This window comes from Acinetobacter sp. 1294243 (assembly GCF_000588015.1).
In the GTDB taxonomy this organism is placed as follows: Bacteria; Pseudomonadota; Gammaproteobacteria; order Pseudomonadales; family Moraxellaceae; genus Acinetobacter; species Acinetobacter pittii.
In genome coordinates, this window is sequence record NZ_JFXG01000024.1 from 1 (window position 1) to 43,373 (window position 43,373).

Below are 43,373 nucleotides of genomic sequence, written 5' to 3' on the forward strand. Positions count from 1 at the left end.
CTTAAATTTCGCTCAAATAAACTTCGAGTAATTTAAACCAATCAATCAATGAAAATTATTTCGATTAATCAACCAGTAAAAATCCACACAAGTTGTTCTTCAATTCTCTTAATGATCTTCTTCCTGGTTCGTCACCAGCAAGCTAGGTCGGCTATATTACTCTTAATCTCTTAAAAGTCAACAGGTAATTTCGATATTTTTAAAACTTATCTCTCAAACCAACTTACCATCAAATTCATCACTTAAAGCAACCAATCTAATCTCAAGTAACTGTTTTTCAACAAGTTTCTATCTGCATCACCGCCGATGGATGTGCATTATAGACCATCTCATCCCCTTTGCAAGCGAAAATTAAAAATTAATGACTTGAGCGTTTACTTTTAAACCACCACACGAATTAAGCTATTGTTTTATATTGATAATTATTTTAATTTTTTATTTTTGACTTAAATAAGCCAGTATCATGCTCGATAATTCGCGTTTAAGTTGTTGTTCTGAGATAAGAAAATTGTTTTGGCTTACATATCGCATCATCGTAAAAAGCGTACTATTAATAATTACAAAGGATTTATGCTTTACCTGTTCGAAGTCCCACTGATGAGGATTTCTACTGAATGTATATAACCCTACTTCAAAAAAATGCTTTTCTAAAATCTGAGCAGCTTGCGAATGACTATAGTCATGCCAGTGTTTCAGCACTTCTATAAAAAATCCATGATCGGCTTTTAATGCATTAAATCCCAACTCTATTGCTAAGGGAATGAGCAGCTCTAAAGGAATATTTCCTTGTCGCACAACTAATTCTTTAAGTTGTAGCCCCAGCAATTCGCTTTTACGGCGCAATAGTTCTTCTATGATTTGATCTATATTCTCAAAGTATTGGTAAATCGACCCAACACTTACTCCAGATTTCTCTGCAATTTTAGGCGTCGTCGTATGTAGTAATCCATACTGGGCGATACACTGCTGTGTCGCCTCTAAAATATGGTCAACAATAATTTTTGAACGCTGTTGCTGTGGGGCTTTTCTCATCGTTTTTATTCGTTAAATGCGAATTGAATGCGAATAATTATTCATATTAGCCTATTTATTATTCAGTTCAATAAGTAAGTAACGATATGCAAATGATTAGCCCGACTCGACTTGCTTCTTTTAATGACATGCAAGACAGCAATTTTTTTACTCAGTTTTTAAATATCTGTTGTGAAAAACCTGTACAACCAAACTATACGGAATATATGTCTTTACAACATGCTCTTTATGAAGGGGATATTGAAATGGATCAGGTGATTGATTGGGTTATGCAAAATCCCAAAGATCACCGCATGATTTTTGAGAAGATATTATTTCAAGGCCGCGATAATCTATCTGAGCCTATACCTACCGAGTTAGAAAATTTCTTTAATTACATTGAACAAAAGCCTGGATGGTTAGATGAGCGTCAAATTGATGAGGCTGTTAAATTTACTCATCGTTTAGGAATAAATAATGGTTTTATTCTTAGAGATCTATCCTTAATGGCGGGATATTTATATCCGGGGTTTAATCAGCCGCTAATTTTAACGGGTGCATTAAAGAAACAGGCGGGTACTCGTTTAGCTGAAACCACAAAATGGTGGGTCGATATTACTGAACCTCAAGGACTTGTCCGTTTAAGCGCAGGTTTTACTTCAACGATTTATGTTCGCTTTATTCATGCACTCGTTCGCCGACAATTAAAAAAGTCTGATCGTTGGAATAGTGAGGTTTGGGGAATTCCACTTAATCAATTTGATTTAGCAATGACTAATTTGGCTTTTAGCAGTGTAGTTTTACTCGGTATTAGAGCTTTGGGTGTATGGCCGACCAAACAAGAAGCCAAGAGTTTTCTACATTTTTGGCGTTATGTTGGCTGGTTGATGGGTATTGATGAAAAATGGCTTATTCAATCTGAATCTGAGGGTTGGAGGTTACTTTACTGGATGCAGTTTGCTCACCCTCGCTCCGATCACAGCAGTGTTGAGTTAGGATCAAGCTTATCCAAAGAGCCTTTTGAGAGAAAATATCTACATTTACGTTCTTTGCAGCAGAAGCTTGCTTATCGACAACATTTAGAACTTACCCAATTTTTTATTGGCAAGAAGAGAATGAAACTACTCGGATTGCCTCAGCAGTCTGCCTCATGGTTTGCTTATTATCTAATTGTGCGTAATTCACTACTTTATAATGGTGCAAAGCTTTCACCAAAAGTTGAAAAGTTTTTATCTAAATCAGGCCGTAATATACAAAAACTTGGCTTAACGCTTTATCAGAATCAAGGTAAGGCAAAAACCTTAGCGAGTATGCATCAATAACTTTTAAAACTTAAAAACAAAAATGGAAGCCCGTTAATTAGACTTCCATTTTCAAATATTAAGGAACTTATTGAGCTGATGAACTGTGCATTTCAGCGTGATTCATTTGCTCGTGTGACTCCGTCATCTGCTTCTTTTTTTGACTTGGCATGTAGTCAGGTTCATTGTTGATCGCCAAGTAAAAAACAATCATAAACAATAAACTCAGAATAGAAGCCACAATAAGTAACTTCCATCCCCACCAAGACTGTTCAGGTGATAATTTATCAGTCATTTCATTTCTCTCTTTAAATTAATATTTTCAGTTCATTTAATTCGCTAAGCTTTTTAAAATTTCATGCTCATACGGACCCAGTAGTTTCTTCCGATATTGTTAAACTGCTCTTCACTCGCAAATCCAAAACCTGCACTACCCGCTTTATTTAAGTGTTCGGTATAGGTCTTATCTAATACGTTATCAATGCCAACAGAGACATCGATATCTTTACGAAGGTTGTAACTTCCGTTTAGAGAAAGAGTCGAGAAACCTTTACTTGGTTTTAAGTCATATCCTACGATATTACCTTGATGTAGACTCACGCGGTTTTGCTCAGCAACCGCTCGCCATAATAATCCTAAATTATATTTATCAGCCACATAGCGAATATTTAGGCGACCTTCTAAAGGTGAAATTTGAGGTAGTGGTTTGTCATCTGTGGTGTTCTTACCCCATGCATACATCGCACTCAAATCTGCCTGAATATGATCGGTAAATTGATATCCAATACCCGCTTCCGCACCTGCAATGGTTGCATCGACATTCTTGGCACCCGCAGTAATATCATGACTCATATCATGCCCACCCATTCCAGTACTTGGGTGATGGTGATAACTCATTAAAATGTAGTCATCCACCAAACCTGCATAAGCAGAAGCCCATGTGTTTAAAGCACCATGCTGTTGCTGAAAACCTAGATCTAACTGTAATGTTTTTTCAGGATTCACACCGTTAAAAGTATTAGTTGAGCCAGCGTTACCATGTTTAGGCGAGAAAAGTTCCCAATAATCAGGCATACGCTCTACATAACCTAAACCAATATAGCTTTTTAGGTCATGCTCTGGATGCTTATTTTCCCAACGGACAAATGCACTCGGTAAAGTCTTTTCAAGTTTAGTATTAAAGCCTTTTGCTTCAGAATCAGCACGCTCATCTTCAACTGTAACTCGATCTAAACGTGCACCTGCAACCATTTTGTTGAAATCGTTCCATTGATAGCCGAGTTCGCCAAAAGCACCATATGATTGAAAACGCATATCTTGGCGATATGGAATATTCATAGAAGGCATTGTTGGCGATGACATGCTACCGCCATGTTTATTAAATTGAGAGTCAACGCCTGTGATCAAACTCCATTTGTTCCATTCAGAAGTCATTGCCAAACGTGAGTTTAATGTACGGCGTGTCACTTGCATTGCCATTGGATTCGGCATCAGCATGGTCATACCACCATGATTCATTTCAACTAATGGCGGTGTGCGCAAACTAAAGTTATCCATAATATGGTCGTTATAGCTGTAGTTCACCTGCCCTTCAATTTTCTTGATCACATCAGTGATATTTTTCTTTTCAAAACGAAGCCCTAAACTTTCACGCGCAAACTGAGAACCATCCATTGAACGTCCAGCATAAAGCGATTCACCATCAGATTTCCCACCCGTGATTTCGACCCACGTGTTTTCATCTGGAGTAAAGCCAAGCGCTACATCAGCATTCCACTTTTTCCATGCTGACGGCACGGTATTTCCATCACCATCTTGATAACTATTCGACTCTGAACGGTTGGCATTTAAACGGATATATTTTTTCTCATCGCCAATTGCCGCTTCAACATTATGATCAATACGTCCAAATGAACCTAGCAAGACACTCGCTTGACCCCGATAAGGTTTTTCTGTGGTGAGCTGTTCAGGCTGACGCTCAAAAAGGACTGTTGCAGCAGAACCTGTATTGGCATATTGAACTGTTTGCGGGCCTTTAATCACAGAAATACGATCATAACTTTCTGGTGAAATGTAGGAAGTCGGTGCATCCATACGGTTTGGGCATGCACCTAAATTTTCAGTTCCATCAGTTAGAATTTTGATGCGTGAACCAAACATGCCTCGGAAGGTCATATCACCATTGGTTCCACCGCTTTGTATTGAGTTAAAACCCATAATACTTTGTAGGTAGTCTGCACCATCTGTAGCAGGCACTGGCTGAATGGGCTGTTTCGGGTCTGCATGTACAATCAAGCCATTTGCATCGTTGCCTTGTTGTGCTGTAACAACAATAGGTGCTAATGAGTGAAGCGCTTTAGTATCGGCATCATTTTTTTCTGAATTAGCAAAAACTAGCCCCGAATGAGAGACAGCAAACATCGCAACCCATAAAGGTTGTAGTAAAAATTTAGAATGTGGCATTTTTATACGCTCTAAAACATAAATAAAGTGATATCGAAGTCAGTTAAGACCCCAACAAAAAATTGCTTTTATTTATGCAAATAGAGGTGGTGCACGCCCTTGCGGGAGTAAAAAAAGTCGCTGTAGTGCAAAGTAGACATGTCTAAATGCTTGTTGATAAGCGACTAAGCGGACTTGTATGCGGACTAAAACTTCTTTTACGCCAAATTCAGGTGGCAAAACCAGATTGGCATAGACGGTACAATATTGACACTGGTGATTTGCATCATGATGATCATGTTGCTCAGAGGCTTGAGCCTGTTCAACAGGATGTTCATGATGTGAATGCATGGCATGTGACATGGTTTCCATTTGTGCTTTAGGTTTAAGCAAAGCGAGGGTAATAGTTTCACAGACCGGAGCAATTTGATACTGCTTCGGTAATAGCGGCTGTAGAAATACCGCAACCTGTAAAAATACTGCTGCACATGCAAGCAGTAAGCCACTACGAAAAACCAAAAATCACATCCACACTACATTAATGTTTCAAGAATAGAAATTTTTAACGTTTTACTGCAACTTTTTCACGCTCACGTTGACGAACAACTTTTTCGACTTTTTCTCGAGCACGCTGACGTTTAAGTGGCGACAAATAATCCACAAATAATTTGCCATTTAAGTGATCCATTTCATGTTGGATACAAACAGCGAGAAGTCCATCAGCTTCTAACTCAAATGCTTGACCTTCAAGGTTAATTGCCTCAATTTTCACACGTGACGGGCGCTCAACTTTGTCGTATATTTGTGGCACCGATAGGCAGCCTTCTTCGTACTGCTGCTTATCTTCTGTCAGTGGAGTTATTTTGGGGTTAATGAAAACCATAGGGTCATCTTTAGATTCAGACAAATCTATGACGATAAGCTGAATATGACGATCGACCTGAGAAGCTGCTAAACCAATACCCGGTGCCGCATACATGGTTTCAAGCATATCTGCTGCAAGTTGACGAATTTCATCAGTAACTTCTTCAACAGGCTTAGCAATGGTACGAAGACGGGGATCAGGAAAACTTAAAATAGGTAATAAGGCCATACTGACGTCCTCACTTATGCCATTGATTGAAAAACCAAATGAAGGAAATACTTCATCGAAAAATTGTGTGTTAGCCGCCTATTATAACGCATCTGCACGCATAATTTTTAGGAATTATCATAATGAAAAAGGTTTTTGACGGCATGGTTCAATTTCATGCTTTGGGGATAAAAAAGCATTTACTTGCTTTGGCACTTTTTACAGGGGTTGCATTCAGTACGGTAGCAGAGACTTATGCTGCTAGTCCGAACCATAATCCACCCTCTCTTAAAAGTAATGCACCACATGTCTACGTTGTAAAACGAGGAGATACGCTATGGGATATTTCCGGTCATTTTCTGAGTAAACCTTGGCGCTGGCCTGAAATTTGGGCAAACAATCAGCATGTCAAAAATCCACACTGGATTTATCCTGGTGATCGATTACTGCTGTGTAGTTTAGATGGCCGCCCATTGATCGGTAAAGATGAGGGAGATGGCTGTGTCGGCATTATTCGCCGTTACACAGGCCAAATGACAAATTTACAACCTCAAGTTCGTGTGGAGTCACTTAACAATAACGTACCTGTTATTCCCCTTGAACATATCAAACAATGGTTAGAACACAGCACTATTCTACCTATCGATGCAATTCAACACACTCCTTATGTAGTCGGTACTGCCGATCAACGTGTACTTGCAGCAAAAGGTCAAACTATTTATGCGCGCGGACAAGGTTTAATTGATGGTCAACGTTACGCAGTTTATCGTGAAGGTGAACCTTATTATTTCACCGATAATAAAGGCAAAAAGCACAGTCTAGGTATTGAGCTACAACAAGTTGCCTCAGGGATTGCGATCTCTTCTGAAAAAGACATTACCACGCTTGAGTTAACTGATAGCTACAATTCTGAAGTACGTCGTGGTGATCGGGTAATGCCAGAAGAAGAAGCAACATTGCCTACTTTGTTTTATCCGGTAGATGCCACTCAGGTGACGGACGGCGGCAAAATTATTCGTGTAATGGGCTCAATTGGTACTGCTGCCAAAAATAGTGTGGTCACTTTAGATCGCGGTACGGCACAAGGTATTCAAGTAGGACAAGTTTTTGATATTACGCAACAAGGTGAAACCATTCGAGATCCTAAAACCAAAGAACCAATACAGTTACCAGGACAACAAATTGGTAGTCTGATGGTCTTTAGAACTTTTGATCAGTTGAGTTATGCCTACGTATTAGAAAGCGATTTACCAGTTAAAGTTGGTTCAAGCATCCAGCCACCCCGCTTTAATGATTAATGCTGGATGTACCTTTTACAATGCTTACTCAACTTTCTTCACACCATTACCACACGCTTAAAGTGTGGTATTTGGTGCAACACTCTTTAGTCAGCTTTAAAAAAATTGTCGATTATTTTGGTAGCTGTGAAAAGGCGGTCCAACCTGCTGGATTATCTCAATGGCGCAATCTCGGGTTACATGCTAATCATTTAAAACGCGTAGATGAATTTCAAACTGCTCAGGGTCAAGCTCAGTTTGAAAAACTAACTGAGCAGATCCAGCAATATACCGACTTTATTTTAACGGCAGATGACTCAGGTTATCCCGCTCAGTTATTACCTTATACAGATCATCCACCTATCATTTTTGGAAAAGGCCAAGCTCAAGCTTTGTTGCAACCACAAATTGCGATTGTAGGTAGCCGAAAACCAAGCCCACATGGTCGTCAGGTTGCTTATGATTTTGCCTATTACTTAAGTGAAAAAGGTTTTTATGTGAGTAGTGGCTTGGCATATGGGATTGATGAAGCTGCTCACCAAGGAGCATCAGCACATCAACGTACAATTGCAGTAACAGGAACTGGTTTAGACAGTACCTACCCTGCTCAAAATAAAAAACTTGCAGAACATATTTTGGCTCAAAACGGCGCGATTATTACTGAATTTTTGCCTGGAACACCCCCATTACAACAGCATTTCCCACGTAGAAACCGAATTGTCAGCGGTTTGAGTTTAGGCGTGTTAGTGGTAGAAGCTACCTTAAAAAGTGGTTCTCTCATCACTGCGAACAAAGCTGCCGAACAAGGTAAGACTGTATTTGCCATTCCTGGTCATATTTACAGTGAGTTTCATCAAGGTTGCCATCAACTTATTCGTGAGGGAGCAATTTTAGTCGATCATCCTGAACAAATTATTGAAGACCTTGCTTTACCCACTCAATGGCAAAGTCAGCAACAAAACTCCACCGAGGAGGCTGTAGTTTCTAGTACTCCAGAAATTCCTGAGCATTTAATTAACCTTTATCAATCTTTAGACTGGGTCGGACAAAATATTGATCAGCTTGTTTTACATCACTCTCAGCCTGTTGCAGAACTCACCTCTTCACTGATGGAACTAGAACTACTTGGTTTATGTATGCAACAATCAGGATTGTATTTACGTTGTCGTTCTTAGTATTGGAGCGCACAATAGCAATTCTGTCTGATTGAAAGGAAGAGTATTACCATGATTACCACCTCAGTTACCGAAGCAGCCCAATGTTTACAACAAGGTCAAGTTTTGGCATATCCAACTGAGGCAGTTTGGGGGCTAGGTTGCGACCCTTTTAATGAGCAAGCTTTTCAAAAGATTCTTGAACTAAAGCAAAGGCCTATTGAAAAGGGTGTAATTTTATTAGCAGGTCATATTAACCAAGTTGAGCACCTACTAACTTCTCTACCTCAAACAACTCAACAAGAAATTATTGATTGTTGGACTAATCATCAACCTTCAGAAAGAGCAACAACTTGGCTATTACCTGCTGGTGAACATATTCCTTCATGGATTAAAGGTGAGCATCCACTTGTCGCTGTTCGAGTCACTACACATCCTTTATGTGTGGCATTATGCAATGCTTTTCATGGCTTTATTGTCTCGACTAGTGCGAACCCAAGTGGACAAGAACCTGCACACTCACTACAGGATGCCTGCCAATACTTTGGTTCACAATTAAACTATCTGAATGGTGACTTAGGCCAGAGCCAACAACCAAGCCGAATCATTAACGCTCTTACCAGAGAGATTATTCGCGCCTAATTTCAAACAAAAAAAAGCTCAGTTATATAGGGATAACTGAGCATAAAAAAGGATGGGTATATACCACATCCAGAGGGTTTGGATATCTGTGGAACAAAAGGTAATTTACAAAGAAAAGAGCGCCTTTCGTAGTGGCCGCTATTATGTGGTAAGAGATTCAATGAGAGAAATATATTATTTCTCTAAAAAAAGCATGAAAAGTGTAGGGAATTTGCGGTTTTTTGCCTATAAATTAAAATTATATTAATATTTTTACTCGGCTTTTTTAATATTTATATTACAACCTATTTCTATAAACTATTTATAAATCATATAGAAAAACTTTAACTAAGAAAAAATTGGCATATTTTTATGAGTTTTTTTCAAAATATGCCATAGTTTTTTTAGCAACTTTAGTTTTGTTCTTGCATTAATTCGCTCTTTTTAGGACTCACCTTCTTCTGAGCCATAATGATACCAATTAAAATAACAATCCCACCTAACGTATGATAAATGGTCCACTGCTCAGACAACCAGACGCTTGCAATAACTGCTGTAAAGACAGGCACCAAGTTCATAAAAATACTTGTTCTATTAGGACCGAGTTGTTGAACAGCTAACATCCAAACTAAAGGCGCAATAAGTGAAGCAAATACACCTGCATAAATAGCACTTGGTGCATTTTCTACATTTAAAGCATCGAGTCCAAACCAGAGAATTAAAGGAATATGAAATATGACAGAAAATCCAATCTGAACATATAAGCTTGTCATAATTGGTAGTGGCAACTGCCATTTTTTAAGGAATACTCCATAAAATGCATAGAAGAATACGGCAATAATCATCAAAGCATCACCAAGGTGTCCGCCACCACTTAAAAGCTTATTAATATTTCCTTGGGACATGACATATAGCAAACCTGCAAAAGATAGAATACTGCCAAAAACTGCAAAGCGATTAGGCACATCTTTTAAAATGGCAAGCGAAACAAAGATCGTAAAGATGGGAATAAATGCATTCACAATTCCCATATTGGTTGCACTGGTATAATGGGCAGCCGTATAAGCTAAGCCTTGATAAAGCACCATCCCAAATGCACTTAACACAGCAAGCTTAGGTAAATAGGGTATGACTAGTCGTCTTTGTCTCCACACAGACATAAACATAAATGGAGTCAAAATAATAAAAGCGGTTAACCACCGATAAAAACTAATACTTACCGGAGAGATATAATCCGAGACATAGCGGGTGACTACAATATTTAAAGACCAAATCAATACTGCCAAAATGGGAAAAATAAACGCCCATTTGTGATATTTCATGACCTGACTCATAGCAATACACCATCTACAAAAGATGGTTTTATTTTGAAGAATGTCTTAATAAATTGAAATATCGTATTTCCGACATTGATATCGAACTTAGGACATTATCCTTTTTAGAATAATGTCCAAGCTTTCACGGCATGACCTACCACTTTATGTAATTGCTCGCTACTCGCACCGTCTCTTGCTTGAATGGTAAGGCCTTGAATGACAGTAGTATAAAAATCAGTCATTTCCTGTAAAGGTGCATGAGAAGATAAATCCCCTTGCTCTACCCCTTGCTGAAGACGTTTTAATAATTTTTCTTTTGTCTTTATGCGCTTATCTAATAGATTTTGCTGTACATCTTGAGTTGCATCAGAGCAGTTCATCGCAGCAACGACCACCATACAACCTGCTGGCTTATTCGGCTGAACCAATCTTTTAACAATGTCATAAAGATATAACTCAACAGCAATTTTTGCAGTTTTTGCTTCTACAAATATAGTGTCAATCGGACATCCTTCATGAGCTAAATAATAATCAACACTTCTGTAAAACAGCCCTTCTTTGTCGCCAAAGGCACTGTATAGGCTTGGTGCTGTAATTTCCAAAGCATGCGTTAAATCGCTAATAGACGTTGCTTCATAGCCATGCTCCCAAAAGAGCAACATTGCTTTTTGCAAAACCTCTTGTTCATCAAAGCATTTAGGACGTCCGCGCTTTTTTTTCAGCGTATCTTCTGTAACAGCTAAATTCGTTTCATGCCTATTTGTCATAAAGATCACATCTATTTTTATAACAATCGTTATTAAATTAATTGACGTTCGATTTTTTATCAACTATTTTATTTTCATAATGATCGTTAGTTAATTAATAAATTGCCTTTCTTTACTCCAAATTTAGCCAAGTAAGGATTTCCTATGGACCAATCGTCTATCTCTAAAGCGCGACCCACGACCTCTACTCAAGGAAGCTGGTTTGCCATTTTGGCCGTTTCTATCGCAGCATTTGCATTAGTAACAAGTGAATTTTTACCTGTTGGTGTTCTAAATAGTGTCGCAACTGATTTAAATATTTCTGTAGGTACAGCAGGCCTGATTATTACAGTACCCGGCATTATGGCAGCAATTGCAGCCCCTCTATTGCCTGTATCAGTAAAACAACTTGATCGGCGTTATGTGCTTATCTTGCTGACAGCTATTATGGTTATTGCCAATACCATTACCGCATTTGCTGAAAACTTTCATATTTTATTGTTAAGCCGCTTAATTTTAGGTATTTCAATTGGTGGTTTCTGGGCGACCGCCATTGCTCTAAGTGGAAAATTAGCTCCTTCGCATCTTCCTATTGCTAAAGCAACTGCGGTCGTGATGGCAGGTGTGACTTTTGCTACAGTTCTAGGTGTACCGATTGGAACTTGGTTAAGCGAGTTTTATGGCTGGGGGGGGGTTTTTGGAATTACAGCAGGAATTGGCTTAATTGTTTTAATCTTACAATTAATCTTTTTACCTAAACTTATTCCAGACTCGGCAATTCACCTGAAAGACTTACCAGCACTATTACGTACTCCCAAAGCACGTAGTGGCATGTTGATTGTTTTATTGATCGGACTTGCTCATTTCTGTGCCTATAGCTATTTAGCCCCTTTCTTTAAAAATGTTGCCGGTTTTAATGGAACAACCATTAGTTCATTATTATTGCTCTATGGAATTGCTGGTATTTTCGGAAATGCTTTTGCCGGATATAGTGGGAATCTAAATGTCCGTTATACATTAGCTTTTGTGGGTACATGCTTTGCAATCGTATTCTTTGGATTTCCTCTTTTTGCCGTTCATGAGTTTGGTGCTATTGTCTTAACCGCGTTATGGGGATTTGCATTTGGTGCCTTCCCTACCTCAGCGAATATTTGGATGTTTGTACATGCGCCAAATGCAGTTGAAAAAGGTATGCCGCTTTTTGTAGGTATGTTTCAGGTGATGATTGCGACAGGTTCATTATTAGGGGGATATGTGGTTGATCATTTCAATGAAAATACTTTAATTTATGGTGTATTAAGCTTTGTTGCCCTAGCATTACTGAGTACATTTACCTTAGCGAAAGGTCTTAATAACCCTAAAGCTACTTGTGAAAATTAAAATATGAGTCAGAGCATATAGATGAACAATGAGGATCAGCAATTTTCATTATTAAACAGTATAGAAGTTCATGAATTTCTATACCAAAAAGAAGATATTGTTCGTCCTCATGCATCTCTTTGGGGAGATTTTAATTTCAGTTTAAATGGCATATTAGAAATGGAGATTGAAGAACAGCTATATCTTTCTCCACCTAGCTATGGTCTTTGGATTCCACCTCAAACTGTTCATCAGTCAACCCATATCGACCATGAAATTCATTATATCTGTATTCGACTGCACCCTCGCCTATGCTCTATTTTAGGAAATAGCTGTCGATGCTTTAGTATTCAGCCTTTTTTTCGCACTTTAGTTTTACAAATTCTAGAGCAGCAAAAACAAACCGAACAACCTGAATATTTAGAACATCTTTTACAAGTTTTATTCGATCAACTCAAACAAGCTCCTGCATATTCGCATTATTTACCGCAAACACGGCATCCTGTTTTATTGCCTATTTTAGAAAAACTTTCAGATCCATTACTTTTTGATCACTCTTTACAGCAGTTGCTACAAAACTTTTCGGTCAGTGATCGCCACTTATTACGTTTGAGTCAACAAGAGCTTCAGCTTTCGTTGTCCGAATGGCGTAACCGAGCCAAAATTATTTATGCCATTCATCAGATTCGCCAAGGGACGCCTATCAAGCGTTTAGCATATGATTTAGGTTATCAACATAGCTCAAGTTTTATTGAATTTTTTAAACGTTACACTGGGCAAACACCTATCCAAATCAGAAATAACTAGAATTCAGTTTATCTTTAAAAACTTTTTCTTTTTTGAACACGAATATTATTGCACTACCCTTCAATAGCAGTTAAAACAAATGCGTTACTTGATATCAATTACAATCTTTAGGAAAGACTCATGACACAATCTGTATATCACATTCCAGTAAAAGCTATTTCAGGCGAAACGGTCGATCTTGAACAATATAAAGGTAAAGTTCTACTTATCGTAAATACTGCTTCTAAATGTGGTTTAACTCCACAATACGAAGGCTTAGAAAAACTTTACCAAGCAAAAAAAGACCAAGGTCTTGAAATTTTAGGTTTCCCAGCAAATAACTTTAAAGAGCAAGAACCAGGTTCTGATGAAGAAATTCAACAGTTCTGTTCATTAAATTATGATGTTCATTTCCCTTTATTTTCTAAGGTTTCTGTAGTCGGCGAAGATAAGCACCCACTTTACCAAACTTTGACAGCGGCTCAGCCGGAACGCACTGGTGAAGGTCCTTTCCGTGAGCGTTTAGAAGGCTTAGGTATTCCAACCAACCCTGCTCCAGAAGTTTTATGGAACTTCGAAAAGTTTTTAATTAATAAAAATGGCGAAGTCGTAGCTCGCTTTGCTCCAAACCTAACAGCAGACGATGAACAAATCGTTAAAGCAGTTGAAGCAGAGTTAGCAAAATAATATTTTAAAATATGAGAAAGGGCGTTTTATACGCTCTTTTTTATGCTCTCCTCAAAGTGTTGTTCGTTTGCAAAAATACAATCTTTCTTCATATTTTATGCCTATAGTATCCATTTGCTTTATTTGATGTTGTTTGTAGTTATGAAAAAAATTTTACAGGGCGCATTTCTTCCTTTTGTAATTTTTGCCTCAGGCATGCTTTTACTCGGGTGTGATCAGGCACAAGACCATGCTACCGAACAAGAAAAAACTGAAATAGCTGAACAGGCAGCTGACCAAAACATTGAACAACAAGAGTCAGAAATTGCACCCAACAAAGCCGAACTTAAAAGCGGCAATATTTTTTATATGGTCCGCGACGCTGCTAATTTACAGCTTAAAGCTGGTGACTATGTTGAACAGCTTAAAGATACTCAGCTTGATGTTGAACAAGCCATCCAAGATAAGAATCAGAATGAACTAAAAACTACTGTCACTACGTTAAAACAGCAACTAGAAGGTTTAAATCAAGCACTTTTGACTTTAGATATCAAAAGTCAGGAAATTGAGAATATTCGCCAAAGTTTATTACATGCCAACCAACAAGCTCTTAGCATGCCATTACTCAATGGGAAATTAGATCAAATCAATTTTGACCAAATTGAAAAACAGCTTAATACCATTCAAATGGATATGGTGAAGCTTGCTGCCATGATTATGGCAGGGGATGAAAAGTCAGATTCAAAAACTGAATCTTAAAAAAACAACGTATAAAAAAAGCCACCTTACGGTGGCTTTTTCAATCTCAAACCGGCAATTATAGTGCGCGGTTTTTGATTTTACGGATAGTTTCAAGCTGTGCAGCTGTTTCTGCCAAGGCAGCCAACGCAGCAGCTGAGTCCAAATCACTCTTTTGGTTTGCAAGCAATTGTTCAGCATTTTTACGTGCTTCTAAAATTGCCGCTTCATCCAAGTTGTCTGCACGGATTGCAGTATCTGCAAGAACCGTTACAACATGAGGTTGAACTTCTAAAACACCGCCAGATACATAGACGATTTCTTCTGTACCATTTTCCAACTGAACACGAATCGGGCCCGGTTGAAGCAAGGTTACAAGTGGAGCATGTCCTGGCAAAATACCAAGCTCACCACCAGCACCTTTCGCGATTAACATCGTTACTGCGCCAGAGTAAATAGACTCTTTAACACTTACGACATCACATTGCATAGTCGCCATGAGATGATCTCCTTAAATTAGAGTTTCTCAGCTTTAGCAATCACTTCGTCAATACCACCAACCATATAGAACGCTTGTTCTGGGATGTGATCGTATTCACCAGCTAATAGACCTTTAAAGCCACGAATCGTTTCTTTAAGCGGTACTAATTTACCAGGAGCACCAGTAAACACTTCAGCTACGTGGAATGGTTGAGAGAAGAAACGTTGGATTTTACGCGCACGGTAAACAACCAATTTATCTTCTTCAGCTAATTCATCCATACCCAAGATTGCGATGATGTCTTTAAGCTCTTTATAACGTTGCAATACGTTTTGTACTGCACGCGCAATTTCATAGTGCTCTTGACCAACAACTAATGGGTCTAACTGACGTGAAGTTGAGTCAAGTGGATCGATCGCTGGATAGATACCAGAAGATGCGATGTCACGGCTCAATACTACTGTTGCATCTAAGTGAGCAAATGTAGTTGCAGGAGATGGATCTGTTAAGTCATCGGCAGGTACATATACCGCTTGGATCGATGTGATCGAACCAGATTTAGTAGATGTAATACGCTCTTGAAGAACACCCATTTCTTCTGCAAGTGTAGGTTGGTAACCTACCGCAGATGGCATACGACCTAACAATGCTGATACTTCAGTACCCGCAAGTGTATAACGGTAGATGTTGTCGACGAATAATAATACGTCACGACCTTTACCATTTTCGTCTTTTTGATCACGGAAGTATTCAGCCATAGTCAAACCAGTTAACGCTACGCGTAAACGGTTACCTGGTGGCTCGTTCATCTGACCGTAGACCATTGCTACTTTGTCAAGAACGTTAGAATCTTTCATTTCGTGATAGAAGTCGTTACCTTCACGAGTACGCTCACCAACACCAGCAAACACAGATAAACCTGAGTGAGCTTTCGCGATGTTGTTGATCAACTCCATCATGTTAACGGTTTTACCAACACCAGCACCACCGAATAGACCAACTTTACCACCTTTTGCGAACGGGCAAAGTAAGTCAATTACTTTAATACCAGTTTCTAAAAGATCAGTAGAAGCTGCTTGTTCAGCATAAGAAGGGGCTTGACGGTGAATCGGCAAACGCTCTTCAGTCGCTACAGGACCTGCTTCATCAATTGGGCGGCCCAAAACGTCCATGATACGACCAAGCGTAGCTGGACCTACTGGAACAGAAATCGGTGCATTTGTGCTAGTTACATTAAGGCCACGTTTAAGACCTTCTGTAGAACCCATTGCGATGGTACGAACAACACCATCGCCAAGCTGTTGCTGAACTTCTAATGTAGTTTCAGTACCGTCAACTTGGAGAGCGTCATAGATCTTAGGAACGCTATTGCGCTCAAACTCGACGTCGATAACCGCGCCGATGATCTGAATGATACGACCGCTACTCATTGCTGTCTCCTCAATTCAAACTTAATAATGTTAAACGGCAGCGGCACCGCCAACGATCTCGGAAATTTCCTGAGTAATCGCGGCTTGACGCAGCTTGTTGTAAATGAGTTGTAGGTCTTTAATCAATTGTCCTGCGTTGTCTGTCGCTGCTTTCATCGCGACCATACGAGCTGACTGCTCACATGCAACGTTTTCAATCACACCTTGATAAACCATAGACTCGATATAGCGAACCAACAAACCATTTAACAATTCTTCTGCTTCTGGTTCGTAGATATAGTCCCAACCATAAGTACGGTTGAGATCATCGCCTTCTTCTGCTGGTGCTAAAGGAACAAGTTGTTCTACTTTAGGCTGCTGAGTCATTGCATTAACGAAGCCATTTGATACGAGATAGATACGATCTAATTCGCCTTTATCAAATGCATCAAGCATAACTTGGACTGAGCCAGTTAACTGTTCCAAACTCGGCGCATCGCCAAGTTGGGTAGTTGCACCGAGCACTTTACCGCCGTAATTCTTAAAAAACGAAACCGCTTTTTGACCAATTAAAGCAAATTCAACTTCAATTGACTGCTGTTGTTGTGCTTTGACATGCTGCACAACTTTCTTGAACAAGTTAATGTTCAAGCCACCTGCCAAACCACGATCTGAAGACACTACGATATAGCCAACACGCTTAACTGGGCGGTCAACCATATAACGGTGTTTGTATTCAGGGTTTGCTTGTACCAAGTGAGCAATTACACGGCGCATATTATCGGCATACGGACGGCCCTGAGCCATGCGCTCTTGCGCACGACGCATTTTAGAAGCAGCTACCATTTGCATCGCGCGAGTAATCTTTTGCGTGCTCTTGATACTAGCTACTTTGGCGCGAATTTCTTTTAAATTTGCCATACGCTTAACCTAGTATTCGAAAGCTCTTTCGAGCTTCCGAAGGTTGATCCGTGAACCAAACTTAACTAAAACTAAACTTAGTAAGTTTGAGTCGCTTTAAAGCTTTCAATACCTGCTTTGATTGCTGCTTCGATGTCTTTGTTGTAATCACCAGTTTCATCGATTTGTTTCATCAACGGAGCATATTCTGAGCGGAAGTAAGAAATTAACGCAGCATCAAAGTCTACGATTTTCTTAACTTCTACGTCAGCCATGTAGCCTTCGTTAGATGCATAAACAGAAACAGCTTGGTCAGCAATTGAGTAAGGAGCATATTGTTTTTGCTTCATTAACTCAGTTACACGTTGACCATGTTCAAGTTGCTTACGAGTTGCTTCATCAAGGTCAGAAGCGAACTGAGCAAACGCAGCCAATTCACGGTATTGTGCTAAAGCAGTACGGATACCACCAGACAATTTTTTGATGATCTTGGTTTGAGCAGAACCACCAACACGAGATACAGAGATACCCGCGTTCACAGCAGGACGAATACCTGCGTTGAATAATGATGTTTCTAAGAAGATCTGACCGTCAGTAATCGAAATTACGTTCGTTGGTACGAATGCAGATACGTCACCTGCTTGAGTTTCAATAATTGGCAATGCAGTTAAAGAACCAGTTTGACCAGTTACTGCACCATTAGTGAATTTCTCAACGTAGTCAGCAGATACACGAGAAGCACGTTCAAGAAGACGTGAGTGAAGATAGAATACGTCACCTGGATACGCTTCACGACCTGGTGGACGACGTAAAAGTAATGAAATTTGACGGTAAGCAACAGCTTGCTTAGACAAATCATCATAAATAATAAGAGCGTCTTCACCGCGGTCACGGAAGTACTCACCCATTGTACAGCCAGAGTACGGAGCTAAGTACTGCATTGCAGCAGGATCAGCAGCCGCAGCAGCAACAACAGTTGTATACGCCATAGCGCCAGTTTCTTCTAGCTTACGTACAACGTTTGCAATTGTTGATTGTTTTTGACCAATCGCAACGTATACACATTTAATGCCAGAGTTTTTCTGAGCGATAATCGCATCGATCGCCATCGCTGTTTTACCAGTTTGACGGTCACCGATGATCAACTCACGTTGGCCACGACCAACAGGAATCATTGTATCAACTGATTTATAACCAGTTTGAACAGGCTCATCTACAGATTGACGCCAAATTACGCCTGGTGCTACTTTTTCAACAGCATCAGTTAATTTCGCATCAATTGGGCCTTTACCATCAATTGGGTTACCCAAAGCGTCGACAACACGGCCAAGAAGTTCAGGACCAACTGGAACTTCTAATACACGACCTGTACAACGAGCTTTTTGACCTTCTTGAAGGCTTAGGTAGTTACCTAAAACAACGGCACCCACTGAATCCTGTTCTAGGTTCAGTGCCATACCAAATAAGCCGCCGTCGAATTCGATCATTTCACCGTACATTGCATCAGCAAGACCGTGAATGCGCACGATACCGTCGGATACCATAACAATGGTACCTTCGTTTTTAGCGGTCGCGCTGGTGTCCAGATCTCCGATACGCTGTTTAATGAGCGCACTGATCTCGGATGGATTCAGTTGTTGCATTGCGCTATTCCTCAATCTTTTATTAGTTCAGTCTTCATCATTTGCATTATGCAAGAAGACGAGTACGCATTTTTTCAAGCTTGTTAAGCGCAGAATCATCTATCACTTGATCGCCTGCACGAATTACAACACCTGCAATAAGCTCAGGTTTAACTTCAACTGAAACAGTTACTGTACTGTTAAAACGCTTTTCTAAAGCAGATTTCAACAGTTGCTCTTGTTCAGCAGTTAACGGGAAAGCCGATTCAATCACGACATCCACATTGTTGTTATTCTGTGATTTAAGCTGTTCATATTCTGCTTCAATTTCAGGTAACAGCATTAAACGATCGTTATCTGCAAGAAGTGTCAAAAAGTTAGACACTGCTTGAGATTGATCTTCACCTAAAACTTTAGCAAAAAGCTTCACTTGCTCCGCAGGAGTAAGTTCAGGGCGATTTAAATAAGCGGAAAATGCTTCGTCTTGCACCGCAGCACTGAGCACTTGTAACGCATTCGACCAATTGTCTGTTGCACCTTGCTCAGAAGCATAAGCAAATGCTGCTTTGGCATACGGACGTGCCAACGTCAAGAGTTCAGCCATAATTCGCCTCGCTTAAAGTTTAGCAGCCAGCTGAGACAGCATGGCGTTATGAGCTTCTGCATCAACTTGCTGGTTCAGGATTTTTTCTGCACCAGTTACTGCCAAAGCAGCTACTTGTTGACGTAATTCTTCGCGAGCAGAATTGATTTCTTGATCAACAGCTTCTTTAGCCTGTTGACGAATACGCTCACCTTCAGCCGCAGCTTGAGTACGAGCTTCTTCGATCAATTGCGCTGCACGACGGTTCGCTTGTTCGATCAATTGAGCCGCTTGTGCTTTAGCTGCATCAAGTTCTTGCTTAACTTGCGCTTGTGCATCGGCAAGGTCAGCTTTCGCTTTTTCTGCTGCATTTAAGCCATCAGCGATTTTACGCTGACGCTCACTAATCGCATTGATTAGTGGTGGCCAAACAAACTTCATGCAGAATGCAACAAAGAATGCAAACGCAATCGCTTGACCAATCAATGTGAGGTTGATATTCATTGCAATTCCTCAAATAGTGGATTTAGGAATTAAGATGATTAACCTACAAATGGATTAGCGAAGATGAAGAAAAAGCCAATACCAACACCGATCATAGGCACAGCATCAAGAAGACCCGCGATTAAGAACATACGAGTTTGAAGTTGTGGAGCCAATTCTGGTTGACGAGCAACAGCTTCTAAAAAGCGACCACCCAAAAGACCAAAACCAATCGCAGTACCCAAAGCACCGAAAGCGATCAAGATAGCAGATGCAATTGCAACTAGACCTAAAGTGAGTTCCATGAAAAATTCCTCAGAGGTTAGGTTATTACCAAATTAAATTAAAAAAATTCAGCCCAACCATCATTTGATAGTTAGGCAATACCATTAATGTTTTTCGCTTGCCATGCTCAAGTAAACGATGGTAAGCATCATAAAGATGAATGCCTGCAACGTGATTACAAGAATGTGGAAGATCGCCCAAGGCACAGACAACGCCCATTGAATCCAGAACGGCAATAAAGCAATTAGGATAAAGATCAACTCACCGGCATACATGTTACCGAATAGTCGGAGAGCTAATGAAATCGGACGAGCAAGGAATGTTACCAATTCCAAAATCAAGTTCACTGGAATAAGCAACGCTTTTGCAACTGGATTACTTGGGTTAAATGGGTTAAGTGCCAACTCGCCAACGAAACCACCAACACCCTTTTCGCGGATGCTGTAGAACAAGATAAGTACAAATACAGATAAAGACATACCTAAAGTAATGTTTGGATCTGTAGATGGAACGATCTTGAAGTAAACGTGGTGAGGGTCCATACCAAATACGTTTGCACCTACAAACGCTGCAACTTGAGGAATCCAGTCAACTGGGATCAAGTCCATTAAGTTCATGAGGAAAATCCACACGAAAATAGTGAGTGCAAGCGGAGCGATTAAACGTGATTTGCCATGAAAAGTATCACGGACACTTGAGTCAACAAACTCAATGATCATTTCGATTGCTGACTGGAATTTAGTTGGAACACCTGCATTTGCAGCTTTCGCAACGATCCAGAACATCAAACAGAAAATCACACCAAGGCCAATTGACCAACCCATTGAATCCAAGTGAATTGCAGTGAACCCCATCGAATGAGCTTCTTCAGCAGTCTCAGCCAATTTCCATGTACCGTCTGGCATTTTGCCATAGGTCATATTGGTCAAGTGATGCTTGATATACTCTGTCGAAGTGAGGGCATGTTCTTCAGCAGCCATAAATCACACCTGGTCAATGTCAATTACTAAAAAGAAGGGAAACGAACATCGGCGTACTGTCGATATCTCGCCACCCTCCAAAAAATCTTCAATTCTTCTTGTTTCTACACCCGTTTTTGTAGACGTGACACCCAAAACGGAGCGACCCACGACATTGCCTGAACGAGAATAAAACCAAACAGCAATGCTAACGGTGATAAAGGTTTAACATTGCTCAAAATCAAAATAAATCCAACGATCATGATTGCAAATTTGCCTAACATGCCCCTATACATGTTAGACAGCACTTGTTTTGATGCTCGTGCACCTGCTGTTCTGAAGGATTGCCACGAAAAATAACCCGTAGCAAGCCAGCAGACCAACGCACCAAGTGCCGCACTTAATGCTGCTGTCATGTCTTTTATGCTCCACGCCACAAGTGCGGAAACAGGGATCATACATGCTTGTAAGAAGACCAAAGCTTTTGCTAATCGTCGGTCAATCAAGCGACTAGTTTGGCTCATTATTTATCCACTCACAGCATAAATGCTTGACAAGTTTAGCTGATGATCGCTTTTAATCGCAGGCATTATAGAGTTACACCCCTGAACATGCAATCTTTTCCCGACTTTAGTCGGGGTTTTTCATGACAGGTGGTGCTGACGCTACAGTCAGCCTTTGTTTACTTTTTATCTTACTTTTGCGTACTTAATACACATTTATCTGTTTTTATAGCCAGTTTCTTCCATGCAGTGACGAAATCATCCTCATTATTCATGCTCTCGTCTACTGGCTGAAAAGTAATGTTACCTAATTTTTGGTATTGACCCTTAGTGGTAAAACTCTCTGCCAACAAACACATCTGATTTTTTGGTCGACTATCATTAAGATACTTAATTTGAGCTGCTGTTGGTGCAACATGAGGGTCATCTGTTAAAGCACCAGCGAATTTTAAGTTTAGTGAACGCTCTAAATATTGATAGGCATCATGATATGCCCAATACGGTTTGCCATTACTTGAACTATCGTAAGCTTGTGCTGCCTGCAACATTTTACGAGCAAATACATTGGCATTATTCCAGTACTTTGCCTTATTTTCAGGATGTTGCTGAGAGCGCAAAGCCGCAATAAAGAAACCAATTCGAACCGCATTGTTAGGCTCTAACCATACATGTGTATCTACTGTATTAGGTAAAGCTACACCACGTGTACTACGCTGGGGCAAAACAGAAACAATGCCACTATCTAATAGTGCAATCGCCTTTTTATTATTACCTAATAATTTATTTAAGGGCGCTTCATGCGCTTTACCCAACCAAATCACCAAAGACGCATCATTAATTGCTTTACGATGCGCTGGAGTTAATTGTACGTCATGCCCAGTTTGTCCCTTTAATAAGAGTTGTGGTTCTTCAACCCCTTGAGTGACTTCTTTTGCAATCAGATAAATCGGGTGTGTAGAAACCACCAAACCCTGACTCCACCCTAACGTACTCAAAAGTGAGAACATACTGAAAACAAAAAAACGGAACATGACAGACCATCAATTTAAATTAGCTCGAAGCATGTTATAATATAACAAAGTTACAAAAATACCTAAGATTAATCGAATGAAGCATCGCTTCATGCTAATATTCCGTTAAAAATTCGAGGTTACCCCTATGAGTTCCTGCTCGCATGAACATCATGATTCTTTGCATGGTGTGCATGATCATCATAATGTCGCAAGTCGTTTAGCTGAAGCAGAAAGTTTATGTTCTGCGACTGGCGCACGCCTTACACCTTTGCGCAAAGAAGTTCTGGAACTCATTTTAAATGCTTCGGGTCCGATGGGTGCCTATGACTTATTGGCACGTATAAAAAGTCAAACTGATCGCCCTGCTGCGCCTCCAACTGTATATAGAACTTTAGATTTCTTATTAGAAAAAGGTCTCATTCACCGCCTAACTTCTATTAATGCGTATATTCCTTGTTGCCACCCGCGTGAAGGCCATCAAGCAGCATTCCTGATTTGTACCGAATGCCATATGGTTAAAGAAGCTTCCTCTCAAGGCCTCACACACCAGCTTGACCAGCTTGCAGCTTCAGATGACTTCGTGGCTCAACACAGCATTATTGAAATTTCGGGGAAATGCCAACAGTGCCGCACAACTCCTTAAATCCTGTATTAATTCAGCTTGAGCAGGTTTCTGTTCATCGTGATGATCGGGATATATTAAAAAAAGTTGATTTTGCCTTACATGAAAATGAAATTGTGTCTTTAATTGGCCCCAATGGCGCTGGCAAATCAACACTGATAAAGGTTCTACTCGGTATTCTCCAGCCGAGTAGTGGGCGTGTTATCAATCATAAAAAACTTAAAATGGCTTATGTGCCACAAAAGTTTAACCCTTCACACAGTCTCCCTTTACGTGTTCAGGACCTTCTTGATTTAGAAAAATGCAGCTCTGCCCTGCGTCAGGAAATTATTCAAGACACAGGTATTTCAAAGTTACAACAATCAAAAGTACAACAACTTTCAGGTGGAGAACGCCAAAGAGTACTATTGGCTCGTGCACTGCTTCGTCAGCCAGATATTTTAGTTCTTGATGAACCCATGCAAGGTCTAGATATTCAGTCAGAAGCGGAACTTTATGATTATGTTCGTAGCCTGCCAGAACGATATGGTTGTGCGATCTTAATTGTCTCTCATGACTTACAATGGGTTATGCAAGGAACACACCGCGTAGTGTGTTTAAATAAACATATTTGCTGTAGTGGGCTACCCGAGAATATTCAGCAACACCCTGAATATCAGGCAATATTTGGAACTCAAAGGGTCTTCTATCAACATCATCATGACCATTGTGCTCACGGTGATGCTGCTCACCCTTGCCCTCATAATGACCGCCCTCATATTCACCCAGAACCGGAAGCTTAAGCCATGATGGAATGGTTACAATTATTGTTGCCCGCATGGATTATGGGAACCCTGCTGGTATTTTTGACTGCACCTCTGGGTTGTTTAATGCTTTGGAGACGCATGTCTTTTTTTGCTGACACGATGGCGCACGGAACACTACTCGGGGTTGCTATTGCAGGAGCCTTAAGTCTTCCATTATGGCTTGGCGTTGCAGGCACAGCGGGTTTACTGGTAGGCGTATTATGGGCTTTACACGACAATCGTTTGCCCAACGATGCTCTGTTAGCCTTATGCTCAGCGACATTACTGTGTAGTGGTTTATTGTTTATTCAACATGTACCAAGTTTAAGACCAGAGCTTTTAAGTTATTTATTTGGCGACTTGCTCAGCATTGATTGGCCTGACCTCCCTGTTTTCACTTTGATTATTGCGATATCACTCGTAATTCTTTACCGTTTTTGGCAGCCACAAATACAGTTTGCAATTGATCCGGATATCGCAATTAGTGAAGGAGTGAATGCAAACTGGCAACGCCTTATTTTCATGCTGTTATTAGCCTTATTTACAGTTTTAGCCTTGCGTGCTGTGGGTTCTTTGCTAATGGGTGCATTACTCGTAATACCAGCCTTAAGTGCTCGTCTATTGGCAAACTCACCAAAGCAAATGGTTATTTGGGCATTCGTGTTAGCCCAGCTCGGTGTTAGTGTCGGTTTATGGTCAAGTGCAGCACTCAATATCTCTACAGGTCTTAGTATTGTTTTATGTATGGCATTAAGTTTTGCTGTTATTTTTATAACTCAAAAAGTAAAAAATCAAACACAGGCGGCTTAACTTAGGACGCCTGATGAACAGTGCTCAATAATAAAGCCGCACAGCTAAACATTACAGCAAAGCCCCGATTTAAATATTTTTGCTGTCTAGGGGATCTAAGTAATCTTAAAACCTTGGATGCCAGCCCCGTATATCCAGCCATTACAATCAAATCGATCGTAATCATAGTGGCTGCCATAATTAGATAATGTATCCATTGAGGCTTACTCAAATCTAAAAACTGCGGCAAAACTGCCAATAAAAATACGATCGCTTTAGGATTACTAATATTGACTACAAAACCATTTAATAGCAGAGCTAAAGCAGATTTATCTCTTTTTTCTTGTTGAATTTCTATATCTTTTACAGGTGCTGTCCACTGCAAATAGGCTAAATATAATAAATAGGCTACGCCAAACCACTTAACGGCCTGAAAAGCTAAAGGAGTCGTTGCAAATAAAACCCCGACACCTGCTGCCACCACCATAATTTGAAGCACCAAGGCAACTTGTAAACCAATTGCATTCCAGTAACCATGTCTAAAGCCATAATTTAGACCACTCGACATTGAGGCAATAGCTCCCGCACCCGGAGAGATACTAATGACCCAACAGGCCAACATATAGGCAAACCAAACTTGCAAAGACATAGTAAAAATAGACAATAAAAGTGGAATTATACTGTTTTATAAAACTATATTGATGAGAATTCAAACAATAAAATCAAGAAATAGACTACTAACCGCTCTTCGCATCAGGCACAATAATTAAAGCTCATACTAAATTATAATTGAGGAGATACCTTCCAATGACTGCTCAATCTGTCATTTTGCCGTTGCCATCAGATCATGCCCGATTTATTGTTCTTCGTTTAAAAGACTTATCAATTGATGAATTAAAAGAACAACTCGAAGCGTTGTTTGAAACACGCGACCGTCTCATTACTCAGCATTCAGACGCGCAAATCAAAACAGCAGTCGCTTTTGGTCCAGAACTTTGGAAGCAACTTTACAGTCAATCTCCTGCTGGCTTTAAACAACTTGAACCAGAAAACGGCGCATTCAACATGCCAGCCGTTCCCGCTGATGTCCTCATCCATATTGCTAGTATGCGTTCTGATATTTGTTTTGCATTAAGCCAAGCATTTTTTGAAGGTATTAAAGATAAAGTTGAAGTTCTTGATGAGCGTGTTTGCTTCCGCTATTTTGATGGCCGAGATATTACAGGCTTTATAGACGGTACAGAAAACCCTCAATTTCCAGATGACCGTGCAGAAACAGCTCTATTGCCAGAAAGCGCGGGAGTTTTTGCTGATGGCAGTTTCATTTTCGCGCAGCGCTATGCACATGACTTAGAAAAATGGAAAAAACTAAAAGTTGATGCTCAAGAAAATGTCATGGGTCGTACTAAGCTTGAGTCAATTGAACTGGATGATGACGTTAAACCAGAAAATGCTCATGTCGCACGTACTGTTGTCGAAGATGATCAAGGCGAAGAAATGGAAATCTTGCGTCATAGTCTGCCTTATGGCGACGGCAGAGGTGATCAGGGTTTATTTTTCATTGCGTACACCAAGGACCTGAATATTATTGATGCCATGTTAAAACGTATGTTTGGTACAAGTGGAGATGGTATCCATGATCGCTTATTGCATTTCGTGACACCACTAGACGGCGCATATTACTTTGCACCTAGTGAAGAATTGCTAGAAGAAGTTTTAGAAGACTAAAATAAAAAAGAGGAGCTTAAGCTCCTCTTTTTACGTTCTCAACCTTAGAAAGGAATACGCTTATATTTGCGGTATTCAGGTTTCCAGAATGATTGATCAATTTTTTGCTGTAGCAAATCATCACTAATCGTTACTGCCACGCCATCGACCATTGCAGCTTTGGCAACTTCAAATGCAATCACTTTAGAGACTTGCTGAATTTCACCTAAAGGTGGCAATAAATCAGCTTGCGGATCTTTCAGTAATGGCGAGCAATTCGCTAAAGCACTACTTGAAGCCATTAACATATTTTCAGTAACGCGTTTAGCACCCGATGCCACCACCCCTAAGCCAATGCCCGGGAAAATGTACGAGTTATTACACTGAGAAATATTATAAAGCTTGCCGTGATGATTCACAGGAGCAAACGGGCTACCTGTTGCAATTAATGCTCTACCTTCAGTCCATTCCACAATATCAGCCGGTACTGCTTCAACACGTGAAGTTGGGTTAGACAATGGCATGACAATTGGGCGTTCACAATTCGCTGCCATGGTCTTAATAATCTCTTCTGTGAAGAGACCTGGTTGACCAGAAACACCAATTAACACTGTAGGCTTCGCATTTTTAACAACATCAAGTAGTGAAATCACTTCTTCAATATTGCCCCACTGATCAACCACCTCAGCTTTTTGTGCTAACTTACGTTGGAAGTCGAGCAAGTTTGGCTGATTCTCAGTGATCAAACCAAAACGGTCTACCATATAAACGCGAGCACGTGCTTCAGAATCAGTCAGACCTTCAGCAACCATTTGCGCAACGATTTGCTCGGCAATACCGCATCCCGCAGAGCCCGCGCCTAAGAAAGCAATTGTTTGATCTTTTAATTGCTTGCCTGCTGCACGACTTGCAGCAATCAAACTACCTACAGATACCGCTGCTGTTCCTTGAATATCATCGTTAAAACAACAAATTTTATCTCGATACTTTTCTAAAAGTGGCATCGCATTTTTTTGAGCGAAATCTTCAAACTGAATTAACGCTTTTGGCCAACGACGCTTCACAGCCTCAATCACCATATCGACAAATGCATAATATTCATCACCACTAATACGTGGCTGACGCCAACCCATATAGATCGGATCATTTAACAATTGTGGATTATTCGTCCCCACATCAATTGTGATTGGCAATGTATAGGCTGGGCTAATTCCACCACAAGCGGTGTAAAGTGAAAGTTTCCCAATAGGAATACCCATACCACCAATACCTTGGTCACCAAGACCTAAAATACGTTCACCATCAGTAATGACGATCACTTTTACATTATTTTTATTTACGTTTTGCAAAATATCATCAATCACATCACGATCTGGATATGAAATGAAAACACCACGATGACGACGATAGATATCAGAGAAACGCTGACATGCCTCACCTACTGTTGGGGTGTAAATAATCGGCATCATTTCTTCAAGATGATTTTCGATTAGATGATAGAACAAGGTTTCATTAGTATCTTGGATATTACGCAGATAGATATGTCGGTTGATATCATCAGTAAAAGCGCAATATTGCTGATAAGAACGCTGGCTCTGCTCTTCAATAGTTTCAATAATATGGGGGAGTAAACCGTGTAAGTTAAAGTTACTTCTTTCTTCTTCAGTGAAAGCCGAACCTTTATTTAAGAGTGGTAACTCTAAAAGTGTAAAACCTGCATATGGAATATAAAGGGGATGTTTACTTGGGTGTCCTGATATCATTGCCTATCTCATTTTCCAGCTTAGAGTAGAGAAAAACACGTTTTGTATGGTCTCTAAAACTCTTTGTGCGTATAAGCTTAAGCCTAATTCGATCAAAATAGATATTTTAAACCATGATGTTAAAATTAAATACTATTTAGTTAAAACATGTTTAAAAATAAATAATAAAAATCAGTATCTTAATATTTTTATGATTTTAAAAATTTCTTTTATTTTCTCAAATTTAAAAGCCATAATTATATGATTTAGCGGCAACAGGTATTTCCTCAGGAAATAGTATTAAATTAAACACGTAATTTACTCACAAAAACTACCCAGAAGGCTTGTAATTCATTATTTTCAGAATAGTAAGGTGATTCATCAACCGACATTCATTTAAAAAATAATCATCAGTAATTTGCATAAAGAATTATTGGAATATTAAATCCCCTCCCCTAAGTCATCGGAAATTTGCTATATTTGACGTTTTTCTGCGACATCTATTTTCGATTGATATGAATACGGCAATACAAGCAGCTCTCGACCATGCAGTGCAAACTCTTCAACAAGAAGGGGTGCTTCCTTCCGACTGGAAAAACACAAGCAACTTAACACGCACCAAAGACCGAAGCCATGGCGACTTTGCTTCTAATATTGCCATGATCGGCTCGAAAGCTGCTGGTATGAAACCACGTGATCTAGCTGAGAAAGTTCTAGCTGCATTACCAGAAGTGGCAGATATCAGTAAAGCTGAAATCGCAGGGCCCGGATTTATTAACTTCTTTTTAAATGCAGACCAGCGTTTTGCTATTCTTGATCAAATTCAAGCACAAAAAGAAATTTTTGGTCGTAGCCAAGCAAATGCAGCGAAAAAGATTCAAGTCGAATTTGTTTCTGCAAACCCAACGTCTAGCCTACACGTAGGTCATGGTCGTGGTGCGGCATACGGTATGACTGTTGCTAATTTACTTGAAGCAACGGGTGCTAAAGTTGACCGTGAGTACTACGTGAATGATGCTGGCCGTCAAATGGATATTTTGGCGACTTCTACTTATTTACGTTATTTGGAACTACTTGGACAAAACCTTGTATTCCCTAAAAATGCATATCAAGGCGATTACGTTAAAGAAATCGCACAAGGCATTATTGATAAAGATGGCGACGCTTACGTTCGTGAAGTTGCGAATGTTTATAAAGATGTACCAGAAGATGTGCAATATGCTGAAGAGCTAGATAGCGAAGGTAACAAAGTCGTTTTATCTGGCGATAAAGAAAAGCATATTGATGGACTTATTGCCAACTCACAACAATTATTAGGTGAAGGCTACCGTGTATTCCACCAAGCTGCTCTTCACGCCATTTTAGATGATATTAAAGATGACCTTGCTGACTTTGGTGTAACGTTCAACCAATGGTTTAGTGAAGCATCTCTTAGTGCAAAAATTGATGAAGCTTTAGAAACACTTGATCAACGTGGCTTCCTTTATCAAAAAGATGGCAACATCTGGTTCAAGTCGACTGAATTTGGTGATGAAAAAGACCGTGTTGTTAAGCGTCGTAATGGCCAAACGACTTACTTTGCATCTGACATTGCATACCACTTAAATAAACTACAACGTGGTTATACTGACCTAATCGATATTTGGGGTTCTGACCACCATGGCTATATTTCTCGCGTAAAAGCGGCGATTGATGCAATGGGTTACGACTCTAAGAAATTGACTGTTCTTTTAGTTCAGTTTGTAAGTTTATGGCGTGGCGGCGAGATGGTTCAAATGTCTTCTCGTTCAGGTCAATTCGTGACTTTACGTGACTTACGTAAAGAAGTGGGCAATGACGCAGCTCGTTTCTACTACGTAATGCGTAAGAGTGAACAACACATCGACTTTGACCTTGACCTTGCTGTTTCACAAAGTAAAGACAATGCTGTGTACTATATTCAATATGCACACGCACGTATTTGTCGTATGTTAGAAAAAGCAGTAAGCACAGATTTACAATTCGATGTAAACGCTGCTCGTCCACATGCAGCTCGCTTGTCTCTTGATGCAGAAACTGAGATTCTTGCTAAACTGGCAGCATACCCAGACACGGTATTACGTGCTGCAAATGCATATGAACCTCATCAGGTTGGTAACTACTTAAAAGAGTTAGCCGCCCTGTTCCACGGTTGGTACAATGAACATAAAGTATTAAGCGATGATGCAGAGCTTACACAAGCCCGTTTATTGCTTTCAATCAATGTACAACAAGTGCTTCGTAATGGTTTAGAATTACTTGGTGTATCTGCACCAGAATCTATGTAATAAATATATTGCATGACAGCAAATTAAAGGTCATGCAATATATAGTCAGCAGTGGTTTGTATAGTTAAAATATCAATACAAACCACTGTTTTTAGCATCGTAAGACGAGACTCAAACTCGAATTAAAAAACAATCAAAATACAGAGGAATAATCCACGTGTTTGGCAAAACGCAACGCGGTGTATCTGAAAGACCTAATAAGCCTAAAAAGCCTCTAATTCCCAAATGGTTAGGGACACTTGTCGCTATTTTGGCGGTCTTATGTATCGCTGTAATGCTTATGCTTTGGAAACCTTGGCAACCTGTTCCTGCGAAAAATCAGATTACTTCTGAACATTATCAAGAAGAAGATACTAATAAAGACTATCGCTTCTACGACCTATTGCCTCAACAACAGGTTACCCCTATTCCTGAACAAGCGATCCCTGAAAGTAAAAATCAAGGCACTGCTATGATCGTTGAGGCACCAAGTACCACTCAACCAGCTGCCTCTGAAAGTGTAGGAATTGACCCGAATCAGTCAGCTACAACTCCTCAGCAACCTACATATATTTTACAAGTTCGTAGTTATAACGATCCTGATCAGGCTGATGCTCGTCGTGCAGAAATCATTTTAAATGGCTTATCTGCTGATGTAGTCAAAAGTACTGAAAACGGACAAACATGGTATCGCGTTATTTCTGGACCGTATGATACTCAAGACGCTGCATTGGCCGCTCAACAAACCTTACAACATAGCGGCATTGATTCTATCGTGATCAAACGCAAGTAAACGGCAAATAAAAAAGGAACAAATAATTGTTCCTTTTCTTTTAAATATCAGCACAATTCCTTTCATTAGAACCAATTCCCTTTTGTTTCGCTTTCTGAAATGCGGGTCTTTGCTGAATACGATGTAAAAAAGCCTGAATATTAGGGTATTTCCCTTGCAAACGTGATTGCAAAGCTTCCAGTGGGAAACTCATTTGAATATCAGCAAATGAAAAGTCACCTGCAAAATATTCATGCTCTGCCAAATAGTTTTCTAAAAAACTAATATGATCTTTCATGCGTGGGCGAACAAAATTTGCCTTCACCCCTTCTGTAATTTTTTTAGCTACTGGCTGAATTAACCATGGCACATGTTTGTTTACACCATTCATGACCAAAGTCATGACTAATAACGGCATAAGTGAACCTTCTGCATAGTGCATCCAGTAAATATACTGCTGTAAATCTTGTGGCTCTTTAGGTTTAAATTGTTGCTTCTGATCATAACGCTGCTGTAAATATTCTAAAATCACAGCAGATTCTGCGATGACTTGTTCATCATCAGTCAAAATTGGAGCTTTACCTAAAGGATGAATACATTTCAATGTTTCTGGAGCGGAATAGTTAGGTAGACGTTGATAATAATGAATATCATAATCTAAGCGCAACTCTTCTAAAGCCCATAGAATTCGAAACGATCGCGAACATTCCAGGTGGTGTACACTAATCATGTTATTGCCTGCTTTTATTTTTCTTTTTTACATAAAAAACAGCATGTGAACATGCTGTTTTATTCCATTTGTGGGATGGATATAAAATCATCCACCTCAACAAAATAGCATTTTTACGCTGTAACAAGCACAGTATGAATGTCTAAACTACGTAACAAAGTTTTAGTGACTGGGGTTTTACCGCATACCGCTAAGATTTTTTGTTGAAGCTCTTCGTTTGGCAAGTCTTTAAAAACAATACGACGTTCTATATGTTCTTCATGTTCTCTATTGGTATGAAAATCGATTTCAACCGAAAACTCACCAAAATCATAACCCTTATGCTTTGCGTACATTCTTAAAGTAATGAGCGTACACGCGGCTAAACTTCCAGTGAGCAAATCATATGGCGCTGGGCCTTGATCTTGCCCTTCTAGCTTCTCTGGCTCATCACAAAAATATTGGTGACGACCACTGGTGATTTCGCCCTTCCATTGTTCAGCAAGGGGCTTTGCTTTACTGCTTGCGATTACTGCTGTCATTTTGATGCTCTCATTTGATCTGGAAGAACAGGGGCTTCTAAACGTGCACCAACATAATCTGGGATTTCACCAAAACGTGCATCATGGTTAATCCATTGCTCACGGGCTTCTTTTAAATCATCCATTGTACGTGCAACAAAGTTCCACCATAGCAAAATTGGAGTCTCAAACGGTTCACCACCAACTAACAGCACACGGTTCCCTTTCTTTACTTCAATTTCGATCTCACTAAGACCAGTATCTAATACCACCATGTTGTCAGCCGTTAACTCATGGCCATTCACATGGGCAACACCATCTAATGCCATAAAACCATATTCAAACTCAGGATTTAATGGAATGCGGGTTTTAGTATCTTCGGTAGCAATGAGGTCAACACCCACTAACGGTGTATGTACCAAGACTGGGGAAGTCGTTGCCAAATATTCACCCACAAGCACGGTAAACTCTAGACCGTCTTTCTCAACAACAGGCAGTTCAGGATAATGTTCAAATTTCGGATCCATGTTGCGCTTAGCATCTGGTAAGGCAATCCAGAGCTGAGCAGCGTGCATTTGAGTTTCAGTATCAGGTGCAACTTCTGTATGTGAAATTCCGTGACCTGCCGTCATTAAATTAACTTGTTTAGGTCGAATCAGTTGTTTTGAGCCTAAGCTATCGGTATGCATCATGGTGCCTTCAATCATCCACGTGAAGGTTTGCAAACCAATATGAGGATGAGGACCAACATCTAAACCATCCCCCGCCGGAAAAGTTACTGGGCCTGCATGATCTAAGAAACACCACGCACCAATCATTCGTTTTTGTCGGCTAGGTAAAGCCCGCTTAATGACTGTCCCCTGTCCAATTTCAGCAGAGCGAATTGGAAATTCCTGAATAAACTGATTGGCAAATTTTTCGCAATCCTTTGAATCAGAAATATCGTAATCATTATTATTGCTCATGATATTACTCTCTTTTACCTATGCTTTTGCAATGAGTCGTTGTAATGATCTTAACAATACACTCATTATTCAATATAGTCTTTTAGTAATACACAGGGTGCTATGAATGAGACAATCATTTGTTAATTACATAAAATTAAAGCTGCATTGAGCAGCTTAAGATGATTGAGTTTTAACGAGCTGTTTTAGGTTTTTCATAAATTGACCAAATTGTGGGAGAAACTCTTGAAATAGTGGGTGGTCACGGTTTTCAAGCATAACCTCACTAAAAAGTTTTAGTCCAACTCCAAAAGATTTTGTTGTTTCATCATCAAAAAAATCTGCTTTTTTTAAGCGTTCAACAATTTCAAAAATATCGTCATGATTTCCCGCATAGAATTCAAGGCGTTCAGTATAAGTAGACGCTTCTCCTTTTGCATTTTTTAAGTGTTGTACCGTGACATGATATTGATGTTGTTTCATATATAAATTCTCTCTTAAAATTAATAACTTTGAAAAATTTCAACTTGTTTAAGGTCGACTTATAGGCGCCCAATCGCAACAGCAGCCTGATCAATTTTTTCGGCAATTTGATAAATCTGCTCTTGCTGTAAACCTGCCGAGTTCAGCTTCAAACGCAAGGCTGTTTTTAGGTTTTCCATTGCACGGTGAATTTCGATTAATTCATCATTACTGTGGATTTCTCGTCTTAAACGTAGTTTTTCTAATAACTCTTTCAACTTGTCTTGTTGTTCAGTTAAGTAAGCCTTCCCAAATTCCGTGATTTGATATTGCTTACGCTCTACATCCAGCAAATTAATCAAATTCATTTCTTCAAGACTGGTTAATGTTGGATAAATTGTTCCTGCGCTTGGCGTATAGCCATCGCCTACCAAATCACTTATTTCTTTAATGATTTCATAGCCATGCTTTGGGTTTTGCTGAATGAGATGAAGTACCAAAAGTTTCATGCGTCCAGCTTCAAAAAGTCTTCCACGGCGTCCCGAACGATGATGTTCAGTATGATGCTGTTCTGATTGTTGCTTCATCTTTTAAGATCCAAAATGATCAATTTATAATTATTAAGATATATCTTAATATATCTTTGATCAAGTAAAAGTAATAAGAGTTGTTCTATTGGTTTGATAGTTATCAAAATTAATTTTGAGCTTTAAAATCTAAGTAATAAAAAAGAGTGCTTAAGCACTCTTATATAGCCACATGTTTAGCAAAGTCGGTAAATAAAGCCAGAATCAAAAATTATTATGTGATCAGATTTCTTTTCTGCTCAAACTGCTCTTCAATTTTTGAACTCAAAAAATTGACAATAGGCTGCAAAGCATAATGCTCCTCTTGCCAATTTTGTTTGCCGATTTCCCCTCTATATTCCTGTATAAGTCGCTGCAATACGAATTTCTGCTCATCAGGAAGCTGAGACATAACCCATCGTGCAGCATTGTCTTTTGAAGCAATATCCTTCATCACTAAACTAAAATAGATCCGGCATAAAGCTAAAATCTGGTTTCTTTCATCTGCATCTTCATCCCAATACGCTACAATTTCGGGATAAGTGTCAGACATTGCTTGCCATAGTTCTTGATCAGAAATTTCAGGTGCCCATTGGTTTAAAGCTGGCCCAAATAAAACTGTATGATGAGATCTCGCTTTTCTAAGCAATATACTAATATCTGGGTCTTTCTGTGAGCTCAGTGTGCCACCTTCTTTGAGCTCTTCACGCAGCCATTCACCAAATTGCATTTCATAACTTAAAGGATAAATTCCAGACTGAATCTCATCTTTTAATAAAATAGTAACTTCTAATGGTCTTTGTAATTCCCCAACAGGCTGTGAAATTTTTAGTAATTCTTGTGCAAGCTGCTCACGTAAAGCAGAAGTTAATGGTTGAGTGACCACGACCAGTACATCAAGATCACTTTCTGGCCCTAAACCACCGTCAACAGCTGAACCATAAAGATAAATTGCAAATAATGATTCCGCTAAAAGTTGCTGTAATTTTTCTTGTAGATATTCTAACTGAATTAAATCAGGCATCTCTCACCTCCTTCGGAAGAAACAGATATAAAAAAGGCAGGATTAAATCCTGCCTTTTCATTTAATTATTCCCACTCAATCGTTGCTGGTGGTTTAGATGACACGTCGTATACAACACGTGATACATCTTTAATTTCATTCATAATACGTGTTGAGATTTTATCAACTAATTCGTATGGTAAATGTGCAAAACGAGCTGTCATAAAGTCAACTGTTTCAACTGCACGAAGTGCGATTACCCATGCATAACGACGACCATCACCTACTACGCCAACTGACTTAACTGGTTGGAAAACAGCAAATGCTTGAGCAGTTTTATCATACCAACCACTGTCACGAAGCTCTTGCATGAAGATGTCATCAGCAAGACGAAGAATATCAGCATATTCTTTCTTCACTTCACCCAAAATACGAACACCTAAACCAGGCCCTGGGAATGGATGACGGTAAATCATGCTATGTGGCAAACCAAGTGTAGTACCTAACTTACGAACTTCATCTTTGAACAAGTCACGTAAAGGTTCTACCAATTCAAATGCTAAATCTTCTGGTAAACCACCCACGTTGTGGTGTGATTTAATTACGTGTGCTTTACCTTGTTTGCTTGCAGCAGATTCGATTACGTCTGGGTAAATCGTACCTTGTGCCAAGAATTTCACGCCATCAAGTTTACGTGCTTCTTCAGCAAATACTTCGATGAATTCACGGCCAATGATTTTACGTTTTTTCTCTGGATCAACTTCACCAGCCAATGCAGTTAAGAAACGTTGTTCAGCATCTGCACGAATAACACGGATACCCATGTTTTCAGCAAACATTTGCATCACTTGGTCACCTTCGTTTAAACGAAGTAAACCATTATCAACAAATACACATGTTAACTGGTCGCCAATTGCTTTGTGTAAAAGCGCAGCAACGACAGATGAGTCAACACCACCAGAAAGACCTAAAAGAACTTTTTCATTACCAATTTGTTCACGTAATTGTTCTACACGTAAATCAATGATGTGTTCAGGCGTCCAAAGACCGCCACATCCACAAATTTTATGAACGAAGTTTGCAAGTAACTCTTCACCTTTTGCCGTGTGTGTTACTTCTGGGTGGAATTGCACGCCATAGAAACGACGCGCTTCATCACTTACAGCAGCAACTGGACAGCTTGGTGTGCTTGCAGTAATGGTAAAGCCTTCTGGAATCTGGCTAACTTTGTCACCATGACTCATCCAAACATGAAGTTGGTTTTCACGGTCTTGTAAGTTACCAATCAGTTGGTCGCGTTTAACGATATCAACTTCGGCATAACCAAACTCATGTACAGTACCTGGCTCAACTTTACCGCCTAACTGTTCAGACATGGTTTGCAAGCCATAGCAAATACCCAATACTGGAACGCCTAACTCAAACACTACTTGTGGTGCGCGAGGGCTGCCTTCTTCATGCACACTCTCAGGTCCACCTGACAAAATAATGCCATTTGGCTTAAAAGCGCGAATGTCTTCTTCAGACATATCAAAAGCATACATTTCAGAGTAAACACCAGCTTCACGTACACGACGTGCAATGAGCTGACTATATTGAGAGCCGAAATCCAGAATCAGGATACGATCTTCAGTAATTTGAGTATTGGTAGTCATGACAAACCACTAAATGGCAAAAGAATTAAGCGCGCCATTTTAACATTTTTCGCGCTTCGGCGCACCGCAAATCATCATATATCTTATTTTTTTCATATCAGAATCATTTCTATAATTGGATTGTTTGATATAAATCAAAATTTACTTATATTTATCAACTGTATGGGTTACGCTTAAAAACTCCATGTGTATTGATAAATTCATCACATTCTATGCAACATCACCTTGAATTTGATGTTAAGATGAGCCGATAAAACAGGCATTACCATGGAAAGGTAAATACCATAAGCGATATTTGTCTGTGCTTAAACAATTATCCATTTTTATGGCTTTTTGCCCCCTATCAAAATCAATAGAAATCTAAGGAACAACAATGCTTCAAACTATGATTGCAGATTTCCAGCAACATTTTTGGTTGTATGTCTCTATTCCTTTTATGAGTGGTTTAATTGGCTATATCACCAAGGTGGTTGCCATCCAGATGATGTTTTCACCACTTGAATTTAAAGGTATTAAACCATTTTTGGGTTGGCAAGGCATCGTGCCTCGCAAAGCCGAGAAAATGGCAACCATTGCTGTTGAGCTCATGACAGCAAAGCTCATTAAGCCTGAAGAAATTTTTGCACGCCTAGATCCTAAACGTATTGCCAAAGAAATAGAAAAACCCCTACTTGCAGCGGCTGAAGATATTACCCGTGACGTTGCTCAAGAGTATCAGCCTGGTTTATGGGAAGGCATGCCAGAATTTGCTCGCCAAAGACTCATCCGTCGTGTGCAATCAAAAGCACCAGAAATTGTTGAACACATCATGAGCGAAGTACAACGTGATGTGAATCGATACTTTGATATTAAACATCTTGTTATCAGTAACTTGCTTAAAGATAAACGTTTACTGAACAATATTTTTAAACGTGTAGGGAAACAAGAATTTAAATTTTTCAGTAATGTAGGTTTTGTATTTGGCTTCGGTATTGGTGTGATTCAGATGCTGTGCTGGATTGTCACTCAAGGAAAATATCCTTGGATGCTACCTTTGTTTGGTGGTTTTGTGGGTTTCTTCAGTGACTGGATTGCACTACAAATGATGTTTAGACCACTTTATCCTAAAAAGATATTGGGTTACACATGGCAAGGGCTGTTTATTAAACGTCAAAATGAAGTTGCAGCTGACTATGCAGCTTTAATTTCTAAACAGCTTTTGACTTCACGTCACATGATGGAAGAGTTATTTTCGGGTACACATTCTGCACGTGTTATTGATCTGGTTAACCGCCATGTTAAACAAGAAATTGATATGCAAGCTGGGGTTATTCGTCCGTTAGTTGTATATGCAATTGGCGGAGAAAAATATCAGAATATGAAATCACAAGTTGCTGAACGTATTATGCAACAGCTTCCAGAGACGATGAAATATGTAGAGTCTTATGCAGAAGATGCAATGAATATTCGTAGCACACTCATTGAACGTATGCAAAAATTAACACCTTCTGAATTTGAAGGGATGTTACGTCCTGCATTTAAAGAAGATGAGTGGGCCTTGATTGCAGTCGGCGCAGTTCTTGGTTTCGTGGTTGGGGAATTGCAAATCCAATTTATGCTTTAATTTTTAAAATAAAGAAATAATAAAACCGGATGAATTGCTCATCCGGTTTTTATTTTGTCTTGAATATTATTTCTCGATTGCATGATCCAGACTAATACGGCCAGCACCATGAAGCATTAGGAAGAATAAACCACCTGCCATTGCTAAGTTTTTCATAAAGTGGATGCCATTATTGTATTGTGCCGCTGCATCAGCCCCACCTTGGTGGAACAAGAATGCAGTTAAAATACTAAAGATACCAAGACCAAAAGCTGCAAAGCGTGCTTGGAAACCAAATAACAAGGCTAAACCACCACCAAACTCAACCAAGATCACTAAAGGAAGAATCCCACCTGGTACACCCATTGCTTCCATATATCCTGCAGTTGCTGCATAACCGGTAATTTTCCCCCAACCAGCAACAAGGAAGATATAAGCCATAAGAAGACGAGCAATAAGGCTAATAAAACTGTCCGCGCCTGATTGCGTTACGATATTTTTGACCACTACATTTGGATTAAACATTTTGCCACCTTTATTTAAATGCTTATTTATTGATGAGCTCATTCTAGGTTTGGGACATTGATAATTAAATACTCAAAATCCATATATATCGTTGCACAAACAGGATGATCAATTTGTATATTTTTGATGTTTTATACTGACTTTCTATAGGGTCACTGCTAGGATTTGAGCACGGTTTACCACTTAATCATCTCATGGAACTTCTTGATTTTATTCTACACGTTGATCAACATCTCGCCGAGTTTATTACAAATTACGGGACGTGGATTTATGGCATTTTATTTTTAATTATCTTTGTCGAAACCGGTTTAGTGGTTATGCCGTTTTTACCGGGAGATAGTTTACTATTTGCAGCTGGTGCTTTAGCAGCATCTACAGGTGCGATGGATCCATGGTTATTGGGTGCTCTACTCTTCATTGCTGCCGTTTTAGGCGATACAGTGAACTACCATATTGGTCGTTTTATCGGTCCACGTGTATTTGAAATGAATTCACGATTCATTAATAAGCAGCATTTAATTAAAACTCAAGAATTCTTTGCTCGTCATGGTGGCAAGACGATTATTTTTGCTCGCTTTGTTCCATTTGCCCGTACTTTTGCCCCTTTTGTTGCGGGTGCTGGTAGCATGAACTATAAGTTTTTCTTAACTTATAATGTGATTGGCGCATTTTGTTGGGTCGCTTCTTTTGTGGCGTTGGGCTATCTATTTGGAAATATGCCAATCGTTAAAGATAACTTCACTCATCTTATTTTTGGCATCATTATTATTAGTGTTTTACCGGGCATCATCGGCTTTATACGTGAAAAGCTAAAAAGCCGTAAAACCAATGCTTAAGGCTTAATTTAGAAGAAACGGAATACCACTGGAAGCATACATAAAATAAGCAACATAGCCGATCCTTTATATAAATGATCGGCTTTTATTTTTTGTACTGGGCCCGTTAATAGTGCACGTCCAAAAATCATCCAGAAACTCGCAGCTGGAATGAGCGTCAATGTAAAAATACCAAATACCATTAGACAATTTTCAGGCGAATTCCATGTTTCGGCAGGGAAAATACCTGCAGCAAAAAGTAAAGATTTCGGATTTTTTAAGGTTGAGAAGAATAATTGACGTGGGCGAATGTTACGGTGAGTTTGACTAAATTGTTGTAAATGGGTGGTTTTCCATAATCGGAATGCCATCCAGAACACATACGCCACACTTATAATATGTAAAATGAGCAATAACGCCGGCCAAACTGGTGCTGCCAAATGAATAAACACAGCCCAAAAGCTAATACCGTAGGCATAGCCTAACCATTCCATAGGAATAAGCCAAAATGCTTTAGATAAACCTTGAGAATGAGCAGCGGTTGCAAGTAAAGCATTTGTCGGCCCAGGAATGAGCAAAACAGCCAACATTGCCAATACAAAAAACCAACTCTCAATCATAAAGTTTCCATAATATCCAAGATGGGGCCACCTTAAACGAAACAGGCAAAATATAGCAAGTTTATAAGGCTTTTTGATTACAGAAAATACAGAATTTTGGAAGCTTAAAAATTGATAAACCACTTATTTATATTAATTTTATTATGAAACATTTTGCTAAACTTTATTCATCACAACATGCCTTAGTTAGCATATTGTGATGTAAAGTTGACTATTAATTGGTCTTTTTACGGACAATAATTGGACAATTCTTAAACTGAGCAGCCTGAACAATTGCTTCTTGTTGACCTAAAACACGTGAAAGTTCGGTATTTTTCGTTGAAGAAGACTGTCCCATATTTACAGAAATAGATGGACCGAATCCCCAACCACCTCGTCCCCAGCCACCACCGAGTCCAAGACCAACACCCATACCTGTACTTTTTGGAGTTTGCACGCCATTGTCGATATATTGCTGAATACGGTTATATTCACTTTGTAGCTGTTGGCAGCTCAAAGATTGATATTGTGTCGGAGACACATAAGTCGGTTTTACCGTTGTAGCACAAGCGCCAAGGAGTAAAGTGGCTGCCACCAAAGGCGCAATATATAAGCCTTTCATCATTTTTCTCTTATCGTTTTGGCTCAATCTCACCAAACAATGTCTCATAAGCTTGAGTCAATTTATGTTCGGGTGCCAAATGGGCCAAAGGTAAATTTTTCTGATGCGATTCTTTCATCAAAATCGAAGGCGGTAACATGCTATTGAGTACAGGCAACCCTTCATCTTTTAACTGCTGAACCACTTCCCGAGGTAATTTTGCTTGGGATTGGAATTGATTCACCACAATTCCTTCAATTTCCAAGCGATCATTATGATCATCTTGCGTTTCGAGAACATTTTCAATCAATGTTTGTAACGCACGCTTTGAAAAAACATCACAGTCGAAAGGAATAAGTACTTTATCTGCCGCAATCAGAGCAGAAAGAGTAAAAAAGTTAAATGCTGGTGGTGTGTCTATATAAATACGGTCATATCGCCCAACTAAGTTTTGGATCGAATCACGTAATTTATAAATTTTATGTTTACTTTCAAGCGCATGTTCAAGCGCGCCAAGTGTAGGGCTTGCTGGAAGCACATCTAATTTTGCAAAAGGAGTTGAATGAACAAAACTGTCGAGATCTTTATTTCTTGGAGCTTTTAAAATTGAACCTAATGCGTTACCGATTAAACCCTTTTGTTGATTGTTGCCCAACACATCATCAAAGAAATTTTCGATATTTGGCTCTAAAATTGATTTTTCAGCAGAATAGGTTGCTTCGTCACCTAAAAGATACTGACTAGAATTGGCTTGAGGATCAAGATCGATCACCAATGTTCTTAAGCCATGTTTGGCACTAATTGCAGCCAAATTTACAGTAATACTTGATTTCCCTACACCGCCTTTTTGGTTAAACACCACACGAGTTAACATGTTTCCCTCTGCATATTATTTTACTGTACGCAGTTTAACCTAGAGCTTAATCAAAAAGGCAAAGAATGTAGAACAATTAAGCAAAAACAGGTTTCACAATCACTAAGATAATAATAGCAATAAATGCAATCGCACTAATGACTAAACCTGCACGGCGCTGTGCCAACAAAAGAGTGTCATCTTTTTTAAAGGCTTTCATCAAGGAAGATAACAACACTAAAAATAGAATAATTTTAGCGTAAAACCACGGTTGTACTTGAAAGTCTTTCATGACTAACAAAATTGCACCCGTAATGAAAACCACGGTAAATGACAAATGTTGTAAGGCAACTAATACTTTACGCCCTGCTGGATTGGGTTGTTCACCTTGAACACCTATAAACAGAGTTGAAGCGCGTAAAACAAAGACCATAAGTGCAGCAGCTACCGCAGTCATATGAATAATTTTAGTGAGTAAATGTGCATCCATGAAATTAACCCTTAGCTTTTAGGTGCATGTGCACATTCTGGGCTAGCAGGTGCTTGACCTTGCCACTCACTTGGCAAATAAGCATGAATCGCTAAAGCATGAATTTGGCCTGGATTCATTAAATCAGAAGCTAACGCGTATACTTTTTGATGACGTTGAACTAAACGCAATCCATTAAATTCGTTGCTCACTATAATCACTTTAAAATGAGATTCCTTGCCTGGAAAATAACCACCGTGCCCGGCAGACTCATTGATCACTTCCAAATGACTAGGTGCAAGTGTTTGTAACCGTTCAATCAACTGTTGTTCAAGGCTCATAGCTTTTCCTTTTACGATTATTCGTATATTTGAACCTAGTATACCTTGTCTACACACAAACAAAAGTTGCTCTTGTATGCTTTGACTTCAAACAAAATGTCTATTTATTCGGCAACTTAACAACAAAAATACCGCTAAATGGTCATTTCTGTTTTTATTTTATGCAATCAGCATAATTATTTGCATAAAGTTGTTGACCCTTGTTTTGCTTAATGTATTATAAGCGGCACGCGGGAATAGCTCAGTTGGTAGAGCATAACCTTGCCAAGGTTGGGGTCGCGAGTTCGAGTCTCGTTTCC

At 39.5% G+C, this 43,373-nt stretch carries 47 protein-coding genes and 1 pseudogene; 16 read left to right on the forward strand and 32 right to left on the reverse strand.

Features of this window, described 5'->3' with window-relative positions; all coding sequences use genetic code 11:
* Positions 1-461 precede the first annotated feature (461 nt).
* Positions 462-1,032 (reverse strand): annotated as a pseudogene (locus J655_RS22100) (TetR/AcrR family transcriptional regulator).
* 86 nt (positions 1,033-1,118) lie between these two features.
* On the opposite strand from J655_RS22100, the gene J655_RS22105 reads away from it, so the two are divergent.
* Positions 1,119-2,333: an oxygenase MpaB family protein gene (locus tag J655_RS22105; protein ID WP_017482416.1), complete on the forward strand. Its 1,215-nt coding sequence runs from the start codon at positions 1,119-1,121 to the stop codon at positions 2,331-2,333.
* A 67-nt stretch (positions 2,334-2,400) separates the two neighbouring features.
* On the opposite strand, the gene J655_RS22110 is transcribed toward J655_RS22105, so the two are convergent.
* From J655_RS22110 to def, 4 genes are all read right to left on the reverse strand, one after another.
* On the reverse strand, positions 2,401-2,607 hold the full coding sequence (locus J655_RS22110) for a hypothetical protein (protein ID WP_005804745.1): 207 nt from the start codon (positions 2,605-2,607) through the stop codon (positions 2,401-2,403).
* A gap of 53 nt (positions 2,608-2,660) precedes the next feature.
* Complete coding sequence (locus J655_RS22115; RefSeq protein ID WP_017482415.1) at positions 2,661-4,775, reverse strand: TonB-dependent copper receptor; 2,115 nt, start codon at positions 4,773-4,775, stop codon at positions 2,661-2,663.
* A gap of 72 nt (positions 4,776-4,847) precedes the next feature.
* Entirely contained in the window at positions 4,848-5,273 is a 426-nt protein-coding gene (locus tag J655_RS22120) for a DUF2946 family protein (RefSeq protein WP_005804747.1), read from the reverse strand.
* 43 nt (positions 5,274-5,316) lie between these two features.
* On the reverse strand, positions 5,317-5,847 hold the full coding sequence (def, locus tag J655_RS22125; protein WP_002114101.1) for a peptide deformylase: 531 nt from the start codon (positions 5,845-5,847) through the stop codon (positions 5,317-5,319).
* 122 nt (positions 5,848-5,969) lie between these two features.
* Here def and J655_RS22130 point away from each other — a divergent pair, with 122 nt between their 5' ends.
* From J655_RS22130 to J655_RS22140, 3 genes are read left to right on the forward strand one after another with little or no spacing between them, the layout of a single operon-like run.
* On the forward strand, positions 5,970-7,124 hold the full coding sequence (locus J655_RS22130) for a LysM peptidoglycan-binding domain-containing protein (RefSeq protein WP_005804748.1): 1,155 nt from the start codon (positions 5,970-5,972) through the stop codon (positions 7,122-7,124).
* Between the two features lie 20 nt (positions 7,125-7,144).
* A complete protein-coding gene (dprA, locus tag J655_RS22135; RefSeq protein WP_005804749.1) occupies positions 7,145-8,278 on the forward strand; it encodes a DNA-processing protein DprA in 1,134 nt (377 codons plus the stop codon).
* A 51-nt stretch (positions 8,279-8,329) separates the two neighbouring features.
* The gene (locus tag J655_RS22140; RefSeq protein WP_005804750.1) at positions 8,330-8,899 is read left to right on the forward strand and encodes an L-threonylcarbamoyladenylate synthase; all 570 of its coding nucleotides are present in this window, start codon (positions 8,330-8,332) and stop codon (positions 8,897-8,899) included.
* A 392-nt stretch (positions 8,900-9,291) separates the two neighbouring features.
* On the opposite strand, the gene J655_RS22145 is transcribed toward J655_RS22140, so the two are convergent.
* Both J655_RS22145 and J655_RS22150 read right to left on the reverse strand, forming a co-directional pair.
* A complete protein-coding gene (locus J655_RS22145; protein WP_081403817.1) occupies positions 9,292-10,212 on the reverse strand; it encodes a DMT family transporter in 921 nt (306 codons plus the stop codon).
* A 104-nt stretch (positions 10,213-10,316) separates the two neighbouring features.
* Positions 10,317-10,970: a TetR/AcrR family transcriptional regulator gene (locus J655_RS22150; RefSeq protein ID WP_079377716.1), complete on the reverse strand. Its 654-nt coding sequence runs from the start codon at positions 10,968-10,970 to the stop codon at positions 10,317-10,319.
* Between the two features lie 135 nt (positions 10,971-11,105).
* Between J655_RS22150 and J655_RS22155 the strand changes: the two genes are divergently transcribed.
* The 4 genes from J655_RS22155 to J655_RS22170 all read left to right on the forward strand — a co-directional run bounded on the left by J655_RS22155 (position 11,106) and on the right by J655_RS22170 (position 14,510).
* Complete coding sequence (locus J655_RS22155) at positions 11,106-12,320, forward strand: MFS transporter (protein ID WP_032053190.1); 1,215 nt, start codon at positions 11,106-11,108, stop codon at positions 12,318-12,320.
* A 21-nt stretch (positions 12,321-12,341) separates the two neighbouring features.
* Positions 12,342-13,106 carry an AraC family transcriptional regulator gene (locus tag J655_RS22160; RefSeq protein ID WP_005804753.1) on the forward strand — a complete coding sequence of 255 codons (765 nt, stop codon included), beginning with the start codon at positions 12,342-12,344 and terminating at the stop codon, positions 13,104-13,106.
* Between the two features lie 120 nt (positions 13,107-13,226).
* Positions 13,227-13,772 carry a glutathione peroxidase gene (locus tag J655_RS22165; protein WP_005072014.1) on the forward strand — a complete coding sequence of 182 codons (546 nt, stop codon included), beginning with the start codon at positions 13,227-13,229 and terminating at the stop codon, positions 13,770-13,772.
* Positions 13,773-13,913: 141 nt separating this feature from the next.
* Positions 13,914-14,510 (forward strand): hypothetical protein, encoded by a 597-nt coding sequence (locus J655_RS22170; RefSeq protein ID WP_005804755.1) that lies wholly within the window; start codon positions 13,914-13,916, stop codon positions 14,508-14,510.
* A 58-nt stretch (positions 14,511-14,568) separates the two neighbouring features.
* Here J655_RS22170 and J655_RS22175 read toward each other — a convergent pair whose 3' ends face one another.
* From J655_RS22175 to J655_RS22220, 10 genes are all read right to left on the reverse strand, one after another.
* A complete protein-coding gene (locus J655_RS22175; protein WP_002114076.1) occupies positions 14,569-14,988 on the reverse strand; it encodes a F0F1 ATP synthase subunit epsilon in 420 nt (139 codons plus the stop codon).
* A gap of 17 nt (positions 14,989-15,005) precedes the next feature.
* Positions 15,006-16,400 (reverse strand): F0F1 ATP synthase subunit beta, encoded by a 1,395-nt coding sequence (atpD, locus tag J655_RS22180; protein ID WP_002114045.1) that lies wholly within the window; start codon positions 16,398-16,400, stop codon positions 15,006-15,008.
* A 30-nt stretch (positions 16,401-16,430) separates the two neighbouring features.
* Complete coding sequence (gene atpG / locus J655_RS22185; RefSeq protein ID WP_002114131.1) at positions 16,431-17,300, reverse strand: F0F1 ATP synthase subunit gamma; 870 nt, start codon at positions 17,298-17,300, stop codon at positions 16,431-16,433.
* A gap of 77 nt (positions 17,301-17,377) precedes the next feature.
* Complete coding sequence (atpA, locus tag J655_RS22190) at positions 17,378-18,922, reverse strand: F0F1 ATP synthase subunit alpha (protein WP_002114049.1); 1,545 nt, start codon at positions 18,920-18,922, stop codon at positions 17,378-17,380.
* 46 nt (positions 18,923-18,968) lie between these two features.
* On the reverse strand, positions 18,969-19,505 hold the full coding sequence (locus tag J655_RS22195) for a F0F1 ATP synthase subunit delta (RefSeq protein ID WP_002114070.1): 537 nt from the start codon (positions 19,503-19,505) through the stop codon (positions 18,969-18,971).
* A 12-nt stretch (positions 19,506-19,517) separates the two neighbouring features.
* Positions 19,518-19,988: a F0F1 ATP synthase subunit B gene (locus J655_RS22200; protein WP_001024691.1), complete on the reverse strand. Its 471-nt coding sequence runs from the start codon at positions 19,986-19,988 to the stop codon at positions 19,518-19,520.
* 38 nt (positions 19,989-20,026) lie between these two features.
* On the reverse strand, positions 20,027-20,272 hold the full coding sequence (gene atpE / locus J655_RS22205) for a F0F1 ATP synthase subunit C (protein ID WP_031950971.1): 246 nt from the start codon (positions 20,270-20,272) through the stop codon (positions 20,027-20,029).
* 84 nt (positions 20,273-20,356) lie between these two features.
* On the reverse strand, positions 20,357-21,232 hold the full coding sequence (gene atpB, locus J655_RS22210; RefSeq protein WP_002114072.1) for a F0F1 ATP synthase subunit A: 876 nt from the start codon (positions 21,230-21,232) through the stop codon (positions 20,357-20,359).
* A 104-nt stretch (positions 21,233-21,336) separates the two neighbouring features.
* Complete coding sequence (locus J655_RS22215; protein ID WP_005072004.1) at positions 21,337-21,735, reverse strand: ATP synthase subunit I; 399 nt, start codon at positions 21,733-21,735, stop codon at positions 21,337-21,339.
* Positions 21,736-21,905: 170 nt separating this feature from the next.
* Positions 21,906-22,745 carry a metal ABC transporter substrate-binding protein gene (locus J655_RS22220; protein ID WP_005804756.1) on the reverse strand — a complete coding sequence of 280 codons (840 nt, stop codon included), beginning with the start codon at positions 22,743-22,745 and terminating at the stop codon, positions 21,906-21,908.
* Positions 22,746-22,872: 127 nt separating this feature from the next.
* Between J655_RS22220 and J655_RS22225 the strand changes: the two genes are divergently transcribed.
* From J655_RS22225 to znuB, 3 genes are read left to right on the forward strand one after another with little or no spacing between them, the layout of a single operon-like run.
* Entirely contained in the window at positions 22,873-23,370 is a 498-nt protein-coding gene (locus J655_RS22225; protein WP_002114130.1) for a transcriptional repressor, read from the forward strand.
* Positions 23,343-24,131: a zinc ABC transporter ATP-binding protein ZnuC gene (gene znuC, locus J655_RS22230; protein WP_005804757.1), complete on the forward strand. Its 789-nt coding sequence runs from the start codon at positions 23,343-23,345 to the stop codon at positions 24,129-24,131. Before J655_RS22225 ends, znuC begins: the two co-directional genes overlap by 28 nt.
* A 3-nt stretch (positions 24,132-24,134) precedes the next feature.
* A complete protein-coding gene (znuB, locus tag J655_RS22235) occupies positions 24,135-24,944 on the forward strand; it encodes a zinc ABC transporter permease subunit ZnuB (RefSeq protein ID WP_032053193.1) in 810 nt (269 codons plus the stop codon).
* Between the two features lies 1 nt (position 24,945).
* Here the strand turns inward: znuB and J655_RS22240 are convergent, their stop codons facing one another.
* Complete coding sequence (locus J655_RS22240; RefSeq protein WP_032053195.1) at positions 24,946-25,572, reverse strand: LysE family transporter; 627 nt, start codon at positions 25,570-25,572, stop codon at positions 24,946-24,948.
* 158 nt (positions 25,573-25,730) lie between these two features.
* On the opposite strand from J655_RS22240, the gene J655_RS22245 reads away from it, so the two are divergent.
* A complete protein-coding gene (locus J655_RS22245) occupies positions 25,731-26,651 on the forward strand; it encodes a Dyp-type peroxidase (RefSeq protein ID WP_005804760.1) in 921 nt (306 codons plus the stop codon).
* A gap of 44 nt (positions 26,652-26,695) precedes the next feature.
* Here the strand turns inward: J655_RS22245 and J655_RS22250 are convergent, their stop codons facing one another.
* Entirely contained in the window at positions 26,696-28,393 is a 1,698-nt protein-coding gene (locus J655_RS22250) for an NAD-dependent malic enzyme (RefSeq protein WP_005804761.1), read from the reverse strand.
* Between the two features lie 494 nt (positions 28,394-28,887).
* Between J655_RS22250 and argS the strand changes: the two genes are divergently transcribed.
* Together argS and J655_RS22260 are read left to right on the forward strand one after the other, a co-directional pair.
* Positions 28,888-30,678 carry an arginine--tRNA ligase gene (gene argS / locus J655_RS22255; protein WP_017482407.1) on the forward strand — a complete coding sequence of 597 codons (1,791 nt, stop codon included), beginning with the start codon at positions 28,888-28,890 and terminating at the stop codon, positions 30,676-30,678.
* Between the two features lie 157 nt (positions 30,679-30,835).
* Positions 30,836-31,450 carry an SPOR domain-containing protein gene (locus tag J655_RS22260; RefSeq protein WP_005804763.1) on the forward strand — a complete coding sequence of 205 codons (615 nt, stop codon included), beginning with the start codon at positions 30,836-30,838 and terminating at the stop codon, positions 31,448-31,450.
* A gap of 40 nt (positions 31,451-31,490) precedes the next feature.
* Here J655_RS22260 and J655_RS22265 read toward each other — a convergent pair whose 3' ends face one another.
* The 7 genes from J655_RS22265 to guaA all read right to left on the reverse strand — a co-directional run bounded on the left by J655_RS22265 (position 31,491) and on the right by guaA (position 37,289).
* A complete protein-coding gene (locus J655_RS22265; protein ID WP_005071984.1) occupies positions 31,491-32,159 on the reverse strand; it encodes a glutathione S-transferase in 669 nt (222 codons plus the stop codon).
* A gap of 113 nt (positions 32,160-32,272) precedes the next feature.
* Entirely contained in the window at positions 32,273-32,680 is a 408-nt protein-coding gene (locus J655_RS22270; RefSeq protein ID WP_002114081.1) for an OsmC family protein, read from the reverse strand.
* The gene (locus J655_RS22275; RefSeq protein ID WP_005071982.1) at positions 32,677-33,624 is read right to left on the reverse strand and encodes a pirin family protein; all 948 of its coding nucleotides are present in this window, start codon (positions 33,622-33,624) and stop codon (positions 32,677-32,679) included. The genes J655_RS22270 and J655_RS22275 overlap by 4 nt, the downstream gene beginning before the upstream one ends.
* Before the next feature lie 156 nt (positions 33,625-33,780).
* On the reverse strand, positions 33,781-34,086 hold the full coding sequence (locus J655_RS22280; protein WP_002114086.1) for a DUF3861 domain-containing protein: 306 nt from the start codon (positions 34,084-34,086) through the stop codon (positions 33,781-33,783).
* Between the two features lie 59 nt (positions 34,087-34,145).
* Positions 34,146-34,652, reverse strand: a complete 507-nt coding sequence (locus J655_RS22285; RefSeq protein ID WP_005804764.1) for a PadR family transcriptional regulator — start codon at positions 34,650-34,652, stop codon at positions 34,146-34,148.
* Between the two features lie 214 nt (positions 34,653-34,866).
* Positions 34,867-35,655: an ANT(3'')-II family aminoglycoside nucleotidyltransferase gene (locus tag J655_RS22290; protein WP_005804765.1), complete on the reverse strand. Its 789-nt coding sequence runs from the start codon at positions 35,653-35,655 to the stop codon at positions 34,867-34,869.
* Between the two features lie 65 nt (positions 35,656-35,720).
* A complete protein-coding gene (guaA, locus tag J655_RS22295) occupies positions 35,721-37,289 on the reverse strand; it encodes a glutamine-hydrolyzing GMP synthase (protein ID WP_002114136.1) in 1,569 nt (522 codons plus the stop codon).
* Positions 37,290-37,674: 385 nt separating this feature from the next.
* Here guaA and J655_RS22300 point away from each other — a divergent pair, with 385 nt between their 5' ends.
* Entirely contained in the window at positions 37,675-38,892 is a 1,218-nt protein-coding gene (locus J655_RS22300) for a DUF445 domain-containing protein (protein ID WP_014208114.1), read from the forward strand.
* A gap of 66 nt (positions 38,893-38,958) precedes the next feature.
* Here J655_RS22300 and J655_RS22305 read toward each other — a convergent pair whose 3' ends face one another.
* Positions 38,959-39,396, reverse strand: a complete 438-nt coding sequence (locus J655_RS22305) for a DoxX family protein (protein WP_002114126.1) — start codon at positions 39,394-39,396, stop codon at positions 38,959-38,961.
* Positions 39,397-39,590: 194 nt separating this feature from the next.
* On the opposite strand from J655_RS22305, the gene J655_RS22310 reads away from it, so the two are divergent.
* Entirely contained in the window at positions 39,591-40,232 is a 642-nt protein-coding gene (locus J655_RS22310) for a DedA family protein (RefSeq protein WP_005071971.1), read from the forward strand.
* Positions 40,233-40,240: 8 nt separating this feature from the next.
* Here J655_RS22310 and J655_RS22315 read toward each other — a convergent pair whose 3' ends face one another.
* From J655_RS22315 to J655_RS22335, 5 genes are all read right to left on the reverse strand, one after another.
* Positions 40,241-40,831: a LysE family translocator gene (locus J655_RS22315; RefSeq protein ID WP_005804766.1), complete on the reverse strand. Its 591-nt coding sequence runs from the start codon at positions 40,829-40,831 to the stop codon at positions 40,241-40,243.
* Positions 40,832-41,045: 214 nt separating this feature from the next.
* Positions 41,046-41,432 (reverse strand): hypothetical protein, encoded by a 387-nt coding sequence (locus tag J655_RS22320; RefSeq protein WP_002114091.1) that lies wholly within the window; start codon positions 41,430-41,432, stop codon positions 41,046-41,048.
* A 10-nt stretch (positions 41,433-41,442) separates the two neighbouring features.
* On the reverse strand, positions 41,443-42,285 hold the full coding sequence (locus J655_RS22325; RefSeq protein WP_005071966.1) for a ParA family protein: 843 nt from the start codon (positions 42,283-42,285) through the stop codon (positions 41,443-41,445).
* 76 nt (positions 42,286-42,361) lie between these two features.
* On the reverse strand, positions 42,362-42,754 hold the full coding sequence (locus tag J655_RS22330) for a SirB2 family protein (RefSeq protein WP_005071964.1): 393 nt from the start codon (positions 42,752-42,754) through the stop codon (positions 42,362-42,364).
* An 11-nt stretch (positions 42,755-42,765) separates the two neighbouring features.
* Complete coding sequence (locus J655_RS22335; protein WP_005804768.1) at positions 42,766-43,074, reverse strand: BolA family protein; 309 nt, start codon at positions 43,072-43,074, stop codon at positions 42,766-42,768.
* Positions 43,075-43,373: the final 299 nt, after the last annotated feature.

Coding starts and splice junctions, on each gene's coding strand:
- J655_RS22115 (WP_017482415.1), bottom strand. CDS start 4,775: ATGCCACATTCTAAATTTTTACTACAACCTTTATGGGTTGCGATGTTT.
- znuC (WP_005804757.1), top strand. CDS start 23,343: ATGCCAACAGTGCCGCACAACTCCTTAAATCCTGTATTAATTCAGCTT.
- J655_RS22270 (WP_002114081.1), bottom strand. CDS start 32,680: ATGACAGCAGTAATCGCAAGCAGTAAAGCAAAGCCCCTTGCTGAACAA.
- J655_RS22245 (WP_005804760.1), top strand. CDS start 25,731: ATGACTGCTCAATCTGTCATTTTGCCGTTGCCATCAGATCATGCCCGA.
- J655_RS22220 (WP_005804756.1), bottom strand. CDS start 22,745: ATGTTCCGTTTTTTTGTTTTCAGTATGTTCTCACTTTTGAGTACGTTA.
- J655_RS22200 (WP_001024691.1), bottom strand. CDS start 19,988: ATGAATATCAACCTCACATTGATTGGTCAAGCGATTGCGTTTGCATTC.
- J655_RS22130 (WP_005804748.1), top strand. CDS start 5,970: ATGAAAAAGGTTTTTGACGGCATGGTTCAATTTCATGCTTTGGGGATA.
- J655_RS22285 (WP_005804764.1), bottom strand. CDS start 34,652: ATGAAGCAACAATCAGAACAGCATCATACTGAACATCATCGTTCGGGA.
- J655_RS22240 (WP_032053195.1), bottom strand. CDS start 25,572: ATGTCTTTGCAAGTTTGGTTTGCCTATATGTTGGCCTGTTGGGTCATT.
- def (WP_002114101.1), bottom strand. CDS start 5,847: ATGGCCTTATTACCTATTTTAAGTTTTCCTGATCCCCGTCTTCGTACC.
- J655_RS22175 (WP_002114076.1), bottom strand. CDS start 14,988: ATGGCGACTATGCAATGTGATGTCGTAAGTGTTAAAGAGTCTATTTAC.
- J655_RS22165 (WP_005072014.1), top strand. CDS start 13,227: ATGACACAATCTGTATATCACATTCCAGTAAAAGCTATTTCAGGCGAA.
- J655_RS22265 (WP_005071984.1), bottom strand. CDS start 32,159: ATGATTAGTGTACACCACCTGGAATGTTCGCGATCGTTTCGAATTCTA.
- J655_RS22335 (WP_005804768.1), bottom strand. CDS start 43,074: ATGAGCCTTGAACAACAGTTGATTGAACGGTTACAAACACTTGCACCT.
- J655_RS22300 (WP_014208114.1), top strand. CDS start 37,675: ATGATTGCAGATTTCCAGCAACATTTTTGGTTGTATGTCTCTATTCCT.
- J655_RS22105 (WP_017482416.1), top strand. CDS start 1,119: ATGCAAATGATTAGCCCGACTCGACTTGCTTCTTTTAATGACATGCAA.
- znuB (WP_032053193.1), top strand. CDS start 24,135: ATGATGGAATGGTTACAATTATTGTTGCCCGCATGGATTATGGGAACC.
- J655_RS22155 (WP_032053190.1), top strand. CDS start 11,106: ATGGACCAATCGTCTATCTCTAAAGCGCGACCCACGACCTCTACTCAA.
- J655_RS22275 (WP_005071982.1), bottom strand. CDS start 33,624: ATGAGCAATAATAATGATTACGATATTTCTGATTCAAAGGATTGCGAA.
- J655_RS22170 (WP_005804755.1), top strand. CDS start 13,914: ATGAAAAAAATTTTACAGGGCGCATTTCTTCCTTTTGTAATTTTTGCC.
- J655_RS22160 (WP_005804753.1), top strand. CDS start 12,342: ATGAACAATGAGGATCAGCAATTTTCATTATTAAACAGTATAGAAGTT.
- atpE (WP_031950971.1), bottom strand. CDS start 20,272: ATGGAACTCACTTTAGGTCTAGTTGCAATTGCATCTGCTATCTTGATC.
- J655_RS22140 (WP_005804750.1), top strand. CDS start 8,330: ATGATTACCACCTCAGTTACCGAAGCAGCCCAATGTTTACAACAAGGT.
- atpA (WP_002114049.1), bottom strand. CDS start 18,922: ATGCAACAACTGAATCCATCCGAGATCAGTGCGCTCATTAAACAGCGT.
- J655_RS22325 (WP_005071966.1), bottom strand. CDS start 42,285: ATGTTAACTCGTGTGGTGTTTAACCAAAAAGGCGGTGTAGGGAAATCA.
- J655_RS22320 (WP_002114091.1), bottom strand. CDS start 41,432: ATGAAAGGCTTATATATTGCGCCTTTGGTGGCAGCCACTTTACTCCTT.
- J655_RS22110 (WP_005804745.1), bottom strand. CDS start 2,607: ATGACTGATAAATTATCACCTGAACAGTCTTGGTGGGGATGGAAGTTA.
- J655_RS22145 (WP_081403817.1), bottom strand. CDS start 10,212: ATGAGTCAGGTCATGAAATATCACAAATGGGCGTTTATTTTTCCCATT.
- atpB (WP_002114072.1), bottom strand. CDS start 21,232: ATGGCTGCTGAAGAACATGCCCTCACTTCGACAGAGTATATCAAGCAT.
- J655_RS22250 (WP_005804761.1), bottom strand. CDS start 28,393: ATGATATCAGGACACCCAAGTAAACATCCCCTTTATATTCCATATGCA.
- J655_RS22305 (WP_002114126.1), bottom strand. CDS start 39,396: ATGTTTAATCCAAATGTAGTGGTCAAAAATATCGTAACGCAATCAGGC.
- atpG (WP_002114131.1), bottom strand. CDS start 17,300: ATGGCAAATTTAAAAGAAATTCGCGCCAAAGTAGCTAGTATCAAGAGC.
- J655_RS22280 (WP_002114086.1), bottom strand. CDS start 34,086: ATGAAACAACATCAATATCATGTCACGGTACAACACTTAAAAAATGCA.
- J655_RS22315 (WP_005804766.1), bottom strand. CDS start 40,831: ATGATTGAGAGTTGGTTTTTTGTATTGGCAATGTTGGCTGTTTTGCTC.
- J655_RS22195 (WP_002114070.1), bottom strand. CDS start 19,505: ATGGCTGAACTCTTGACGTTGGCACGTCCGTATGCCAAAGCAGCATTT.
- guaA (WP_002114136.1), bottom strand. CDS start 37,289: ATGACTACCAATACTCAAATTACTGAAGATCGTATCCTGATTCTGGAT.
- argS (WP_017482407.1), top strand. CDS start 28,888: ATGAATACGGCAATACAAGCAGCTCTCGACCATGCAGTGCAAACTCTT.
- J655_RS22225 (WP_002114130.1), top strand. CDS start 22,873: ATGAGTTCCTGCTCGCATGAACATCATGATTCTTTGCATGGTGTGCAT.
- J655_RS22310 (WP_005071971.1), top strand. CDS start 39,591: ATGGAACTTCTTGATTTTATTCTACACGTTGATCAACATCTCGCCGAG.
- J655_RS22290 (WP_005804765.1), bottom strand. CDS start 35,655: ATGCCTGATTTAATTCAGTTAGAATATCTACAAGAAAAATTACAGCAA.
- J655_RS22330 (WP_005071964.1), bottom strand. CDS start 42,754: ATGGATGCACATTTACTCACTAAAATTATTCATATGACTGCGGTAGCT.
- J655_RS22215 (WP_005072004.1), bottom strand. CDS start 21,735: ATGAGCCAAACTAGTCGCTTGATTGACCGACGATTAGCAAAAGCTTTG.
- dprA (WP_005804749.1), top strand. CDS start 7,145: ATGCTTACTCAACTTTCTTCACACCATTACCACACGCTTAAAGTGTGG.
- atpD (WP_002114045.1), bottom strand. CDS start 16,400: ATGAGTAGCGGTCGTATCATTCAGATCATCGGCGCGGTTATCGACGTC.